This is a genomic window from Vagococcus humatus (assembly GCF_003950325.1).
GTDB classification, from domain to species: domain Bacteria; phylum Bacillota; class Bacilli; order Lactobacillales; family Vagococcaceae; genus Vagococcus_C; species Vagococcus_C humatus.
In genome coordinates this window covers 1-57,671 of record NZ_PXZH01000001.1, presented here as the reverse complement: position 1 = coordinate 57,671, position 57,671 = coordinate 1, and the positions used below count along the sequence as shown (strand labels likewise).

The 57,671-nt window shown below is 36.0% G+C and carries 49 protein-coding genes, 14 tRNA genes, 1 rRNA gene, 1 pseudogene, 1 riboswitch and 1 other annotated feature (1 of these 67 running past the window's edge); of the genes and pseudogenes, 6 read left to right on the top strand and 59 right to left on the bottom strand.

Translation table 11 applies throughout. From position 1 onward, the window contains the following. From era to C7P63_RS00290, 8 genes are all read right to left on the bottom strand, one after another. Positions 1-752, bottom strand: partial view of a GTPase Era gene (gene era, locus C7P63_RS00325; RefSeq protein WP_125942171.1) — the 5' portion only. The gene continues 151 nt to the left of window position 1, outside the view; the window shows 752 of its 903 coding nt (coding positions 1-752); the start codon lies at positions 750-752; the stop codon falls past the left edge of the window. Between the two features lie 18 nt (positions 753-770). Next, the gene (locus C7P63_RS00320; RefSeq protein ID WP_125942170.1) at positions 771-1,172 is read right to left on the bottom strand and encodes a diacylglycerol kinase family protein; all 402 of its coding nucleotides are present in this window, start codon (positions 1,170-1,172) and stop codon (positions 771-773) included. Further along, on the bottom strand, positions 1,156-1,638 hold the full coding sequence (ybeY, locus tag C7P63_RS00315) for an rRNA maturation RNase YbeY (RefSeq protein WP_125942169.1): 483 nt from the start codon (positions 1,636-1,638) through the stop codon (positions 1,156-1,158). The genes C7P63_RS00320 and ybeY overlap by 17 nt, the downstream gene beginning before the upstream one ends. Position 1,639: 1 nt before the next feature. After that, positions 1,640-3,832 carry an HD family phosphohydrolase gene (locus tag C7P63_RS00310; protein WP_125942168.1) on the bottom strand — a complete coding sequence of 731 codons (2,193 nt, stop codon included), beginning with the start codon at positions 3,830-3,832 and terminating at the stop codon, positions 1,640-1,642. A 27-nt stretch (positions 3,833-3,859) separates the two neighbouring features. Continuing rightward, a complete protein-coding gene (locus C7P63_RS00305) occupies positions 3,860-4,825 on the bottom strand; it encodes a PhoH family protein (RefSeq protein ID WP_125943039.1) in 966 nt (321 codons plus the stop codon). Positions 4,826-4,967: 142 nt separating this feature from the next. Beyond that, a complete protein-coding gene (locus C7P63_RS00300) occupies positions 4,968-5,417 on the bottom strand; it encodes a GatB/YqeY domain-containing protein (RefSeq protein WP_125942167.1) in 450 nt (149 codons plus the stop codon). 25 nt (positions 5,418-5,442) lie between these two features. Then, a complete protein-coding gene (gene rpsU / locus C7P63_RS00295; RefSeq protein ID WP_086343118.1) occupies positions 5,443-5,619 on the bottom strand; it encodes a 30S ribosomal protein S21 in 177 nt (58 codons plus the stop codon). 109 nt (positions 5,620-5,728) lie between these two features. Then, positions 5,729-6,193, bottom strand: a complete 465-nt coding sequence (locus tag C7P63_RS00290) for a Fur family transcriptional regulator (RefSeq protein WP_424580125.1) — start codon at positions 6,191-6,193, stop codon at positions 5,729-5,731. A gap of 68 nt (positions 6,194-6,261) precedes the next feature. Between C7P63_RS00290 and C7P63_RS00285 the strand changes: the two genes are divergently transcribed. Both C7P63_RS00285 and C7P63_RS00280 read left to right on the top strand, forming a co-directional pair. Then, entirely contained in the window at positions 6,262-7,089 is an 828-nt protein-coding gene (locus C7P63_RS00285) for a pyruvate, water dikinase regulatory protein (RefSeq protein WP_125942165.1), read from the top strand. A 78-nt stretch (positions 7,090-7,167) separates the two neighbouring features. Continuing rightward, entirely contained in the window at positions 7,168-7,509 is a 342-nt protein-coding gene (locus C7P63_RS00280) for a carboxymuconolactone decarboxylase family protein (protein WP_125942164.1), read from the top strand. A gap of 32 nt (positions 7,510-7,541) precedes the next feature. Here C7P63_RS00280 and C7P63_RS00275 read toward each other — a convergent pair whose 3' ends face one another. The 7 genes from C7P63_RS00275 to miaA all read right to left on the bottom strand — a co-directional run bounded on the left by C7P63_RS00275 (position 7,542) and on the right by miaA (position 15,062). Further along, a complete protein-coding gene (locus C7P63_RS00275; RefSeq protein ID WP_125943038.1) occupies positions 7,542-7,844 on the bottom strand; it encodes an ArsR/SmtB family transcription factor in 303 nt (100 codons plus the stop codon). Between the two features lie 26 nt (positions 7,845-7,870). After that, positions 7,871-9,592: a phospho-sugar mutase gene (locus tag C7P63_RS00270; RefSeq protein WP_125942163.1), complete on the bottom strand. Its 1,722-nt coding sequence runs from the start codon at positions 9,590-9,592 to the stop codon at positions 7,871-7,873. Between the two features lie 138 nt (positions 9,593-9,730). Next, positions 9,731-11,071, bottom strand: coding sequence for a type I glutamate--ammonia ligase (glnA, locus tag C7P63_RS00265; protein WP_125942162.1), 1,341 nt, complete (start codon positions 11,069-11,071; stop codon positions 9,731-9,733). A 30-nt stretch (positions 11,072-11,101) separates the two neighbouring features. Beyond that, a complete protein-coding gene (locus C7P63_RS00260; protein WP_125942161.1) occupies positions 11,102-11,470 on the bottom strand; it encodes a MerR family transcriptional regulator in 369 nt (122 codons plus the stop codon). Positions 11,471-11,625: 155 nt separating this feature from the next. Then, entirely contained in the window at positions 11,626-12,879 is a 1,254-nt protein-coding gene (locus C7P63_RS00255) for a methionine gamma-lyase family protein (RefSeq protein ID WP_125942160.1), read from the bottom strand. Next, positions 12,866-14,110 (bottom strand): GTPase HflX, encoded by a 1,245-nt coding sequence (gene hflX, locus C7P63_RS00250; RefSeq protein WP_125942159.1) that lies wholly within the window; start codon positions 14,108-14,110, stop codon positions 12,866-12,868. The genes C7P63_RS00255 and hflX overlap by 14 nt, the downstream gene beginning before the upstream one ends. 1 nt (position 14,111) lies before the next feature. After that, complete coding sequence (miaA, locus tag C7P63_RS00245) at positions 14,112-15,062, bottom strand: tRNA (adenosine(37)-N6)-dimethylallyltransferase MiaA (RefSeq protein ID WP_243640773.1); 951 nt, start codon at positions 15,060-15,062, stop codon at positions 14,112-14,114. A 157-nt stretch (positions 15,063-15,219) separates the two neighbouring features. Between miaA and C7P63_RS00240 the strand changes: the two genes are divergently transcribed. Continuing rightward, positions 15,220-15,387, top strand: a complete 168-nt coding sequence (locus tag C7P63_RS00240) for a DUF3042 family protein (protein ID WP_125942157.1) — start codon at positions 15,220-15,222, stop codon at positions 15,385-15,387. A gap of 97 nt (positions 15,388-15,484) precedes the next feature. On the opposite strand, the gene C7P63_RS00235 is transcribed toward C7P63_RS00240, so the two are convergent. The 12 genes and pseudogenes from C7P63_RS00235 to C7P63_RS00180 all read right to left on the bottom strand — a co-directional run bounded on the left by C7P63_RS00235 (position 15,485) and on the right by C7P63_RS00180 (position 29,175). Next, a complete protein-coding gene (locus C7P63_RS00235) occupies positions 15,485-15,685 on the bottom strand; it encodes a cold-shock protein (protein WP_125942156.1) in 201 nt (66 codons plus the stop codon). Between the two features lie 194 nt (positions 15,686-15,879). Next, complete coding sequence (gene radC, locus C7P63_RS00230) at positions 15,880-16,557, bottom strand: RadC family protein (protein WP_243640772.1); 678 nt, start codon at positions 16,555-16,557, stop codon at positions 15,880-15,882. Between the two features lie 66 nt (positions 16,558-16,623). Beyond that, positions 16,624-17,289, bottom strand: a complete 666-nt coding sequence (locus tag C7P63_RS00225) for an HAD family hydrolase (RefSeq protein WP_125942154.1) — start codon at positions 17,287-17,289, stop codon at positions 16,624-16,626. Positions 17,290-17,299: 10 nt separating this feature from the next. After that, entirely contained in the window at positions 17,300-18,589 is a 1,290-nt protein-coding gene (locus C7P63_RS00220) for a bifunctional folylpolyglutamate synthase/dihydrofolate synthase (protein ID WP_125942153.1), read from the bottom strand. A gap of 23 nt (positions 18,590-18,612) precedes the next feature. After that, positions 18,613-21,252 (bottom strand): valine--tRNA ligase, encoded by a 2,640-nt coding sequence (locus C7P63_RS00215; protein WP_125942152.1) that lies wholly within the window; start codon positions 21,250-21,252, stop codon positions 18,613-18,615. Between the two features lie 178 nt (positions 21,253-21,430). After that, positions 21,431-21,648 (bottom strand) — a binding site (T-box leader). 34 nt (positions 21,649-21,682) lie between these two features. Then, the gene (tpx, locus tag C7P63_RS00210; RefSeq protein ID WP_125942151.1) at positions 21,683-22,180 is read right to left on the bottom strand and encodes a thiol peroxidase; all 498 of its coding nucleotides are present in this window, start codon (positions 22,178-22,180) and stop codon (positions 21,683-21,685) included. 66 nt (positions 22,181-22,246) lie between these two features. Continuing rightward, entirely contained in the window at positions 22,247-22,918 is a 672-nt protein-coding gene (locus C7P63_RS00205; RefSeq protein ID WP_125942150.1) for a redox-sensing transcriptional repressor Rex, read from the bottom strand. 141 nt (positions 22,919-23,059) lie between these two features. Then, a complete protein-coding gene (gene thiI / locus C7P63_RS00200) occupies positions 23,060-24,277 on the bottom strand; it encodes a tRNA uracil 4-sulfurtransferase ThiI (protein ID WP_125942149.1) in 1,218 nt (405 codons plus the stop codon). A gap of 12 nt (positions 24,278-24,289) precedes the next feature. Beyond that, on the bottom strand, positions 24,290-25,441 hold the full coding sequence (locus C7P63_RS00195) for a cysteine desulfurase family protein (RefSeq protein ID WP_125942148.1): 1,152 nt from the start codon (positions 25,439-25,441) through the stop codon (positions 24,290-24,292). An 87-nt stretch (positions 25,442-25,528) separates the two neighbouring features. Then, positions 25,529-27,265, bottom strand: coding sequence for a septation ring formation regulator EzrA (locus tag C7P63_RS00190; protein WP_125942147.1), 1,737 nt, complete (start codon positions 27,263-27,265; stop codon positions 25,529-25,531). 205 nt (positions 27,266-27,470) lie between these two features. After that, positions 27,471-28,331: pseudogene (locus C7P63_RS00185) on the bottom strand (Cof-type HAD-IIB family hydrolase). Between the two features lie 13 nt (positions 28,332-28,344). Next, complete coding sequence (locus tag C7P63_RS00180; protein WP_165863730.1) at positions 28,345-29,175, bottom strand: DUF72 domain-containing protein; 831 nt, start codon at positions 29,173-29,175, stop codon at positions 28,345-28,347. 139 nt (positions 29,176-29,314) lie between these two features. Between C7P63_RS00180 and C7P63_RS00175 the strand changes: the two genes are divergently transcribed. Next, positions 29,315-30,292 (top strand): asparaginase, encoded by a 978-nt coding sequence (locus C7P63_RS00175; RefSeq protein ID WP_125942145.1) that lies wholly within the window; start codon positions 29,315-29,317, stop codon positions 30,290-30,292. Positions 30,293-30,359: 67 nt separating this feature from the next. On the opposite strand, the gene ahpC is transcribed toward C7P63_RS00175, so the two are convergent. The 15 genes from ahpC to C7P63_RS00100 form a co-directional block, all read right to left on the bottom strand. Beyond that, the gene (gene ahpC / locus C7P63_RS00170) at positions 30,360-30,926 is read right to left on the bottom strand and encodes an alkyl hydroperoxide reductase subunit C (RefSeq protein ID WP_125942144.1); all 567 of its coding nucleotides are present in this window, start codon (positions 30,924-30,926) and stop codon (positions 30,360-30,362) included. Positions 30,927-31,024: 98 nt separating this feature from the next. Then, the gene (locus tag C7P63_RS10300) at positions 31,025-31,618 is read right to left on the bottom strand and encodes an SEC-C metal-binding domain-containing protein (RefSeq protein WP_207852896.1); all 594 of its coding nucleotides are present in this window, start codon (positions 31,616-31,618) and stop codon (positions 31,025-31,027) included. A 138-nt stretch (positions 31,619-31,756) separates the two neighbouring features. Continuing rightward, positions 31,757-31,840 (bottom strand) — tRNA-Leu (locus tag C7P63_RS00160). Positions 31,841-31,942: 102 nt separating this feature from the next. Beyond that, entirely contained in the window at positions 31,943-33,319 is a 1,377-nt protein-coding gene (locus C7P63_RS00155) for an aspartate ammonia-lyase (protein ID WP_125942143.1), read from the bottom strand. Between the two features lie 239 nt (positions 33,320-33,558). Continuing rightward, positions 33,559-35,730, bottom strand: coding sequence for a Tex family protein (locus C7P63_RS00150; protein ID WP_125942142.1), 2,172 nt, complete (start codon positions 35,728-35,730; stop codon positions 33,559-33,561). A gap of 48 nt (positions 35,731-35,778) precedes the next feature. Continuing rightward, positions 35,779-36,156: a DUF1149 family protein gene (locus tag C7P63_RS00145; RefSeq protein ID WP_125942141.1), complete on the bottom strand. Its 378-nt coding sequence runs from the start codon at positions 36,154-36,156 to the stop codon at positions 35,779-35,781. A 159-nt stretch (positions 36,157-36,315) separates the two neighbouring features. Next, positions 36,316-37,638, bottom strand: a complete 1,323-nt coding sequence (gene grdB, locus C7P63_RS00140; RefSeq protein ID WP_125942140.1) for a glycine reductase complex selenoprotein B — start codon at positions 37,636-37,638, stop codon at positions 36,316-36,318. Between the two features lie 34 nt (positions 37,639-37,672). Further along, a complete protein-coding gene (locus tag C7P63_RS00135) occupies positions 37,673-38,959 on the bottom strand; it encodes a glycine/sarcosine/betaine reductase component B subunit (RefSeq protein WP_125942139.1) in 1,287 nt (428 codons plus the stop codon). 108 nt (positions 38,960-39,067) lie between these two features. Continuing rightward, positions 39,068-39,457, bottom strand: a complete 390-nt coding sequence (locus C7P63_RS00130; protein WP_125942138.1) for a GrdX family protein — start codon at positions 39,455-39,457, stop codon at positions 39,068-39,070. 442 nt (positions 39,458-39,899) lie between these two features. After that, positions 39,900-41,306 carry a dihydrolipoyl dehydrogenase gene (gene lpdA / locus C7P63_RS00125; RefSeq protein WP_125942137.1) on the bottom strand — a complete coding sequence of 469 codons (1,407 nt, stop codon included), beginning with the start codon at positions 41,304-41,306 and terminating at the stop codon, positions 39,900-39,902. 11 nt (positions 41,307-41,317) lie between these two features. Then, positions 41,318-42,922, bottom strand: a complete 1,605-nt coding sequence (locus tag C7P63_RS00120; RefSeq protein WP_125942136.1) for a dihydrolipoyllysine-residue acetyltransferase — start codon at positions 42,920-42,922, stop codon at positions 41,318-41,320. A 24-nt stretch (positions 42,923-42,946) separates the two neighbouring features. Continuing rightward, positions 42,947-43,924 (bottom strand): alpha-ketoacid dehydrogenase subunit beta, encoded by a 978-nt coding sequence (locus C7P63_RS00115; RefSeq protein ID WP_125942135.1) that lies wholly within the window; start codon positions 43,922-43,924, stop codon positions 42,947-42,949. Positions 43,925-43,926: 2 nt separating this feature from the next. Next, positions 43,927-45,039 (bottom strand): pyruvate dehydrogenase (acetyl-transferring) E1 component subunit alpha, encoded by a 1,113-nt coding sequence (pdhA, locus tag C7P63_RS00110; protein ID WP_125942134.1) that lies wholly within the window; start codon positions 45,037-45,039, stop codon positions 43,927-43,929. A gap of 479 nt (positions 45,040-45,518) precedes the next feature. Beyond that, complete coding sequence (gene mgtA, locus C7P63_RS00105) at positions 45,519-48,155, bottom strand: magnesium-translocating P-type ATPase (protein WP_125942133.1); 2,637 nt, start codon at positions 48,153-48,155, stop codon at positions 45,519-45,521. Positions 48,156-48,390: 235 nt separating this feature from the next. Continuing rightward, positions 48,391-48,555: riboswitch (M-box (ykoK) riboswitch) on the bottom strand. 189 nt (positions 48,556-48,744) lie between these two features. After that, on the bottom strand, positions 48,745-50,178 hold the full coding sequence (locus C7P63_RS00100; protein WP_125942132.1) for an aminotransferase-like domain-containing protein: 1,434 nt from the start codon (positions 50,176-50,178) through the stop codon (positions 48,745-48,747). Positions 50,179-50,290: 112 nt separating this feature from the next. Here C7P63_RS00100 and thiD point away from each other — a divergent pair, with 112 nt between their 5' ends. Next, on the top strand, positions 50,291-51,133 hold the full coding sequence (gene thiD / locus C7P63_RS00095) for a bifunctional hydroxymethylpyrimidine kinase/phosphomethylpyrimidine kinase (protein ID WP_125942131.1): 843 nt from the start codon (positions 50,291-50,293) through the stop codon (positions 51,131-51,133). Then, positions 51,120-51,662 carry an ECF transporter S component gene (locus C7P63_RS00090; RefSeq protein ID WP_125942130.1) on the top strand — a complete coding sequence of 181 codons (543 nt, stop codon included), beginning with the start codon at positions 51,120-51,122 and terminating at the stop codon, positions 51,660-51,662. Before thiD ends, C7P63_RS00090 begins: the two co-directional genes overlap by 14 nt. Positions 51,663-51,748: 86 nt before the next feature. Here the strand turns inward: C7P63_RS00090 and C7P63_RS00085 are convergent, their stop codons facing one another. From C7P63_RS00085 to rrf, 17 genes are all read right to left on the bottom strand, one after another. Continuing rightward, entirely contained in the window at positions 51,749-52,246 is a 498-nt protein-coding gene (locus tag C7P63_RS00085) for a mannose/fructose/sorbose PTS transporter subunit IIB (RefSeq protein ID WP_125942129.1), read from the bottom strand. An 11-nt stretch (positions 52,247-52,257) separates the two neighbouring features. Beyond that, positions 52,258-55,080 carry a sigma-54-dependent transcriptional regulator gene (locus tag C7P63_RS00080; RefSeq protein WP_125942128.1) on the bottom strand — a complete coding sequence of 941 codons (2,823 nt, stop codon included), beginning with the start codon at positions 55,078-55,080 and terminating at the stop codon, positions 52,258-52,260. A gap of 95 nt (positions 55,081-55,175) precedes the next feature. Further along, on the bottom strand, positions 55,176-56,153 hold the full coding sequence (locus tag C7P63_RS00075; RefSeq protein ID WP_125942127.1) for a GMP reductase: 978 nt from the start codon (positions 56,151-56,153) through the stop codon (positions 55,176-55,178). 196 nt (positions 56,154-56,349) lie between these two features. After that, positions 56,350-56,421, bottom strand: a tRNA-Gln gene (locus C7P63_RS00070). Positions 56,422-56,429: 8 nt separating this feature from the next. Next, positions 56,430-56,502: transfer RNA gene (locus C7P63_RS00065), tRNA-His, on the bottom strand. A gap of 45 nt (positions 56,503-56,547) precedes the next feature. After that, positions 56,548-56,632: transfer RNA gene (locus C7P63_RS00060), tRNA-Leu, on the bottom strand. 6 nt (positions 56,633-56,638) lie between these two features. Continuing rightward, a tRNA-Cys gene (locus C7P63_RS00055) sits at positions 56,639-56,709 on the bottom strand. A 19-nt stretch (positions 56,710-56,728) separates the two neighbouring features. Then, positions 56,729-56,800: transfer RNA gene (locus C7P63_RS00050), tRNA-Gln, on the bottom strand. A gap of 9 nt (positions 56,801-56,809) precedes the next feature. Further along, a tRNA-His gene (locus C7P63_RS00045) sits at positions 56,810-56,882 on the bottom strand. 7 nt (positions 56,883-56,889) lie between these two features. Further along, a tRNA-Trp gene (locus C7P63_RS00040) sits at positions 56,890-56,963 on the bottom strand. A 10-nt stretch (positions 56,964-56,973) separates the two neighbouring features. Continuing rightward, positions 56,974-57,054, bottom strand: a tRNA-Tyr gene (locus C7P63_RS00035). Positions 57,055-57,057: 3 nt separating this feature from the next. Continuing rightward, positions 57,058-57,133, bottom strand: a tRNA-Phe gene (locus C7P63_RS00030). Position 57,134: 1 nt separating this feature from the next. Then, positions 57,135-57,210: transfer RNA gene (locus C7P63_RS00025), tRNA-Asp, on the bottom strand. Between the two features lie 34 nt (positions 57,211-57,244). Beyond that, a tRNA-Glu gene (locus C7P63_RS00020) sits at positions 57,245-57,316 on the bottom strand. 24 nt (positions 57,317-57,340) lie between these two features. Next, positions 57,341-57,430, bottom strand: a tRNA-Ser gene (locus C7P63_RS00015). Positions 57,431-57,465: 35 nt separating this feature from the next. Further along, positions 57,466-57,539 (bottom strand) — tRNA-Asn (locus C7P63_RS00010). Positions 57,540-57,544: 5 nt separating this feature from the next. Continuing rightward, positions 57,545-57,660: ribosomal RNA gene (rrf, locus tag C7P63_RS00005) — 5S ribosomal RNA — on the bottom strand. Positions 57,661-57,671 lie beyond the last annotated feature (11 nt).

Genomic DNA, 57,671 nt, shown 5'->3' with positions numbered 1-57,671 from the left:
ATACTTCCGCCTTTACCAATAATAATTCCTTTTTGACTACTTCTTTCCACAATAATAGTCGCTTGAATATGAATTTTATCATACTCATCTCGCTTCATACTTTCTACTACGACTGCCACAGAATGAGGAACTTCCTCTCTGGTTAATAACAAAACTTTTTCTCGTACCAATTCAGATACAATAAAATACTCTGGGTGATCTGTTACTTGGTCTGCTGGATAGTATTGTGGGCCTTCTGGCATATAGCCTTCTAAAGTGGTTAATAAATTCTCCACATTATTTCCCTCTGTAGCTGAAATAGGCACAACCTCAGTAAACTTCATACAAGTTTGGTAATCTTCAATCATAGGTAAAAGTTGATCAGGGTGGACTTTGTCTATTTTGTTAATGACTAAAAATACAGGAACATCACAATTTTGCAAACGTTCCATAATTAAGTTATCACCTTTTCCTCGCTTTTGGTCTGCGCTAATCATGAAAATAACTGCATCTACTTCTCTAATAGCTGAATAGGCGCTTTCCACCATAAAATCTCCTAAACGAGATTGTGGTTTATGAATACCTGGTGTGTCGATAAAAACAAGTTGCGTGTCTTCTGTTGTATACACACCTTGAATTTTATTACGTGTCGTTTGAGCTTTATCACTCATAATAGCAATTTTTTGACGAACAATTCGATTTAATAAGGTTGACTTTCCTACATTTGGCCGACCAATAATGGCCACAAAGCCTGATTTAAAATTTTCTTTCACGTTAGTTTCCTCTTTCTTCTAATGAACTATAAAGAGCCAAATCTTTGGTAAAAAAATAAAACTCCCTACAACAACTGCTAGTAAAGCAGTAAATAATACAGCTCCTGCTGCCATGTCTTTGGCTTTTTTAGCAAGAGGATGAAAATGATAATTTGTTACTAAATCTACTATATTTTCCACAGTCGTGTTGATGATTTCCATCACAATGACTAAAAAAACCACTAGTAAAGTCCATAACCATTCACTTATGGATAAATGAAAAAAGAAACCAAGTAGGATAACTAGCACAGCTACCCTACAATGTTTCCTCATATTTCTTTCCTCTTTAAAGACAGTTCTCAAACCTTGAACTGCAAACTCAAAAGAGGATAGAAATGTTTTGTTTTTAAAATCTTGACTTCCTTTATCTTTGTAAGCCATAATCTTCTAAAATCTTTCTTTGAAGAGAAAACATTTCTTTCTCTTCTTCCGGATTCATATGATCATAGCCATTTAAATGTAAAAAGCCGTGGATAGCTAAAAAACCTAACTCTCTTTCAAAAGAATGACCATAATCATCAGCTTGCTCCTGAGTTCGCTCAGTTGAAATAAGAATATCCCCAATATTTCGAGGTAAATCTGCTAACCCTTCCATCCCCTCAAAATTAATAGGTATTTCCCCTTCACCAAGCTCTTCAATAGCAAAACTAATCACATCTGTCGGTGCGTCTTTTCCTCGGTAGTCTCGGTTAACTTCTTGAATGGCTTGATTATTAACAAAGGTTACCGACATTTCAGTATTCTCTGGTAATTCTAACACTGTACCTGCATACTGAAGGATGTCTTCAACTAACTTACTATGGCTATCTGTTACGCTATTTGTTTCATCTATTAATGTTATATCCATACTATCCTCTTTCTTCCTGTTCTTTTTTCATTTCTTCTGCTTCAGATTTCATTTTAGGGTATTTAATACGAGAATGGAATGTACTACATAGTCCATTAATAATAGATTTTTCTACAATTCTAATTTCTTTTAAGGTTAAACCAGAATCATCTAATTGACCATCTAAAATTCGTTTTTCAATTAAATCATGGACAAACTCTTCAATTTTTTCATTGGTAGGATGTCCCATTGCTCGAACTGCCGCTTCACAGGTATCTGCTAAACTAACAACTCCTGCTTCCCGGGTTTGTGGCTTAGGTCCTGGATAACGGAAATCACTTTCCTTTACTTCAGGATTTCTTTCTTTTGCTTTCACATAAAAATACCGCATTAAAGTAGTCCCGTGATGTTGCTCACAAATATCTAACACCATTTTAGGCATTTTATATTCTTTTAAAATACGTACACCCTCGGTAACATGACCAAAAATAATTTCTCGGCTGTCTTCTGGTAATAAGAAGTTATGAGGATTTTCTGCTCCTGCTGGTAAATTTTCCACAAAAAAGTTAGCATGTTTAATTTTACCTATGTCATGGTAATAACAACCAACACGCGTTGCCAAACTTCTTCCTCCAATATCAGCTACTGCATTCGCACTTAGACTAGCTACCATCATACTGTGATGATAAGTCCCAGGTGCTTCTTCTAGCAACTGTTTAAGTAAAGGATGATTTGGGTTACTTAATTCATTTAACACAATCATACTATCGTCATTTAGTAGTAACTCAATATAAGGATGTAACCCAACAGACATTAAGTAAGTAAAACTACTACCAGCTGAAACACATAATAAGGTCACTAAAGTTTTAGAGTCCGTAAAGGTCATCCCTTGATAGGTAATCACCACAAACACAAACAAAATAGGAAAAATAATTAACCATAAGGCTGCGGTGCCTAATTGTCGTCCAATTCTTTCTCGTTTAATTAAAGCTGCCATTAACCCTGTAAACATGTAGCTCATCGCAATTAACAAAATAGTACTAGTTCCTACTAAATCATAAAAAACAAATATAGAAAATGCTCCCTGGAATAAAGCCCCCATGATACTAGCTCGCCTATGAATAAATAAATTTAAAACAAGAGGGGTGAAGGCTGCTGGGAATAACATAGAAACATAAGAAGTGGCTTCAGTTTGAAACAATTGCAGTAACATCATAAAAGCAACACTAATCGTCATTGTTAACACATAAAAAACAGTTAAACGGATTTTATCCTCTAATGTGGTCATTAATTGTACAAAATAAAGTAACATCCCTATTTGTAAAGAAATCAATAGCAACAACGCGATCAAAGGAAAAATAGAGGTTTGTTTATTGGTCATGCCTAATTGATTTAACTTTTGAATAGCTTTAGCGTCAATTTGTACCCCTTCTCTAACAACTACTTCACCTTGGTAGATCATGACAGGACTTACATTATTTTTCGCTTGTTCCCGTAATTCTTGGGTTTTTTTGTCATTAGAAATTTCATTAATCACAATACCTCGGTCAATAATATATTTAATTAATTGTGAAATATTACTGGAAATGTCTAAATACTGAATTTTATCATTGGCATTTTGTCTGACTGTAGATAAGTTACTACTTCTAACATGATCACTCATGGCCTCTTTCACTAGCTTGACACTTTGAGTCCGGACTATATTAAAGTCATCTTCTGAAATGCTAAAAATTTCTTCATAAAAAATATTAGGAAAACTTTGATAAAAAGGTACATCATCTTGGCTGATAGACTCATATTTCTTTTTCAAAGAAGCAATTTTTTGCTCTTTCGTTGCAGGCTGAATAGTTCCTTCTTTTTCCTTACTTTTACGCTGCTGATAGTCCTTTTCAGCATCCACATTCACTTCAGAAATAAGAGCAAACATTTGATCAATTAACGTCACTTGTTTTTTGGCGACTTCTTCATCATAGATATACTCTGGACTAACCGCCTCAGCGGCTAGTCGTTTTTTCTCTTCTGTTTCTATCTTATCTTCAATGGTTTTATTCGCTCGGATCGTTTCTTCAGCTAGTTGCCCTTCTTTAATATGAACTTCTTTTTGTCTAACATTATTAAACAACATAACAAATAAAATAAACCCAAAGATTAAACAAATAACCCATAAATGTTTTTGTTTAATTTGTTTATGCATCGAACTCATTTCAATTTTCATATAGATCCTCCTGACTTAAAAAAACTGTTAGGACTTATTCTCTTGTTCGTATGCATCAATGATTTCAGCTACAACTGGATGTCTCACTACATCACTTGACTCAAAAGTAACAAAGCCAATTCGGCGAATATGAGTTAAATGTCTAGAAGCATGGACTAAACCACTAGTCACTCCTCTAGGTAAGTCAATCTGAGACACGTCTCCGTTGACAATCATCTTAGAGTTAAAGCCTAACCGAGTTAAAAACATTTTCATTTGAGCAATAGTTGTATTTTGAGCTTCATCTAAAATAACAAAAGAGTCTTCTAAAGTACGACCACGCATATAAGCAAGGGGCGCAATTTCAATAATACCTCGCTCCATTAAACGATTGGTATGATCTACACCAAAAACAGAATATAACGCATCATACACCGGACGTAAATAAGGATCCACCTTCTCCTTTAAGTCCCCTGGTAAAAAACCTAAACTTTCTCCTGCTTCAACTGCCGGTCTTGTCAAAATAATTTTTTGGACTTGCCCTTGTTTCAAAGCTTGAACAGCCATAACTACTGCTAAATAGGTTTTACCAGTTCCAGCTGGCCCAATGCCAAACGTAATATCTTTTTTCTTAATCGTATCAATGTAATGCTTTTGTCCTAAACTTTTTACACGAATAGGTTTTCCTGTATGATCTTTTAAAATTTCTTCTTCATACATATCTAAAAAATAATCCAAAGTGCCTTGATTGGCCATTTTTAGCCCTGTAACAACATCTGGTGTATTTACAGGAACTCCTCGGTTAATTAATAGCCTTAATTTTTTCAACACAGCAACCGTTCGCTGAACAGCTACTTCTTCACCTGAAACTTGAATAATTTCTCCACGATTATGAATCGTCACATGTTGATTGTCTTCTATTAATTTTAAAAATTTATCTTGAGCTCCAAATAACTGATGTAATTCTTCTTGACTATATACTTGTAACTCAATCGAATATTTTTCTTGTTCTATCAAAAACGGAACAACTCCTTTATTGATTTATCATCATATTATACTCAAATCATACCACAATTTAAAGATGGGTAAAAGAATCTGTCCGCTCCTTAGGCAAATAAAAAAATCCCAAGAATCATCTTGGGATTTTAATCTTAATCTATGTGGTTTTTAACAACTGTTTAACCAGCGACTGAACTTGATTACCATCAGCTTTACCTTTAACTTTAGGCATAGCAGCACCCATCACTTTACCAAAATCTTTCATAGAGGTTGCCCCCACTTGTTGAATGACTTCTGAAAGGATTGTGCTTAGTTCTGTTTCTGTTAATTGTTTTGGCATATAGGTTTCTACCACCACAATTTCCGCTTTTACTTGTTCGACCAAATCATCGCGTCCAGCTTGTGTAAAGGATTCTAATGAATCTTTACGCTGTTTCATTTCTCGAGCCAGTACTGTTAATTCCTCATCTGCAGTTAACGGTTGCCCTTTGTTGATTTGCTCATTTTGAATGGCGGATTTCAACATTCTTAAGACTGCTAAGGTTGGTTTATCCTTAGCTTTCATCGCTTTTTTTATATCTTCGTTTAACACGTTAATAAGCGACATTTCGTTCAGCTCCTATCACAGAAAACTAAAATTTCTTACGTTTTCTAGCTGCTTCAGATTTTTTCTTACGCTTAACACTAGGTTTTTCATAGTATTCGCGTTTACGATATTCTTGTAAAGTACCAGTTTTAGAAACGGAACGTTTGAAGCGACGAAGAGCATCATCAAGAGATTCGTTTTTACGAACGACTGTTTTTGACATGTAAATTCCCTCCCTCCGAGCTTGAAAAGTAACCGTTTTTCATCGTTTAATGATTATTAAACACTAAAAAACTGTTCTTATAGTATTATAGCGAATCAGTAAATTTACGTCAACTATTCTTTTGCGTATCTATCATTTTTTTATCACTTTTTAAGCAATTTGGACAAATGCCAAAAATTTCAAAGCGGTGCCCTTCAATCTCATATCCGTCTAACTCATCCCCTAAGTCATTCATTGGACAAATGGTAATCTCTTTAGTAGAGCCACAAGTTAAACAAATAAAATGATGGTGATGGCCTACATGATGCCCACAATGATACCTAAATTTTCGTTCCCCGTTTAATTCAGTTTCTTCTAAAAGACCTAATTCTACAAAATCATTTAAATTGCGGTAAATAGTATCATAACTAATGCCTTCAAAAGAAGTACTCATAAAATCATATACTTCTTTAGCACTTACATATTTATCCTGATGAATAAAAAAAGTTAACATTTTTTCCCGTTTTTTAGTATATTTAAATCCTTGTGCTTTTAAAAGCTCTAATGCTTGATTGAGTTGTCTTTCTCCCATCATATCCACCCTTTTCTTTGTCAAATATATGCTATAATAATGTTAAGAGAAAATCAAGAAGGGGAACTTTTATGACCAAAACAAATATCTATATTTATATTATTTCTGATTCAGTAGGAGAAACAGCAGCCAAAATTGCGCAAGCTTCCATTGCCCAATATCTAAATGTCAATATCACTTTAGTTAGACGAACATTTATTACTGAAAAGGACGAATTACTCCGTGCGTTAAAAGACGCTGATGACCATGATGCCATTGTCATCCACACTCTGACTTCTGATCAATTTGTTCATATAGCCAATGAATATTGCGGTGAGCACAACTTGTTTTGCATGGATCTAATGTCCCCTATTATGAACGAAATCTACAGACGTTCTGGTGAGCAACCAAGTCGTGTAGCTGGTGCACTTCACTCCCTTAATCAAAATTACTTTAACCGAATTAATGCCATGGAATTTGCGGTTAAGTATGATGACGGGAAAGATCCTAAAGGTTTTCTAGAAGCAGATATTGTATTACTAGGTGTTTCACGTACTTCTAAAACTCCTCTTAGTTTATTTTTAGCCAATAAAAATCTAAAAGTGGCCAATTTACCTTTAGTCCCTCAAGCTCATATTCCTAAACAATTGTGGGAAGTTGATCCTAAAAAAATTGTTGGCTTGACTAATGACCCGATTATCTTAAATAAAATTAGACAAGAACGAATGAAAGCTTACGGACTAGATCCTAACACTTCTTATTCTAACTTAGATAAAATTCAGGAAGAATTGGAATTCGCTAATGATTTATACCGTCAACTTGGCTGTATTGTTATCAATGTAGCAGATTTATCCATTGAAGAAACTGCTGCCATCATTCTAAAAGAACTTAAATTAGAAGACCGAAGCTATTACGCCTAATTCTTGTAAGCATAATATTTTGATTTGGGTTTCAAATTATTTATACTAGCAGTATAAATAAAGAAAGGATGTTATTTAATGGCAGATTACACAGATCAATTCAAACAACTAGGAGAAAATAACCGCTTACTCGGAAAAATGTCTCCAGACGTTATGAAAGCTTTCGGACAAGTTCACGGAGAAGTCATTAAAGATGCAGCGCTTGATAAAAAAACTAAAGAGTTAATTTCTCTTGGAATTGCTATTGCAGTTCGTTGTGAAGGCTGTATTCTATCTCATACACGCTCTTGTGTCATGATGGGTGCAACTCTAGAAGAAATCGCTGAAGTAGTTAACGTAGCCATTATGATGGGCGGAGGACCTTCTACGGTTTACGGTGCAAAAGCACTAGATATCGCTAACTCTCTTATCGAAAAATAATTCATGCTAAAAAAGCTCTGACTTTTACTATGTCAGAGCTTTTTTTGATGATAAATATGTTCAAACGTTTCCGATAAGATATCTACCACATGGGCATCATCTAATGAATAATAAACCACTTTTCCTACTTTTCTCGTCTTAACTAAATGGTTATCTCGTAAAATCTTTAGCTGATGCGACACAGCTGACTGTTCTAAACCAATTTTATCCACAATCTTTCCGACATTTAGCTCCTCATGAGCTTCTAGCAGTGTCAAAATGCGCAAACGAGTTGGATCACTTAGCGCTTTGTATAAATGGCTTACTTGAACAATCAAGTCTGGCGTTATCTCTATTCCCAATCACCATCACTCCTTTTTGTTTAGTCAGCGGTTAATTGGTTAATGGTAGCTTTTATGCAGTCAATTTTTTTAGTAGCTTCTGCTTGATTTTCTGCTTTAACTCCCATGTAAAACTTAATTTTAGGTTCTGTCCCTGATGGACGAATAGCTACCCAACTACCATCTTCTAAATGATATTTTAACACATTGGCACTAGGAAGTTCTAATCTATGCTCTTGATTTGTAATATAATCTTTTCCTTGTTGACTCAAAAAGTCTTCTGTTAAAATTACTTTTTCCCCGCCAAATTCGGTTAATTCTTTCTCCCTAGTTTCTTTCATAATTTGTTTAATTTTAGCTACTCCTTCAATCCCACTCATTGTGATTGGAATCGTCACTTCTTTGTGGAATCCATACTCTTTAAAGATACGTTGAAGACCGTCATACAAAGTAAGGCCTTGTTTTTTATAATAAGCTGCTACTTCTGCTAATAAAATTAACGCCTGAATAGCATCTTTATCTCTTACAAAGGGTTGAACTAAATAGCCGTAACTTTCTTCAAACCCAAATAAAAAGTGATGAGTTTGGCTAGTTTCAAATTCTTTAATTTTTTCTGCAATAAATTTAAAACCAGTTAACACATTAAACATACTAACTTGATGTTTATCACAAATAGCTGTGGCTAACTCACTAGACACAATCGATTTAACTACAGCAGAATTTTTAGGCATTTGGTTGGTTGTTTCTAAATAATTTAAAATATAATCTAACATTAATGCAGCAAGTTGGTTACCAGTTAAAACTTGATACTCTCCGTCTGGCAAACGAACAGCAGCACCTAATCTATCTGCATCTGGATCAGTGGCAATTAATAAATCCGCTTGTTCTTCTTTACCTAAAGCTATCGCATATTCAAAGGCACTATATTCTTCAGGGTTAGGAGATTTTACTGTGGTAAAGTTAGGATCTGGAATAGCTTGTTCTGGGACTAATACAAATTGCTCGAAGCCAGCTTGTTTTAATGCTCGTTCCCCTAACATTTTACCTGTTCCATGTAACGGTGTAAAAACTAATTTTAACTCTTTTCCGTATGTTTCAATTAATGAGTGATCTAAGGTAACAGCTTTCATTTCTTCTAAGTAAGCTTGATCCACTTTCTCACCTATTATTTGAATAAGAGGATGGTGTTCATTCTCTACAGTTTCAACCGTAAGTGGGTTAGCAACTTTTCTTACTAATTCAGTCAAAGCATCCGCATCTTTTGGCGGCATTTGTCCCCCGTCTTCTCCGTAGACTTTGTAGCCATTATAGGCAGCTGGATTATGACTAGCTGTAATCATAATACCTGCTACACAATCAAAGTGTCGAACCGCAAATGAAAGTTCTGGGGTAGGTCTTAAACTTTCAAATACATAAGCTTGAATATCTCGGCAAGCCAAAACTTTGGCTGCTTCCATTGCAAATTCTGGGGATTGATGTCTAGAATCGTAGGCAATAGCTACCCCTCGTTTTTTAGCTTTTTCTCCTTTTTGAATAATTAGTTGAGCTAGTCCTTCTGTTGCTTGGCGAACAGTGTAAATGTTCATTCGGTTAATACCTGCTCCAATAATCCCTCTCATGCCTGCGGTGCCAAATTCTAATGGTGCATAAAAAGCATCTTCTAACTCTGCTTCGTTATTTTTATAATGGTTTAAATTATCTTTAACAAATAAATCTAGTTCAGGAAATTCCTGCCACTGCTTATATACTTGTTGCCAAGTCATGTAAGCCACCTCTTTCTAATATTTTACATTGACTCAAGTATACCATTATTTTTTTCTACTGTAATCTACTGGTTTAGACATTATTAAAAATTTAACCAAACAAAAAAAGCGAGAAAAATTTCTCGCTTCTTAGTTATCTTAATACAATTCTAAATACTGCTCAATTTCCCATTCTGATACTTGTTGACGATAAGCATTCCATTCCAAACTTTTTGCTTCTACAAAATTTTCAAAAATATGATGACCTAGCGCTCTCTTCACCACTTCATCCTGTTTCAATGCTTTTACTGCATTATAAAGGGTTGAAGGCAAGTCAGTAATATTTGCCTCTTGACGTTCTTCGTCGGTCATCACATAAATGTTTCGGTTAATCTCAGCTGGAGCTTCTAATTGGTTTCTAATCCCATCTAGTCCACATTCCAACAAAACTGCCATAGCTAAATAAGGATTGGCAGCTGGATCTACTGATCGTAATTCTAACCGCGTAGACAATCCGCGAGATTCAGGAACTCTGATTAAAGGCGAACGGTTTTGACCACTCCAAGCTACATAAACAGGGGCTTCAAATCCAGCTACTAATCGGCGATAAGAATTAACGATTGGGTTACAAATCGCTGTGTAACCACGGGCATGTTCTAGTAAACCAGCTAAAAATTGATAAGCATAAGGACTTAGTTGTCTTGGGCCATTTTCATCAAAGAAGGCATTGCCTTGTTCGTTAAATAACGACATGTTACAGTGCATCCCTGAACCAGCAATCCCAAACAACGGTTTAGGCATAAACGTAGCGTGAAGGCCATGTTTTCTAGCGATTGTACGAACCACAAGTTTGAATGTTTGGATATTATCACATGCCTCGACTACATCGGCATATTTAAAATCAATTTCATGTTGACCTGGAGCACATTCATGATGAGAAGCTTCTACTTCAAACCCTAAACGTTCTAATTCCAGCACAATATCGCGGCGACAATTTTCTCCTAAATCTGTTGGAGATAAGTCGAAATAACCACCTTGATCATTTAGATGACGAGTTGGACGATGATTTTCATCTAACTTAAATAAAAAGAATTCTGGTTCTGGTCCTAAGTTAAAAGAAGTAAAGCCAAATTCTTGCATTTCTTTAACAACTCTTTTCAAATTGCCACGAGGATCTCCCTTAAAAGCTTCCCCACTTGGTGTATAGATATCACAAATCAACCGAGCTACTTTCCCGCAATCACTTTCCCATGGAAAAATTAACCAAGTATCTAAATCAGGATATAAATACATATCACTTTCTTCAATCCGAACGAATCCCTCAATGGAAGAACCATCGAACATCATTTTGTTGTCCAATACTTTGTCTAGCTGACTAATAGGTACCTCAACATTTTTAATAGTTCCTAATACATCAGTAAACATTAAACGTAAAAAACGAACATTTTCATCTTGGGCAATCGTTTTAATCTCAGCAATTCTTTTCTCATCTTTTTTCATGCAAGTCATCCCTTCAAATAGGTGGATTAATTAGCGTAAGTTGTGTGAGTTTACGGTAGGATTACTTAGGCCACTTTCACTTAACAGTTCATCTTGAAACAAACGGCGAACTTGTCTATCCGTCATCTCTTGCTCTTTTCTCTGTTGTTTTTCTTTTTCTAGTGCATAATACTGGCGAATATCTGCCATAGTGAACCTATCTTTTAAGAAATCATGAATATCTAATAGCCGATCAACATCATTTAAAGAAAATAAGCGGCGATTTCCTTCACTTCGTTTTGGAAATACCAATTCTTGTTCTTCATAATATCTAATCTGCCGAGCAGTTAGCCCAGTCAAACGAATGACTGTACCAATTGGAAAAACTGCCATTGATTTTCGTAACTCTTTTTCCCCCATTGCTATCACCTTTTCTTACAACTGAGTTCAGAATATCAGTTGAAAAAAAACTTGTCAACAAACCATGTTAGGTTTTCTAACATGGAAAACGTTTTTATTTTAAAAGAGCAAAAAAAGAGCTTAAAAATTTAAGCTCTTTCGTGTTTACCTATATTTTATTGACAAAAAACTTCATTAACAGCATATGATACAGCAATTTTCACATGTTCATAGGTTAATCCACCTTGAACGTAAAGAATATATGGAGGTCTAATTGGACCATCTGATGTTAATTCTAAACTGGCTCCTTGAATAAAGGTACCTGCTGCCATAATCACTTCATCTTCATAACCTGGCATAGGAGATGGAATAGGAGATACGTGAGCATCTACTGGTGAAAATCGTTGAATGGCTTGACAGAATTTAATCATCGCTTCTTTATCTCTTAACTCCACCATTTGAATTAGATCAGTACGAGGATCATTCCATTTAGGAGTCGATTCAATCTCAAAGCTTTCTAATAGAGCTGCTGTAAAAATAGCTCCTTGAATCGCTTGGCTAACAGCATGAGGGGCTAAAAAGAAGCCTTGAAGCATCTCATGCGTACTATAAAGCATCGCTCCCCCTTCTTTTCCTACACCAGGTGTTGTTAACCGGTAAGCACATCGTTTAACCAAATCTGCTCGGCCCACAATGTAGCCTCCTGTTTTAACAATACCGCCTCCTGGATTTTTTATCAGAGAACCTGCCATTAAATCCGCACCTACATTGGTTGGCTCTAGCTCTTCTGCAAATTCTCCGTAACAGTTATCAACAAATATAATAATTTCAGGCCAATTGCTTTTAACAAACTGAATCATTTTTTCAATTTCCGCAACTGTATAAGAAGGACGTTGATCATAACCTCTTGACCGCTGAATTGCAATCACTTTAGTTTTATCCGTTACTTTTGCTTTAATTCCTTCAAAGTCTACTTGTCCTTCTTTAGTTAGGGCTACTTCGTTATAAGCAATTTGTTGTTCCTTCATAGAACCAATGCCTTCTCCGGCGATCCCAATTACTTCTAACAGTGTGTCATAAGGAGTTCCTGTTATATAAATTAATTCATCTCCAGGAAGTAACACTCCCATTAATGCAGTCGTAATCGCATGGGTTCCAGAAATAATTTGCGGACGAACTAATGCGTCTTCTGTGCCAAATACTTCTGCATAAATTTCTTCTAAGACATCTCGTCCTAAATCATCATAGCCATAACCTGTAGACATAGCAAAATGACTGTCAGACAAATGATGAGCCCGAAAAGCATCTAATACTTTCTTTTGATTATAAAGAGCAACTTGCTGTGCTTTTTGACAAGCAGGGGCAATTTGTTGATCTACCTTTTCTATTTTTTCCACTAAATCAGGATGTAGTGAGTCAGTCCAATTCATTTAATTCTTCCTCTCTTAACCATTTTGAATGTTCAGGGGCATATCCGGTCACTTCATACCGACTAGTTTCTTCATTGAATGCTTGTTTTTCCACAATGGTATCAGCCATTAGCTGAGTCAGTTGATAGCCTTCTTCTGCAGGTAATGACAGTTGATAGGGAATAAAGCTTTGTTTTAACACCTTTAAAACTTCTGCTTCGACTACTTCTTTTGCTTGATCCGCTAAAGCAGACACGGCACAATGAGGAAATAATGTCGGAATAAAGGCATCGGAATCCACCTTATCCATTTTATTATACACCGTTAAAACAGGAATACTAGCCATTTCTAATTCAGATAATAACTCCACAACCGTTCTTTCTTCTACTCCTCGGTTAAAGGAACTAGCATCTACTACGTGAAGAAGTAAATCCATCTCTTGACTTTCTTCAAGAGTGGAGTGAAAGGCTTCGATTAGCTGTGTAGGCAAGTCTTGAATAAACCCAACAGTATCCGTTATAGTAGTTTCAAAACCAGACTGAAACAACCACTTTTTAGTTAAAGGATCTAAAGTGGCAAACAATTCATCTTTCGAATATGCACTTGCGCCAGTTAGCTGATTTAATAGTGTTGATTTACCAGCATTAGTGTACCCAATTAGACCAATTTGAAAAACATTAGAGTCCTTACGTTTTTTACGACTTCTTTCTCGGTGGGCACTGATTTCTTTTAATTCTCTTTTTATTTTAGTCATTTTATTTCGGATATGACGCCGGTCAGTTTCTAACTTAGTTTCCCCTGGTCCCCGAGTTCCAATCCCACCACCTAAACGAGATAGGCTAATACCTTTTCCGACTAAACGAGGCAATAAATAAGACAACTGAGCTAATTCCACTTGTAGTTTTCCCTCTTTAGAACGAGCCCTTAAAGCAAATATATCTAAAATTAGCTGAACTCTATCTACAACCCTTACCCCTACTGCATCGGTAATCAGCTGATTTTGTCTAGGAGTTAATTCTTGATTAAACACTACTAAGTCTGCTTCATAAGCCTCGACTAATTGAACCAAGTCTCCCATTTTACCTTTTCCGATAATGGTTTGTCGGTCTACTCGGTCTCTTTTTTGTGTCAACTGATAAACAACTTCCCCTTGAGCTGTTTCTGTTAAATTTTCTAACTCTTTCATCGATTCCCAAAAAGTGTGACTATTTTCTTGAGTCTCTACACCCACGATAATTACTTTTTCTGTCATATTATTTCCTACTTTCTGGTATGTCTAACCACGTTGCAACAGACTCAACTAACGCTTGACGTTGTTCGTCTGAACTAAGAATATCCCACCACTCCACTGTCATTCGATTACGAAACCAAGTTAACTGACGTTTAGCATATCGTCTCGAATTTTGTTTCACCTGTTGAATGGCTTCTTCTAAACTAATCTGTCCATCAAAATAAGGGAAAAATTCTTTATAGCCAATCCCCTGTGCACTTTGATAATCACGGGTGTTTTTCAATAACTTGGCTTCTTCTAATAAGCCTTCAGTCATCATTATATCTACTCGCTCATTAATTCTTTGATATAAAACCTCTCTGTCAGTTGTTAAACCAATTAATTTAACATCATACAAGGCCTCACTTAGCTGGCGAATATCTGGGCCTGTTTGATTTAGTAGACTATTACCTGTCAATGTTTTCACTTGAATAGCTCTTATCACCCGTTTCACATTATTAGGATGAATGTTAGCACTAGCTAACTCATCTACCTCTTTTAATCGTTGCCATAAAGCTTCTTTTCCCTGTTCTTTTTCGAACAATTCTAACTCTTCTCTTAATTCTTCTGCTTCTAAAGAAGGGGTCCCCCCTAAGTCAAAGGGATACAATAAAGATTGGATGTATAAACCTGTTCCTCCCACCACAATCGGTAAATGCCCTCTTTCTTTTATATCATGAATCAACTGACGACCTGTTTGCTGAAAATCATAGGCAGAATAATTTTCTTCTTTTTTTCTCACATCAATTAAAAAATGAGGCACACCTTGTTGTTCTTCTTCTGTTACTTTAGCTGTTCCGATATTCAAGTCTTCATAAACTTGTAAAGAATCTCCACTAATAATTTCTCCTTGGAACAATTGTGCTAACTCAATACTTAAACTCGTTTTACCAACAGCGGTTGGTCCTACAATGACTAATACTTTTTCTCTCAAATACGACACTCCTAAATGTAGTCTTTCCTATAATTTCAACTCTCTTTCTTTATAACATGTTTTCCTTATGAAAGAAAGGTAGATATAAAGAAAGGATAACACTAGATTTTTTTACTAATATAGTGGATAATAGAGAAAAAGGAAAAGGTGATGAATCATGAAAAAATTTATGTCAGGCTTCATTACAGGTACAGCTATGACTGTAGCAACAATTGCAGGTGCTATTTACGGAGTTAAAAAAACAATTGTTGAACCAATTGAAGAAAAAGAACAACAAATTGAAGATAACCGTAAAAAAGCTATGCGTAAAAGCCGAGCAAGATAACTGAAAAAATCTCCCAAATTGGGAGATTTTTTCAGTTTTATCATATAAAAAAGGCAACACCCTTGACCAGAGTATTGCCAGAATTGATTTGTATCAATTAGTTTTTAGTTACATTTGCAGCTTGAGGTCCACGATCTGTTTCTTCGATATCGAAAGATACTGATTGACCTTCTTCTAATGTTTTGAAACCTTCGCCTTGGATAGCTGAGAAATGCACAAATACGTCATCTCCGTTTTCGCGTTGGATAAATCCAAAACCTTTTTCTGCGTTAAACCATTTAACTGTTCCTTGTTCCATGAAACTGTTCCTCCTCGTGCTAAAAGCACTTATATATATTGTAATCCTTGCTAATGGTACGATAGAGGTGTTTCAAGAATAACAATATCTTACACAACTTCTATTTAGTTACCTAACAAAATTACAATATAATTGTACCTTATTCCCTAGATAAATGCAAGTATATCGTTTTCATTATTTAAGAATAAAAGTATTTAAAACAACAGACCTTCCTCTTTAAAACTAATATAAGACTCTTCCCCAATCACAAAATGATCAATCAATGGAATATTCAATAACTCCCCGCATTGACCTAAACGTTCGGTAAAGTCTATGTCTTGTTTTGAAGGGTAGGGATCTCCTGAAGGGTGATTGTGAGCCAAGATAATTTTAGCTGCTGAACAGCGAACAGCTACCCGAAAAATTTCTCTTGGATGAGCAATACTTTGATTTAAACCGCCAATAAAAATAGTTTCTTTTTTGATAATATGATTTTTAGTATTTAAATATAATACAAGCAAATGTTCTTGATATAACCCATTTAATTCAGCTACTAATAAATCTCCTATTTGTTGACTAGAATAAACTCGCCCTAATTTCATTGGTTTCCCTTGGTTCAATCTAGCTCCTAACTCTAGGACTGCTTTAATTTCAATGGCTTTTATTGGACCAATCCCTTTAATTTGTGCTAACTCTTCTAAACTTGCTTCCTTTAAATCTGACAATTGGTTAAAGCTTTCAAACACTTTTTTTGACACCTCTAAAACTGAGTGCTGCTTTGTTCCTGTTCTTAATAATATAGCTAATAGCTCTTGATTACTCAATTGTTTTTCACCATATATTTTTAACCGTTCTCTTGGAAGCAATAAATAGTCTGGAATATTTTGTCCCACCAAAAAACACCTCTCTTTCTCCAGTATCTAATGATAGATTTGAGAAAAAAAGGTGTTTTCATTTTTTTATCGATAACTAACTAGATAATTTTTCACATCAGTTAAACTTTCAAAAACTCCCAAAACTTGTTCTTTTAACTCTTTTGTTGGTGCTATTAAGTCTGGCACCATAATCACAGGAACCCCTGCCTGATTAGCTGCTAAAACACCATTTTTAGAATCTTCTAACATCAGAATATTGGCAGCAGGGACTGCTAATTTGGCCACTGCTTGATTAACAATTTCTGGATCTGGTTTAGCACGTTTCACATCTTCTCCAGACACAATATCTGCAAAAAAATGAGCAATCTGATTAGTTTCTAGTAATAAATCAATGTATCTTCTTAAATTGCTAGAGGCTACCACCATGGGGATTTTTTCAGCCTTTAAACAGGTCAACAACTCTAAGGCTCCTGGTTTTAACTTAGCTTCTCCCGCTTCAAATAATTTTTCCACTTCTTTATAGCCTAGTTGAACAAACTCTTCCAGTTCCTCTTTGCTTAAATGAGGAAAATCTTGTTGATAAATTAAAAAGGTATCCGCATCACTAATGCCAACTAATTTCATGTAGTAATCTTGTGTATAGTCTATTCCATAAGACTTAGCTGCGATATGATTGGCTTTATAGTACAGTTTTTCTGTATCTACTAGTAAGCCATCCATGTCAAAAATAACCCCTTGAATGGTTTTCATTCAATTCCTCCTAAAAATAATGACGTACTTGTGAGATAAAGTAAAGAGAACCAGTGATGATTAGTAAATCATCTTCTGTCATCTCAGCTTTTATTTGATCAATTCCTTTTTTCCAATCAGGTAAAAAGTTATCTTCGGTAATCCCAAATTGTTGATATTCTTTAAAGGAAAGAGCTTTAGGATACTCAAAGGTAGTCACATACAAATGTTGATTAGGCACTGTTTCAAGTAAATGTAACATATGAGAAATATCTTTTGTGTTAATAGCTGAAAAAATAGTGAACAAGCGTTTTGGATGATATTCCTTCGTTAAGTTATCTACTAAAACTTGAACAGCCGGTTCATTATGAGCTCCGTCTACGATAATTGGAGGATTTTTTTGCATCCATTCCATGCGGCCTGCCCATCTTGCTTGTTTAAAGCTAGCTTGAACACTATCTTTAGAGAAAGTATAGCCTAATTCATCTGCTAGAGCCAAATACAACTGAAGAGCCACACTAGCATTATCTACTTGGTGACGACCAGTTAAAGGAATGCGTAAATCACTCCACTCTACTGTGTCATTTTTAAAGGTAAAGACTTCTTCAATACTTGAGTCATCAAACCCTTTATAACTCACTTGATACTCTTGATTGTACCGGTAAATAGGACTATCTGTTTCTACCGCTTTTGACTCAATAACACCTAAAGCTTCTTTAGAAAGCTTCCCTACTACAACTGGGCGATTTGGTTTAATAATCCCAGCTTTTTGAGCCGCAATTTTTTCAATAGTATCCCCTAAAATGTCCATATGATCTAAACCAATTGTCACAATCCCTGTAACCAGTGGAGTAATCACATTAGTACAGTCATAAGTTCCCCCTAATCCCACTTCTACAATAGCTAAATCCACTTGTTTTTCATAGAAGTAGTGGAACATCATCGCAGTGATGATTTCAAATTCCGTCGCCCCTTTTAACTCTTCATCCTGATCCAGTTTTTCTACAATAGGTTGGAATAATTCTACTAACTGAACTAAATCTTCATTAGGAATGGGCTCACCGTTAATACTAATTCTTTCATTGAATACTTCAATAAATGGGGAAGTAAATGTTCCCACAGTATAACCTTTTTCCTCTAACAAACAACGTAAAAACGTAACGGTAGAACCTTTTCCATTAGTTCCTCCAATATGAACTGTTTTGATCTTTTTCTGTGGATTATCCACAGCATCAAGTAAAGCATTAATTCTAATTAGACCAGGTCTTGATCCTAAAGGTAAACGACTATGAATCCATTCTAAAGCTTCTTGCAGTTCCATCTTCACATCTCCAGTATTTCGTCTTATTTTTTTAAGGTAGCAATTCGTTCTTTAACAGCTTGTTGTTTTTCTAGATAATCTGTTTCTTTCGCTCTTTCTCCTTCAACCACTGCATCAGGAGCATTAGCTACAAATCGTTCGTTAGCTAGTTTCTTTTGAACCCGTTCTACTTCTTGGGTCCATTTTTCTAATTCTTTTTCTAAACGAGCAATTTCTTCTTCCAGATTAATCAAATCTTCTAGTGGTAAAAAGATTTCTGCCCCTGTTATAACTGCACTCATAGATAATTCTGGTGCTTCCACTTGTTGTCTAATGACCAGAGTTTCTGGATTACAGAAACGTTCAACATAAGCAGTGTTTTCTTTTAAGAAATCTTCAACTGTTTGATCTTTAGTTTTAATCAGTAACGTAATTGGTTTAGAAAGAGGGGTATTCACTTCAGCTCGAATATTTCGAACAGAACGAATTAATTCCATTAACACTTCCATACCACGAGCAGATTTTTCATCTGTATATTGACTATTAACCACTGGATAACTAGCCACAACAATTGAGTCCCCTGTATGTGGTATTTTTTCCCAAATAGCTTCTGTCACAAAAGGCATAATTGGATGAAGTAAGCGTAAACTACTATCTAACACATACACCAAAATACTTCTGGTCATCTGTTTTTGTTGTTCGTCTTCGCCGTAAAGAATTTCTTTACTCATCTCAATATACCAATCACAGAAATCATCCCAAATAAAATTATATAAGTAACGGCCCATTTCACCGAATTCAAATTTTTCAGATAAGTCAGTCACTCTTTCAATCGTTTCATTTAAACGTGTTAAAATCCAACGATCTGCCACAGTTTTATGTCCTTCTAGAGAGATATCTTCATATGTAAAGCCTTCAATATTCATTAAAACAAATCGACTAGCATTCCAAATTTTATTGATGAAATTCCAAGCAGCATCCATTTTGTCATAACTAAAACGTACATCTTGACCAGGAGATGAGCCTGTAGATAAGAACCAACGCAAAGCATCTGCTCCGTATTGTTCAATCACTTCCATTGGATCAATCCCGTTACCTAATGACTTACTCATTTTTCGGCCTTGTTCATCACGAATCAAACCGTGAATTAAGACATTTTCAAATGGACGTTCTTCTGTAAACTCTAAACTTTGGAAAATCATTCGACTTACCCAGAAGAAAATAATGTCATAGCCTGTTACTAAAGTGGAAGTTGGGAAATAACGTTTGTAATCCTCAGCTTCTGTATCTGGCCATCCCATAGTTGAAAACGGCCATAACGCTGAACTAAACCAAGTATCTAACACATCAGGATCTTGTTCCCAATTTTCACTATCACTAGGAGCTTCCATCCCTACATACATTTCTCCTGTTTCTTTATGGTACCAAGCAGGAATTTGATGCCCCCACCATAATTGACGAGAAATAACCCAGTCATGAACATTTTCCATCCAAGTTAAGAAGGTTTGGTTAAACCGCTCTGGATAAAAAGTAACTGACTGATCTGTCTTTTGATTATCAATAGCTTGTTTAGCTAAAGGAGCCATTTTCACAAACCACTGAGTAGAAAGTCTTGGTTCAACTACTACACCAGTTCGTTCAGAGTGTCCTACACTGTGGACCATTTTATCAATTTTTACTAAATAGCCTGCTTCTTCTAAATCTTTAACAATGGCTTTTCTAGCAACAAAACGATCCATTCCAGCATATTTACCTGCTAGTTCATTCATTTTTCCTGTAGCATCCATCACATTTACTCGTGGTAAATTGTGACGATTACCTACCTCAAAGTCATTAGGGTCATGAGCTGGAGTAATTTTTACAACACCTGTTCCAAATTCTTGGTCCACATAATGATCTGCCACAATAGGAATTTCTTTTTCTACTAAAGGTAGCACCACTTTTTTCCCAATCAGGTTTTGATAACGCTCATCATCTGGATGCACTGCTACTGCTGTATCACCTAACATAGTTTCTGGTCGAGTAGTCGCAATTTCTACATAGCCACTTCCATCTGCCAATGGATAACGCATATGATAAAAAGCACCTTCAACATCTTTGTGAATAACTTCAATATCAGACAAAGCTGTTTTAGCTTTTGGATCCCAGTTAATGATGTATTCCCCTCGGTAAATTAACCCTTTTTCATAAAGTGCGACAAACACTTTTCGAACCGCATCAGATAACCCATCATCTAAAGTAAAACGTTCCCGGCTATAGTCAACAGAAATACCTAATTTAGCCCATTGTTCACGGATATGGCCAGCATACTCCTCTTTCCATTCCCATGTTTTATCGATAAATTTTTCTCTGCCTAAATCGTAGCGAGAAACACCTTCTTCAGCTAATTTAGCTTCTACTTTTGCTTGAGTAGCAATCCCTGCATGGTCCATACCTGGTAGCCATAAAGTGTCATACCCTTGCATTCTTTTTTGTCTGATAATAATATCTTGTAACGTTGTATCCCAAGCATGTCCTAAATGCAGTTTACCTGTTACATTTGGAGGCGGGATAACAATTGAATAAGGTTTAGCTTCTGGGTCCCCACTTGGAGCAAAACGTTGATCATCCACCCATTTTTGATAGCGGCCTTGTTCAACTTCTAATGGTTGATATTTTGTCGCTAAATTTTTTTCGTTTTCCATTGTATCTTTCCTTTCTTATTAGGTTGAACTGTTTGTTTGGCCTAACTTGGCCTACCAAACATTCTTAAAAATAAACCAAGAGGATTTCGTTCTTACGCTTATTTTTAAGCCATCTCCGCTGTTCTAACGGTTAATTTAACTTGATTTAAAGCTAAAAAAAAGCCCTAAGGCAAACATGCCTTAGGACGAAATACTCGCGGTACCACCTAATTTGTAGAGAAACTCTACCACTCTAGCGTGCTATAACGGCCACCTGCCGGGATATATTACTTTAATTACCTTCACATATCCAACTACCAAGCTACCTTCATTTTAGGCCACATAAAAATCTTTCAGCACATGATTTTTTCTCTGTAAAGTGGGGCAAAAACTACTCCTCTTGGTCAACGTCTTGTACACATTTTACATGGATTCTTAACATCCGTCAATATTAATCCAATAAAAGCTCCTTAGCAACTGTCAGTGCTTGGTTATAATCAGGTTCTTGAGCAATTTCTGACACGATTTCTTCGTAAACGACTTCTCCTGTTTTATTTAAAACAAAAATAGCACGTGCTAAAATATTCGCTTCAGGGATATAAAGACCATAAGCTTTTCCAAATTGATTATCTGGATCATGCAGCATTTCCATATCTACACCTTCTGCTGCACACCAATTTGCTTGTTGTTCTTTAGTATTGTTAGAAATAGTTGCAAAAGAAATATCATGCATGGCCCCTGCTTCTTGATTAAATCGTTTCGTTTGCAGTTGACAAATACGTGTGTCAATATCTGGTACCACTGACAAAATAACTGGTTGACCTAATAAACTTTCTAAACTAACTGACTTATCTTGTAAATTTTTTAAAGTAAAAATAGGTGCCATCATACCAACTGTTGGTTGTTTTCCTTCAACGGTTAATGGGCTGCCTTTTAATGTCACTTCCATGTTGCCACGTCCTTTCTTTTATATCTCTAGTATAAAAGAGAAAGGAGTAGATGACAATTAACTGGCTCAGTCTTGATTACTAAAATTAAAATGTTTTCTAGAAGTAAAATTTTCATCCATGTAAATCAATGTTTGTAATTCCGTAGTTAAATCAATATACTGAATTTTCACTTGTTCTGGAACTTTCACTCTACCTGGGGCAAAATTCAAAATAGCGGTAATACCACTATCCACAATTTGATCAACGACTTCTTGAGAGTGACTACTTGGCACTGTTGAAATAGCTGTGGTAATCCCCTCTTTACGAACAAGCTCTTTCATGTCAGACATTGGCCGTACAGTAACCCCGTTAATTTTTTGACCGATCATCTCTGGATTTGCATCAAAGGCACACACGATGTTCAAATTTTCATTTCGTCTAAAATTATTGTTCAGTAATGCTTTGCCAAGATTTCCTGCTCCTACTAACGCAATTCTTTTCTCTACTTTAGTATTTAAAATATTGCTAAACACTTCAATTAAATAACTAACATCATAACCATAACCACTCCGACCTAATTCACCAAAATGGGAAAAATCACGACGAATGGTTGCTGATGGCACTTGAATTAATTGACTAAACTCTTTGGATTTAATCCGTTCAACTCCTGATTCTTGTAATGTCTTTAAATATCGATAATAGAGCGGAATTCTTTTTGCCGTTGCGTTCGGAATCTTGATTTCCTCTTCTGTTTTCATAATTACACCTCTTGTTAAAATATTCACATCTTGAGTGTACCATGCCCCTTTAGCTATTTCAATCAACTTCGTGAAAATTATTTATTTCAAATAAGGTTAATAACAAAAAAAGAAGTGGTTTCCCCACTTCTTTTCACACTTTTATAATAAATCACTAAATTCCTCAGCATCTCCGTCTAAATAGCGTTGACCGGAACGAATTTCTGTCACTTTTATACCACTGATTGCTCTACGAACCAACCCCTCGACATCTAATCGTTGTTCATATTCACGAGCTTTATCTAATTTAGGCTTAGTTTTAGGTTGAGGTGGAGCAAAAATAGTACAGCAATCTTCAAAAGGTTGAATAGCTAAATCAAAGGTATCAATTTTTTCAGCTAATTCAATGATTTCGTTTTTATCCATAGTGACTACTGGCCGAATAATAGGAGTGTGGGTCACATCATTTATTGCAATCATACTTTGCAGTGTCTGAGAGGCAACCTGGCCTAAAGATTCTCCGTTAATAATAGCTAACCCTTTACGTTGTTCTCTAATTTCATCGGTAATTCTCAACATCATTCGCCGAGTAATCGTCATCAAGTAACCAGAAGGAACATGCTTTTTAATTTCTTCTTGAATTTCAGTAAAGGGCACTTCCATAAATTGAATGCTTCCAACATAAGGAACTAACTTCACTGTTAGATCTTTAGCTTTCTGTAAGGCTTTTTCACTAGTATAAGGTGGACTAGCAAAATGAACGGCTTCTATTTCCACTCCACGTTTCATTGCTAAGTAACCAGCAACTGGTGAATCGATGCCACCTGATAACATCAACATACCACGACCTGAAGAACCAACTGGTAAACCACCTGCTCCTTTAATCGTTTCACAAGATAAATAAGCCCCGTTATTACGAATTTCTACACGTAAGATAATATCCGGTTGCTTCATTTGAACGACTAATTCAGGAAAAGCCTCTAGGACAACATGACCTATTTCTCGGTTTAAACTATTAGTATCTAGAGGAAAATCATGGTCTGAACGTCTAGCATTCACTTTAAATGTTTTTCCTGGTTCATAAACACTTGCGACTAGCTCACAAGCTGTTTGATAAATAATGGCCATATCTTTTTCTACTCGAATAGCTGGTGAAAAATTTTGAATTCCAAATACGTGACTTAATTTAGGAATGATCTCTTGACTATCTTCGCCGTTTAATAGTAAATGCATCCGGTCTCGGTCTGCATGAATTTTAAGATTTGGATATTCATGTAGCGCTTTGCGTACATTTGCTGCTAACATGTTAATAAATACTCGGCGATTTTTCCCTTTAGTTGATAGTTCGCCGTAACGAACCATAATTTCTGTATATTGCATAAAGTTTCCTTTCTAATCGATAAACAATTGTTGAAATTTTTGATAAACATGGTTAAAAGTAATCATGAACTGCTCAGCTTCTGCCATAGTTGTCTGACTGTTAAGACTTGCTCTGACTGCACTTGTACCTAATTCAGTTGGCACTCCCATTGCTTTTAAGGTGCCACCTTCTTGATGACTCCGACTAGAGCAAGCACTAGTGGTAGAGATGATGACTTCTTTTTCCTCAAGAGCATGAACTAAAACTTCCCCCTTAATCCCTTTAATACCAAAACATATAATGTGAGGTGCATAGTTAGCACTTGCTTTAGAAAATAAAACAACTCGCTCATACTGGCTTAATGCGTCAATTAAATAAGCCTGAATTTGACTTTGTCTAGCTATTTTCTCTGCCACTTCTTCTAACTGTAACCGAGTCGCTCTAGCTGTTGCAACCACTCCAGGAACATTTTCTGTGCCACTTCGTTGACCACTTTCTTGTCCCCCACCATTTAGTAAAGGCTGAATTTTACGACCTTTTCGCCAAAAAATAAAACCAGTGCCTTTAGGGCCATGAAATTTATGGGAAGAAAATGTTGCAAAATCTACTCGGTCCACTAACCAACTACTAATAGGTAATTTTCCAAGAGCTTGAACAGCATCTACATGATAATGAATGGTAGGATAAGCTTTTAGTAGCTCTCCAATCTCTTTAATAGGCTGAATACTTCCTACCTCATTATTAACCACCATAGTAGAAACTAAAATAGTATCTGGACGAATTAACTGAGACAATGCCTCTACATCAATAAACCCTTGACTATCAACTGGGGCAACACTAACTTCAAATCCTAGACTTTCTAACTGATAAGCGGCTTTATATACTGCGGCATGTTCAATGCTAGAAATAATTAAATGTTTGCCAAAACCTTTTTTCTCAAGAGCAGTTCCTTTAATTACCCAATTATTGCCTTCAGTTCCCCCACTAGTAAAATAAATTTCTTCAGAAGATACCCCTAACAAATCTGCAATCTGTTGTCGTGATTGATTTAACAGTCTAGTTGCTTGAGATCCTAAATGATGTAAACTAGACGGATTTCCTAAAATACGTCGACTAGTTTGGACATATGTATCTAAAACTAATGGATGAATAGCCGTTGTTGCACTATTATCAAAATATATCATATTAACTCTCCCTCTTTACGCAAATTCTTATTTATTATAGGCTGATTATCTAATAATTTCAATCAAACAAAAACAGTAAGCCGAGGCTTACTGTTTATAATTGGTTAAATTTTCTTTATGATTCATATAAAAAGCTTCAATTCGTTTAAATGCACCTGGTTCTACCTTTTCTAACGTTGCCCCAATTTCATCTAATGCATCTTTATAGCGGTATTCTTTAGAAAATAGATACAAGCTTTGATTGATTGCTTCTTCAATTTCTTGATGGCTATGACGGTAACGGTTAGCATATTGTAACATTTGCTCAGTTAACGCTGCACTATCTACTAATTCATTGGTTTTTTGCTCTAAAATATCAATATCTTCTTCACAATAACTAACCAATTGATTAATTTGATCCATATCAATTCTAATGCGGTTTAACTCTTTTGACAAATCTTCTACTCGGCGAGTTGCCACAAAGAAAAATTCTAAATAATCAGCTGGAATTCCAGGTAATCGTTGTTTATCCACATAACGCTTCATATTTCGTAGTTCAAAATCAAAGTTATCAATTTTTTCTTGAGCTAATTTTTCTCCAGTTCTTAGATGATTTAAAAAATCACTCATTTGAATTTGTTGATTTTCAATTTCTTTTAAAATATCAAAACAATTTTTTAAGAAGCTTTCTACTCGGCTATAAATGGTTTCATGCTTATTCACTTTCTCTTCAGTTTTCAACACTTCTTTTTCTAGTTCTTCTAACTGAGTTTGGAATCCTCTAGATAAACCTAATTCATTTCTATTTAGAGCATAGCTTTGGGAAATATGATCAATTTCAATCATTAATTGACGATTATTTCGTCTTACATGTTGAATATAATCTTGAATGACTTTCATATTTTCAGTCACATAAGCTTTTCCTTGAATTTCTTTTTCCATACGGCCATATAAAGAATCAATTAAGTTAGCTAACAAGTCATTTTCTTCTGTAACTGCTTCTACTTCACATTTTTCTAAATAAGCGAGTGCTTTTTTCAATTTATCTTGAACTTTTTCAATATCAGTTGGAATAGATTGATCTGGGAAATTATATGATTGTTTTAATAAGGTATCGTAACCTTGTCTAATTTCTTTTAATTGATCTGGGAACACTTGATTTAAGTCTTCAAATAAATGAGGAATCGCTTGAATGGTTTCTTCTAATTCTTTCGTGCTAGCCTCAGCTTTATCTAAAATAGTTCGAGCTTCCATTGGATCGCCTGCGGTATTTAAAGCCACAAATTGAGTAAATTCATCTTCCACTTTTTTCACTCGTTTGTTTAACTCACGGATAGATGGACCAAATTTATCTGGATGCTCTTTAACCATATGAGCAATCTCTTCGTAACGATCTAAAGACTCTTGTACAGCTAATGAGTTTCTTTCTTCGCTTTCCCGTAATTCTTTTAAGCCAGCTCTAATTTTTTCTACTTCGGTTTCCATCTCATCCATAGTGGCATAAGCTTCTTCCACTGCATTGTTCACTTTAAAAAAACGAAACGTTTCATTTAAGTTTTCCACTTCAAAAATACGACTTTCTAATTCTGCAAAAGAATCAGTGGATAATTCCGTCCATTTTTGATTCCATTCCCGAAAGGTATTTTGACTTTGGCCAACTAAATGCATTTTCTTTATTTCATCAACTTCTTCAATGACGGGTAAATCAAATAGAGCAATTTTGCGTTTCTCCAACTCACTTAACTTGTCGTTATTTTTTTTCTTCATAATAGTTGCAACTAAATATAGAATAGCGGCTACGACAATAATTGCTAAAAATATCCATAAAATTGTATTTGATTGCATGAATCTTCCCCCGTTGTCTTTTTTATATAAGTTTCATTTATTTTTATAGGCTAATCTTCATTATAACACAGCTTGTTATTTCCTACATTAACCTTTTTAAATAAAAAAAAGCCTGCAAACAGGCTTCAGTACTCACTGACTAAGAACCACTAATATAGTACCATTCTTTGATTAAATTCTCAATCCATTTATGAAACTTTCCTCTTTATTTCACCCTGTAAGGAAAGATTAACTGATAGTGACAAAGTGCCTCATAAATCCCGTCTTCATCGTGTCCTTTCGTCACATAATCGGCTACTTGTTTAGCTTCAGTCGTCCCGTTCCCCATTACTACTCCGTAACCCACTGATTGAATCATCTCTACATCATTCCCGCTATCACCAAAAGCCATCACCTGATTGAGTGGAATACTAACCTGATTAACTACTTGTTCTATCCCAATTAATTTAGAGCCACCTTTTGGAATCATATCCACTGTAAAAGGATTAGACCGAGTAAAGCTACATTGAGGGAAAATACGTTCTAACTCCTTAGTTTCCTTTTCAGGACTAATCATCGTACATTGATAAATTCGTTCTGGCGTATTAACTAATTCCTGGTAACGAGCCTTTTTTTGCTTTTTAGGTAATGCTTGGATCGCTTGTTTAAAGTAATTCACCCCTGAGCCTTTAGGTAGCACAGACTGAATTCGTTTAGCTAAGGGATGTTGTCCTACCATCATTAACCTGCTACCAATTAACGCCTCTTCAGTTCCAAACAGCAATTGACGCTTATTTTCATCAGCAAATTTAGCAATTTGTAAAACCGTATTCTTATCAAAAGGCTGTTAATACAAAACTTCCCCAGCACCTGTGTAAACATATTGACCATTATAAGTAACATAAACATCTAGTTTTAAAGAATCGATTTGCTGATCTAGCCGGTAAGGACTACGACCAGTGGCAATCCCACATAAAATTCCTTGAGCTTGTAAAGCCTTAATCGCATATCTGGTCGTATCTAAAGATTTTGCTTGATCAGTTACCAACGTGCCATCTATATCAAAAAACACAGCTTGAACAGACATCTGATACATCTCCTTAAAATAATTGTATTTGTTCTGGATTTAACCCTTGATACTTGATTTGTAACTTATTTTGTAAACTTAAAGCATTTTTGGCTGCATCTCCACCTGCATTGTTGTTAAAAATCACATAGGTATCTTGGCTGAAAGAACTTATCTCCTCCACCACCTGAGCTAACTCACTCAACTCTCGGTCAGAATAATCATAAAGAGTCCGGTAAGAGCGCCAATCTTCGCCTTTTTTTAGCCATCCATCATGATTTCTGCCATGTAGTCTAACTAACTGAAAGGCAGAGTTCGTAGTAACAGGATAAAAAGGAGCACTGTGAGGAACTTTTGGTTGATCTACAATCACTAACGTAAACTGATACTGTTTCATCAAAGCAATGGTTTCTGGTAAGTACTGTTTTAAAAACCAACTATCGTGGCGAAATTCAATGGCTACAGGTAAATCTCCCATCCACTGCCGAATCATTCTTAAATATCTGACAAACTGAGTCTCACAGACAAAATTTGGGGGAAACTGGAATAAAATAGCCGCTAAACGCTGAGCTTTAATCATAGGCTGTAAGCTATTAATAAGTGTGGTAAAAGCTTCTTGTTGACTAGAAAAATAATCTTGCCAAGGCTTATGTAACGTCATTGTTTGATGAGCTTTTACAATAAAACGAAAATTTGGGGGTGTCTCTAACACCCATTTCAAAACAGATTGCTGAGTAGGAATGGCATAAAATGATGTATCTAATTCTACTACAGGCAATTTAGAAGCGTACTCTGCCAAAGTTGGTTTTGGCTTTTTTAATAAATAGTCATGCTCAGACCAAGTTGTTAATCCAATTTTAATCAAACCAATTCCTCCTCTCATTTATATCTTACACAATCAACATTTTATTAGCAAAAACAAGCAACTAAAAGTTGGTTTTGTTATAATAATAGCAGAATTATTCAGTTAAACGCTTTGACAATAGTCAGAAAGTAGGGAAAATATGAAAAAAATATTGGTTTTACACACTGGCGGAACAATCGCTATGGTCGAAGATAGTGAAACAGGCGGTGTCTCTACAGATCAACATAATCCACTATTAGGTTTGCCTCTTCACTTAAGTAAAGAGGTTTCTTTACAAGTCGAGGATTTCTTTAATCTTCCTTCTCCCCATATTACTCCCACTCACATGCTTCAACTTAAAGAACGCATTGAGCGCGGTTTTCATGACGAAAAAATTGATGGTGTCGTTATCACCCACGGAACTGATACCTTAGAAGAAACAGCATATTTCTTAGATATGACCATTGGCAACTTACTTCCGATTGTGGTCACAGGAGCTATGCGTTCTAGTAACGAAGTCGGATCAGATGGACCTTATAACTATCAAACCGCTATTCGAGTAGCTGCTAGTCAAGAGTCGATTGGAAAAGGAACCTTAGTAGTGATGAATGATGAAATTCACACAGCTAGATATGTGACGAAAACTCACACTACCAATGTTGCTACTTTCAGAACACCAACCTTTGGCCCTATTGGCTTAGTTAATAAACATGGTGTCATGTTTTATCAGCAATTAGTTAGCAGTCATAATTTAGATATTCATTCAGTTGAAGGACGTATCCCTATTGTTAAGTCCTATGCTGGAATGGAGTCAGGTGTTTTATCTGTTCTAACTCCTAATGAAATCGATGGGATTGTAATTGAAGCTTTTGGAGCTGGCAACTTGCCTCCCCAAACTTTACCTTCTATTCAACAAATGTTAGACTCTAACATTCCAGTAATTCTGGTATCTCGTTGTTTTAACGGAGTAGCAGAAGGTGTTTACAGCTATGAAGGTGGCGGTAAACAACTAGAGGATATGGGAGTTATCTTTTGTAACGGACTAAACAGTCAAAAAGCTAGAATGAAGTTATTAATTGCGTTAAATGCTGATTTAACTCCAGAAGAATTTAAAACATTTATGACCGAACAAGGTTAAATCCATACAAAAAACAGTGATGTTGTTAACAACATCACTGTTTTTTTCGTTATTGGCACCAATGAACTTAAATTTTACCAACTAAGTCAATACCAGGTTTTAATGTTTTTTCACCTGGATGCCAGTTAGCTGGACATACTTGATCTCCGTATTTTTCAACAAATTGAGCTGCTTCTACTTTACGAACTAACTCAGCAGCATTTCGACCAATTCCCATATCATGAATTTCATAGGCTTTAATGACACCTTCAGGACTAACTACAAATGAGCCTCTAAAAGCTTGACCAGAATTTTCATCATATACGCCGAAAAATTTAGAAAGTTGACCTGTTGGATCGCCTAACATTGTGTATTTAATTTGACCAATGGTATCAGTTGCGTCGGCCCACGCTTTATGAACAAAGTGTGTGTCTGTTGATACTGAATAAACTTCACAGCCAATGTTTTGTAATTCTTCATAATGTTTTTGTAACTCACTTAATTCAGTTGGACAAACAAATGAAAAATCAGCTGGATAAAAGAAGAAGATACTCCATTTACCTAAAACATCTTGATTTGAAACAGTTAAAAATTCTCCTTGACGATAAGCCTCTGTTTCAAATTCAAACAGCTCCGTATTGATTAAATTATTCATGTATAACACTCCTTTTTATTAAATCTTATATGATAATAATAACAAACTATTCACAAGCTGTCAAAAAAAGTTCGTAAAAAAAAGATAGGAATTGCTTCCTATCTTCCGTGACATTTTTTATATTTTTTACCACTGCCACATGGACATGGTTCATTTCGACCAATTTTACGGTTAGGCATAACTGGATCTGATGTTACATTTGATGTAGCAACTTGTCCCATACTAAACCGATTAAACTGACGAATTTCTTCTTGAGAATAATCTGCTTTTGATGTTTCAGTAGCTTTTTTAGGACTAGTTTGAACCACGATTTCTTTTGATTCTAATGGTAATTTTTCTAATTTGCGAATTAAAGTTTGGCTATTACTAATTTTGCTATTTTCTTCTAAAAAGTTGAAAAAAGCAGTTAAAACTGGCACAATAGCCCCTTCTAGTTCTTTAAAATTAGACAATTCCCGTGGAAACACTTTAGTTAAAATGTTTTCAGTTGCGGTAGCAGTCCATTTACGTGCTCCTCGTTCTTCTTCTTTGTACATCCATGTTGCATAGTTCATCACAATAGTTGAAACTTGACTTTCAACAGTTGTAGGTAAAGCTTTATAATGAACACTTTCCATAAAACCTTCTAACCACTCTGTTGTTTGTTCTTGTATATTGTCTAATTTTTTTACAGAAACTTCTTTCTGAGTCATAAAACACCCTCCATATATCTAACGATCTCTAAATCTCTACGAACTTAGCCTATTTATTATAACGGATTTTTATACAGCATTCAAATTTTTTCAAATAATCGATAATTTAGACCGGTTTGACTGAATAAAAATAACTAATGCGGTTGATGAGATTTGAACTCACACGAAGAATTTCTTCGCTACCCCCTCAAGGTAGTGCGTCTGCCGTTCCGCCACAACCGCTAAGGATACTGCAATAAGAATAACGAATCTTAACTAAAATAGCAAGAAAAAAAGAGACCAAGCCACAACTCTTAGTCTCTTTTCTGATAGGTTAAATCGCTATTAAATAATACTGCCTGCTAACTCGTTAATTAAATCTTCAGAAATTCCTTGTTCAATCGCAATTTCTCTTACACTACGGCCATCAGCTAGACTTTGTTTAGCAATTTTTGCTGCTTTTTCATAACCAATTGTTTTAGCCAAACCAGTTGTTAAATAAGTACTACTTTCTAATAATTCTTCACAACGTTTTTCATTCACTTGAATGTCAATTAAGCAGTTATCAATGAATGTGCTAAAAGCTTTTTCTAGTGCATTAAAGGATTGAATCATGCAGTAGAATATCACGGGTTCAAATGCGTTTAATTCTAACTGGCCAGATTCTACAGCCATAGAAACTGTTACACTATTGCCTGCAACTAAAAAGGCACTTTGATTCACCACTTCTGGAATAACTGGGTTGATTTTACCAGGCATAATAGAAGAACCATTTTGTTTAGCTGGAATGATTAATTCTCCAAAACCTGTTCTTGGACCAGATGATAGTAAACGAATGTCATTGGCAATTTTTGATGTGCTAATGCCAATTGTTTTAAGACAATCTGCTAACATTGCAAAGGAATCAATATTTTGTGTCCCATCTACTAAATCATCAGCAATTCGTAAATCCAACTCTGTTTCTAAATTCAAATATTTTTCAACCGTCTTAGATAAATCAGGATGAGCAGAAATTCCTGTCCCAATCGCTGTACCACCTAAGTTGATCACTTCGATTTCTTTCATTACATGAGTTAATCGGTCAATGTTACGACGAGTAACAGAAGCATAAGCGCCAAACTCACGACCTACTGTAATTGGCACTGCATCACTTAATTGAGTACGGCCCATTTTTTTAATCGTAGCAAATTTTTCTGCTTTCTCTTGGAAAACTTTTTCTAATCGTTCTAATACTTCCAATAAAGATGTAGCTTTTTTCAAGAAAGTAATTTTTCCAGCAGTTGGGAATACATCATTTGTAGACTGACCCCGGTTAACATGATCCGTTGGACTTACTAATTCATATTGTCCTTTTTCCCCGCCTAATAATTCAATTGCTCGGTTAGCTAATATTTCATTAATATTCATGTTACTACTTGTTCCAGCTCCGCCTTGGATTGGATCAACAATGACCGCATCTAGATGTTGGCCGTCTAGCATTTCATCACAGGCAGTGACAATCGCTTCCCCAACTTTTTGTTCTAGCTCTCCTAATTGCATATTAGCTAAAGCAGTTGCTTTTTTCACTTCCACTAAACTATCAATAAATAACGGATCTAAACGTGTTCCTGTAATCTGAAAATTTTGATAAGCACGCTTTGCATTAACACCATAATACGCTTCTTTTGGTACTCTTAAACTTCCAACACTATCTGCTTCCTGTCTATATTCGCAATCTACCATTTTATTGGGCCTCCTAATTGAGTGTTATCTCTATTTATAATCAGTAAAACTAATGAACACACTCAGTATAACCAATAAATAAAGCGCTATCATAAATATGGGAGTTTTTTCATTTCATTTAATGAACTTTTTAGAAAACTCTTGTCATTATTTAAAGAATTCTTCAGAAAAGTAATAGGTTAGCTAAAAAAGAGAGTAAATAAGTCAGCTAACTTTATTTACTCTCTTTTTACGGACAGCTAATCTTTAGAAAGCATCGTTAAACTAATCCGGTTTTTAATTTCATCTACTGCTTCAATCCAAACAGTCACAATGTCTCCGACTGATACTACATCAGTCGGATGCTTCACAAAGCCTGCTTTTAATTTGGAAATATGAACTAAGCCATCTTGTTTCACACCAATATCTACAAAGGCTCCAAAGTCCACTACATTTCGAACTGTTCCTTCTAGTTTCATACCAACCTTTAAATCGCTCATTTTAAGCACATCTGTTCTAAGTAACGGAGCAGGCATTTCATCACGTAAATCTCGGCCAGGCTTCACCAAACCAGTCACAATATCTTGTAATGTTTCCATGCCGATCTCTAATGTTTGACTCATCTCTTTTAAAGAAGTGTTTTCTAGCTTAATTTTGGCTTCTTCTGTGCCTAATTGTTGCTTATCTAAATTTAACGCTTTAAGCAACTGATGAGCATAGGGATAGCTTTCAGGGTGAATCCCTGTTTGATCAAATAAATCTTTTCCTGAAAAAATACGTAAAAAACCAACTGCCTGTTCATAAGCCTTCGGACCTAATCGAGGAACTTTTTTCAATTGAGTCCGACTGGTAAAGGATCCCCATTCTTCTCGGTAAGTCACAATATTTTCAGCCGTTGTTTTAGTTAAACCAGACACATGTTGAAGAAGTTGCGGACTAGCGGTATTTACATTTACACCCACTTGGTTAACCGCTGTTTCCACCACAAAATCTAGCTCTTCTGTTAATTTCTTTTGAGAAACGTCATGCTGATACTGACCTACTCCTACTGATTTAGGATCAATTTTAACCAATTCTGCTAAAGGATCTTGTAACCGTCTAGCAATACTGATAGCACTTCTTTCTTCAACTTGTAAGTTAGGAAACTCTTTACGGGCCAACTCACTAGCAGAATAAACTGAGGCACCTGCTTCACTAACAATCACATAATAAATATGTCGATCCATTTGTTTAAGTTGCTCAGCTACAAAAGTTTCAGATTCTCGGCTTGCTGTTCCATTTCCAATCGCAATCATTTCCACTTGATACTTATCTAGTAGATCAATAAATTCTTGCTTAGCTTCTTGTTGTTTTGCTTGACTAGCCGGTGGATGAGGATAAATAACTTGAATAGCTTCTAATTTTCCAGTTTCATCTACGACTGCTAATTTACAACCAGTTCGGTAAGCTGGATCAAAGCCTAACACAACTTTTCCTTTTAACGGTGGTTGAAGAAGTAAGTGTCTTAAATTTTCTCCAAAAATACGAATGGCTTGCTGTTCAGCTTGTTCTGTTAGTTTATTTCGAATTTCCCGCTCAATGGCTGGGGCAATAAATCGCTTATAGCTATCTTCATACCCTGTTCTGATTAAGGATGCTAAAGGGTGATTGGTGTTAGCTTTAGGGATTAATTGGCCTGCTAAATAGTTAAAAATCTCTACCTGAGAAACCTCTAAAGTGACTTTTAATACCTTCTCTTTTTCTCCTCGGTTCATTGCTAAGATTCGGTGAGCTACAATTTTTTTCACAGCTTCTGTATAGTCATAATACATTTCATACACTTTCGTAGGATCTTCTGCTTTTTCTTTTTTCTGACTCATTATTTGACCTGTTTTAAATGTATAATCTCTAATCCATGACCGGTAACTAGCATGATCTCCTATTTCTTCTGCCACTATTTCATGAACACCTGCTAATACTTCCTCTAAGGTAAATAATTCTTTTTCTTTAGATAAGTATTGCTTAGCTTCTTGATAAAATAGCGATTCTTCTGGAAAGGTTTTAAGTAAGTCAACTAGAGGAGCTAGCCCTTTTTCCTTGGCAATCGTTGCTTTTGTACGACGTTTTTGTTTATAAGGCCGATAAATATCTTCTACTTGTTGTAGTTGGGTACTTGTTTTAATTTGAGAGGCGAGTGAGGGAGTTAACTTTCCTTGCTCATCTATTAGCCGAATAACTTCTTCTTTTCGTTTCTCTAGGTTTTCTAAATAGTGGTATCTTTCTTCTATTTCCCGAATTTGAACTTCATCTAAACTACCTGTTCGTTCTTTCCGGTACCTTGCAATAAATGGGACTGTATTTCCTTCCCCTAATAATTGTAATACTGTTTCAATTTGCTTCTTTTGGTAGGTTTTAAGCTCTTGACTTAATAACTCCACAATCTCTTGAATCATGCAAACAAACTCCTTTAACTAAGAAAAAAACAGCCTACAAGCTGTTTTTTACTCTTGATTAAAATTTAATTGTACTCCAGGTTGATCCAAAGCAATTTCTGTTACTTCATAAGTTAAGCGTTCAATCATCGCAAATAACGGACGAACTAGCTCATCAATTTCTTCTTTATTTAAGTCTTCTGCAGCTTGGATATTTTTATCCACAACAGTTACTAACTGTCTAATAGCTCCTGTTAAAACAAACTCTTCAAACACTATTTGATAAATCACTCGTAAACCAACTAATGAATTTTCTTTTGGAAACTCTTCTTCTTTAGACATATCAAACGGATTAATTTCAACTTGAATATCTGTTTCTGTATCAGATTGATTGTTGATATCATAATGGAAAGCTTCTACTACTTCTTGTTGACGCATAATATTCATAAATATTAGCACTCCTTTAATTTTTTACCAAATTTTGGTTATGTTATTCATTTTTATCTACTTATTAATTGTAGCTTATATTTTTTGTTTTGTCATGATTTTATAAAGTTTCCTACATAAAAAAAGTTCTCAATAAACTTATTGAGAACTTTTTATTAATTATTCAAATACTGTTTGAGAATCTACTTCTGTTGTTAAAGCTTCTAAAGCTTTTTCAACGATATGTTCCCGTAGTTTTTTCTCATCTTCAAAACTTAATGAAGGATTTCCAAGAGGGTGAGGAATCGCTACCGCCGGTACAATTCTGTTTGCCCCTACTGTTAGTGAAATTGGTACAACTGTACAAATATGCACTACTGGAATACCTGTTTTTTCAATTTCTTTTACCATTGTTGCTCCGCAACGTGTACAGGTTCCTCAGGTGGAGGTTAGAATAACTGCTTGTACTCCGTCTGCAATCAACTCTTTAGCAATAGCTGCTGCATATTTTTTAGCATTAGCTACAGAAGTTCCGTTACCAACTGTACTGTAGAAGTAACGATGTAATTCACCAATTTTACCAGATGCTTCCATATCTCTTAAAACATCAACTGGTAAAACACGGTTAGAATCTTGATTAGCATACATTGGGTCATAACCACCATGAGCAGTTTCATAATAAGCTTTAGCATCAGGATAGTTAGTTCCAGCTAATGTATCAATGCCATCAATGTCGTACTTACCATATTTAGAAGCACTACTTGATTCAATATGATCTGGGTTGCCTTTTGGCACAATTCCGCCAGATGTTACTAGGGCAATCTTCGTTTGACTCAAGTCTTTAATAGCTGGACTTGGATCAACATTATCAAATTCTGGCATTGGATATTCTGTTTGGAATGCTTCGTTGTTTAGTTTTTTAACTAACATATCCGCTGCACGTCTTGCTCCTCTAAATTCTGCTACAAAGTTTTTACGATGACGAACTACATAGCCATCCACTACTGGATCAACTGGTTCATTATGTAATAACTTAGTAATCAATTTAGTCATCGCTGGTACTGCTTTACGCATTGTAGCTGCAGAGTTACCAACTGGTACAATGTAAGCATCTTTTTTATAAATATCTAAACCAGGGTTTTCTTCATACATACCTGTTACGGCTGGAATATCTAATTCTCTAATAACCGCTGCAGTCACTGCTCCACAAGCCATACCATATCTACCTGCGTTAAAAGCTGGGCCTGCAATAACTAAATCTGGTTCAAATGAACGGATCATCTCTAATACTTCAGGAAGAACAGTTTCCATGTTTTCGTTGAAATAGCTATCACCACATACTACTGTTCCAACAATTTCAACATCTTCTCCTAATGCTTTATTAAAAGCCATTCCTGGTCCAATTACTTTGGCTTCTTTGAATGGTTTTGTATCAGCTTTTTCTTCTCCACCAATCCCAGCATAGAATTGGTTAATATAATGTACTACTTTAAAAGTTGCCATTATTGACCTCCTTATCTGTCGTCTCTACTTATATTTAGTTTCCTTTTGCAGACATATGGTTGAAGCCTAGTTCATTTGTTGCTCCTGTAATCGCTTGGATTTCAACTTCAATAGTGCCATCCTCACGTAAACTTCCATCAAATCCACCTGCAATAACATCTACATAATCTAATTGACCAATCAATTTATCCATTGCTGGTAATTCGATCACTTCGTTAGCATTTCCTCCTGTAACACAAGCATCCGCTAACTTATCTGCATCGGCTAAAGACTGACTAGCGCCATCTCGTCCAGCATATTCATCTGTTACAATAACTGTTTTAATATCTTTTTGTTCAATTTTTTTACAGTTCATAATTAAGTCAGTATCTGGGTTACCAAAACCTTCTTGGGTAATAATGACACCATCTAATCCTAAGTATTCAGCTAATTTAGAAGTCCAATCACTTGAACGTTCTTTATCTGCTAAATAAACAGTTTCATTCGTGATAATAACTCCCATGAAGTTTATTTCTTTTCCATGTTTAGCATATAGTTCTTCAATCACTGGGTTGTTTAAGTGATGATAAGTTGTGTTTTTGTCACAAGCTGACACACAGTTACCACTTAAAATAGCACCGTCCATGATTTCAGTTGGATATAAAATAGTTGGAATAATATGTTTAGCATCTGCGCCGTATACATAGGTATCATGTAGAAGTCCTTGTGTTTGTAACATGTACACATATCCCACTTTAGGTAGCTCAGGATACTCAGCAATTTGTTCTAAAAGTGGTTTAGTTTCATAAGTCATCACTTCATCTGGTTCTACATCATGACCTAATTTTCCTACATAATCCGCTACTCTTAATCCTGCAAACCGAACCGCTTGTTCATAACTATGTGGTTCAAGTCCTTCTTTTGGTTCTACTACTAAACAGATATTAATAATTTTAGAGAAAGGTGTTTTTTCTGCTCCTGGACCTGACATGTCCACGATACCTTCTTGGAAACCAACAATCTTTCCAACAGTCATAATGCCACAGCCTTTTAGAGCATGTGTCCGACCGCTACCCACCGTATCCATTTTATTAATAACACCTGGGAATATACCACCTTTAGAGTCCACTTTACAGCGAGGCTCGATCACATCTTTTACTGGAGTAATCCGTGTTTTATCTCCTGGATTTGCGATTTCCACATGACATGAAGCAATACGATCATCTTCTAATACTATTGAGATGATGTCTTGGTCGCAAATATGAAGCGTTCCATCAACAATTTTTGATTCAGTACCAATCACAACTTGATTGATATTAATCTTTCCTAATTCTAATTTCATTTCTTCACCTCAGTTCATATTTTCAAAAACTTACTAGCTAAAAGTACAAAATCGTGTGACGCATAACCACCTCCATTAATTGATTAAATAAAATTTGAGAGTATCCTTTTATAAAGGTAGTTGCATTTGCATACACTCAAATGTACTTCTCATAATGTAGTAATCTACATAGGCAAAATCTTTTAACACTTTTTCGGTCCAATTAGGACGCATTTTGTTCTTCATAAATTTATCATAAACAGCTTCAGCATCTTCGATTAACTCCAAACTAGCTAAATCTGTGTATGGTCGTTGATTATCATCTAAAATAATAGATTTATAATAAGTCTCATTAGGTTTAATGCTCCCACTTAGAGGATGAGTTAATAAGACATAATTATTTTCAATAATGTGTTGTTTTACTATTTGTAAAACTTCTCCGTACTCCACTTCTACATACTCTTTTGGAATACAGTTTATTTTTTCTTCAACCATTGGATTGTTTGTCACTAAAAGCATCTTTTCTCCTCCTAGGCAACACGAAATAAGCGTTCTAATTATCTATGCTACAAATACGTTCATATAACCGGCAACCTATTCCACCTGTTTATATAAAGATCCTTATGCATATTTAGAACACTTTCATCAATTATTCCACAATAAGACAAATTGAATACGAATGAGCAAACCTGTTCATTTTTATTAAAAATTCAGCGATTTAGTTGGTTGAATAATCCTTTAATCATCATAATGAACACCCTTTCATATCTATATGTTGATTGTATCACAATCATGTTATAATTCAAGGGAGTAAAAAAAGAAATGAGGAGTAATTCAGAGGCAAAGTCATTAATTTTTAATGAATATATTTTAATAAAGATAGAATAAAAAGAAGCAATCTGTTAAACAAAAAAATAGCTGACACTCCGAAGAGTCTCAGCTATTTATCTAATCAGATGAATTAAGCGTGGATAGGCATACCTAAAGCAAGTTCTGCTGTATCCATCACAGATTCAGATAGAGAAGGATGTGAGTGAATAGTAAGAGCAATATCTTCCGCATTCATACCAGCTTCGATTGCTAAACCAACTTCAGCAATAATGTCACTAGCATTCACACCGGCAACTTGACAACCAACAATCACATTATCTTCTTTTGTTGTCACTAGACGAACAAAACCATCTGTTTGATTTAGTGATAAAGCTCGGCCATTTCCACCTAATGGGAATTTAGATGCTTTTACATCTAGACCTTTTTCTTTAGCTTCTGCTTCAGTCATACCAACTGAGGCAAGCTCAGGATCTGTAAAGGCTACAGCAGGCATTGCTACATAATCCACTGCCACTGCTTTACCAGAAATAGCTTCTGCAGCAATTTTAGCTTCATAACTTGCTTTATGAGCAAGAGCAGCTCCAGGTACAATATCTCCAATAGCAAAGATAGTAGAAATATTAGTACGTCCTTGATTATCAACCTTCACTAAACCACGGTCAGTCATTTCAATACCAATAACATCTAATCCTAAGTTATCTGTATTAGGACGACGACCAACAGTTACCATCACATAATCTGCTTCAATTGTTTCTTCTTTACCTTTAGCTTCATATGTCACAGTTACGCTGTCACCATTGTCAACAGCTGATTTAGCCATTGCTTTAGTAACAACTTTCATGCCTTTTTTCTTAAATGAACGTTCCACTAATTTAACCATATCTTTTTCAAAGGTTGGTAAAATTTGAGGTGATCCTTCTAAAATAGTTACTTCGGTTCCTAAGTTAGCATAAGCACCACCTAGTTCAGCACCGATAACTCCACCACCAACAATAACTAATTTTTTAGGGATTTCTTTTAAGTTTAAGCCACCAGTTGAGTCAATAATACGTCCACCAAATTTAAAGCCTTTAATTTCGATTGGACGACTACCTGTTGCAACAATCGCATTGTTAAAAGTATATGTTTGAGCACTTTCGCCTTTAATCACACGTAAGTTATGTTCATCAACGAAGAATGCTTCTCCTTCGATAATTTCTACTTTGTTCTTTTTAAGAAGGAATTCAACACCACTTGTCAATTTCTTAACAACTTTATTGTCTTTCCAATCTTGAGTTTTAGAAAAATCAATCGTAACGTCTTTAGTAGAGATACCAAAAACTTCTCCATCTAAAGCATGTTGGTATTGATGTCCTGCATTAATTAACGCTTTAGAAGGAATACATCCAACGTTTAAACAAACGCCACCAATGTATTCACGTTCGATAATGGCAACTTTTTGTCCCATTTGAGCGGCGCGAATAGCAGCAACATATCCACCAGGGCCTGCTCCGATTACAACTGTATCTAATTCAATCGCAAAATCTCCTACTACCATCTTGCCTCACTCTACCCTTCCATTAATAATAATTCTGGATCTGCTAATAAACGTTTAATATTGTTCATTGCTTTTTGTGCTGTTGCTCCGTCTACGATACGGTGGTCAAAGCTGAATGATAATTTCATCATACGACCTACTACAATTTCGCCGTCTTCGTTAACGATTGGTTCTTGTTTAATAGTTCCTACTCCTAAAATAGCTACTTCAGGGTAGTTAATAACTGGTGTAAACCATGAACCACCAACTGAACCAATATTACTAATAGTAATGCTACCATTACGCATGTCAGCAGCTGCTAATTTACCTTCATGAGCTTCTGCGGCTTTTGCGTTAATTTCATCTGCAATATCAAACATACTCTTCATATCTGCATGTTTAACATTTGGCACATATAAACCATGATCTGTATCTGTAGCAATTCCAATATTATAATAATGTTTGTAGACAATTTCGTCTGTTGCATCATCAATTGAAGCATTTAGAACTGGATATTTTTTAACTGTAGCAGTTAAAGCTTTCACCACGTATGGTAAGAATGTTAATTTAGTGCCACGATCAGCTGCAACAGCTTTAAATTTCTTACGGTGATCCCATAATTTAGACACTTCTACTTCATCATGTAACGTAACATGAGGAGCTGTATGTTTACTGTTAACCATTGCTTTAGCAATCGCACGACGTGTTGCTGACATTTTTTCACGAGTTTCTTCTTCAGCAACCCCTACAAATGGTTGAGCTGGTGCTTGTGGTGCTGCTGGTGTAGCAGTAGCTTGTGCTGGTGCTACTTCTGGTGTTGTTTCAGCTGGTGTTGCCACTGATGAACCACCTGCAGCAAACGCATCAATGTCTTCACGAGTAATTCGTCCACCTTTACCAGTTGCTGGTACTAAAGAAATATCAATTCCTTTATCACGAGCATACTGACGAACAGATGGCATAGCTAAAATTCGTTTGTTTGGATCACTAACAGCTACTACACCGCTAGCTACTTCTTGAGTTGAAGTTGCTGGTGCTGATGTTTCAGGTGAAGCTGCTGGTGTTGCCACTGCATCGTTGTGTCCAGGTGCGTCAATTTCTACTAACACATCCCCAACATTAGCCACTGTGCCTTCTGGTACTACCACACTAACTACTTTACCTGTAACAGGTGAAGGAATTTCTTCCACTGATTTATCATTTTGTACTTCTAGTAATGTATCATCTTCGTTGATTGTATCGCCTTCTTTAACGAACCATTTTACGATTTCGCCTTCTGCAATACCTTCTCCGATATCTGGTAATTTAAATTGGAAAACTGCTTTTGCTCCGCTAGCTGCTGGTGCTGGTGCAGCTGGTGTTGCCGCTACTTGTTCAGGTGCGTCAGCTGACTCATGTCCAGGTGCGTCAATTTCTACTAACACATCCCCAACATTAGCTACTGTGCCTTCTGGTACGACTACTTTTAATACTTTACCTGTAACAGGTGAAGGAATTTCTTCCACTGATTTATCATTTTGTACTTCTAGTAATGTATCATCTTCATTGATTGTATCGCCTTCTTTAACGAACCATTTTACGATTTCGCCTTCTGCAATACCTTCTCCGATATCTGGTAATTTAAATTGAAATGCCATGTTTTTGTCTCCCTTTCTGTTCAATTAGAATTCGTGAATTTCTCTCACTTTTGCTTCAATATCTGCCGCATTAGGTAACCAAGCACTTTCAGCTTGACCAAATGGGAATACTGTATCAGGAGCTGATACACGTCCAATAGGAGCTTCCAATGAAAGGATAGCACGTTCTGAAATTTCTGAGACAACTTGTGCGCCTACGCCTGCTTGTTTTTGAGCTTCTTGTACAACTACCACACGTCCTGTTTTTTCAACAGAAGCAATAATTGTTTCTACATCAAGAGGAGCTACTGTACGTAAGTCAACGATTTCTACTGAAATACCGTCTTTTTCTAATTTATCTGCAGCTTTAATTGCTTCACGAACCATTGCACCATAAGTGATAACTGTAACGTCAGTTCCTTCACGTGTAATAGCTGCTTTATCTAAAGGTACTGTATATTCACCTTCAGGCACTTCTTCACGGAATGAACGGTATAACTTCATATGTTCTAAGAAAATAACTGGGTCATTATCTCTAATAGCTGAGATTAATAAACCTTTAGCATCATATGGGTTACTTGGAATAACTACACGCAAACCTGGTGTTTGAGCCATTAAACCTTCTAAGTTGTCAGCGTGAAGTTCAGGTGTATGTACACCACCACCAAAAGGTGCGCGAACTGTAATTGGCATATGACGTGTGCCACCCATACGGTAACGAGTCCGAGACATTTGACCAGCAATAGAATCCATTACTTCAAAAACAAAACCGAAGAATTGGATTTCTGGAACAGGACGATAACCTTCTAATGATAAACCAATAGATAAACCACCAATACCAGATTCTGCTAAAGGTGTATCAAATACACGGTCTTCTCCAAATTTTTCTTGTAACCCTTCTGTTGCACGGAATACTCCGCCATTATGACCAACGTCTTCACCGAATACTAAGACATTTTCATCTTTTTCTAATTCAAGAGCAAGTGCATCTGTAATTGCTTGGATCATTGTTTTTTGTGCCATAATTATTTCGACTCCTTCGCTTCAAATGTTGCAATTTGTTCTTGGATATTTTGTGGAGATACTTCATACATATTTTTCAAGAACTCTGAAATTTTTTGTTTTGGTGCTGCGTCTGCTTCTTTAATTGCTTGTTTAATTTCTTCTTTTGTTTGTTCTACAACAGCTGCTTCTTTTTCTTCTGACCATAAACCTTTTTCAGTTAAGAAAATACGGAAACGAGTTAATGGATCTCTTTCATGCCAGTAATCTTCTTCTTCAGAAGTACGGTATCTCTTAGGATCATCACCTGATAAAGTATGAGGACCGTAACGGAATGTTAAAGTTTCAATTAAAACAGGTCCATTTCCTTCAGCAGACCAATCTCTAGCTTTTTTAGTTACAGCGTAAACAGCTAGTGGATCCATTCCATCAACTTGGATGCCTGGAATTCCAACAGCCACTGCTTTTTGAGCTAATGTTTTAGCTGCTGTTTGTTTAGCACGAGGAGTTGAAATAGCAAAGCCATTGTTTTGGATAAAGAAAACGGCATTAGCTTGGTAAGCACTCGCAAAGTTGATACCTTCGTAGAAATCTCCTTGAGATGAACCACCATCACCTGTGTAAGTAAACACGACATTTTTCTTGCCACGTTTTTTAAGTCCTAAAGCCACACCAGCTGCTTGCACATATTGTGCTCCAATAATAATTTGTGGAGGCATTGCTTTTAAGCTTTCTGGGTAGTTGTTTCCGTCAACGTGTCCACGAGACCATAAGAATGCTTCAGTCAAAGGTAGACCATGTTTAACTAATTGAGGAACATCACGATAACCTGGTAATACGTAGTCTTCTTTTTCCATAGCAAATTGACTTGCTAATTGACTAGCTTCTTGTCCAGCTGTAGGTGCATAGAATCCTAGACGTCCTTGACGGTTTAAAGCAGTTGAACGTTGATCTAAGGTACGCGCCCATACCATATTAGTCATTAATTCAACTAACTCCTCATCAGATAAATCGGGCATTAAATCAGGATTAGTTACCTTTCCGTCTTTGTCTAATACTTGTACTGTTGGGAAATCTGCATTGATGTCTTCTAACAAAGCTTCAAAATCAACAGGACTAATTTTTTTCTTCGCCATTGTTACACAATCCTCTCTCTATTCAATATTTTCCGTTGTTTGTTGCCAAACAGATAGAAAATCTGTATTAATATTTTTTGTTTTTTCATTGATTACACTAATAACTTAACATGGTCTTTTAACTTATGCAACTAATTTGTTTGGAAATAGGCTTCACAAATAAAAACGCTACAAACACCTATGAAACAAAGGGAAGTGAATAATTTCACTTAATATAATTATTACAATTAAAAGTATCCATTTCACAGCATCACTGTATTATAGTACCTTATATTCTGTACTACAACATAGGCTAATAACCTAAATATTACGTGTTATACAAGGGCTTACACTTTTTATTATATCGTTAAGTGAACGTTTAATGCAAAAAAGAACCCTTCTTATAAAAATAAGAAGGGTATTATTTGTTTATTTTCGTTATAAGATTGCGTGAATTTTTTCTTTTAGTTCACCTATATGTTTTTAAGGCTAGCTATCGGCTATAACCATTCTTTATTAACTTTAATATAAATTCTTTTAGCCAATTCTGTGGCAAACATATAAGCAATCACAATCCCAATTAGCCATGGCCAGTAACTACTAGGTAGGCGGGTAAATTTAAAGCCATCTCGAATAGGAGTTGTGACAATTAAAAAACCTGCTAAAATAGCTAATCCACTAGAAATAAGTAAAGGAGTACTTGCTCGGCTTTCAAGGAACGGCACTTTTTCCGTTCTAACAATATGAACTACCATAGTTTGAGTAATTAAACCAACTAAAAACCAACCTGTTTGGAATAAAGACTGATCCGCTATCGTATTAGCTCCAAAGATAAACCACATCACTAAGTAAGTTAAAATATCAAAAATACTGCTAACTGGTCCTATACAAATAGTAAATTTGAACAAGCCTTCTGTTCCCCATTTAACCGGCTTAATAATATCACTTTCATCCACATTATCCCAAGGAGTTGTGAGCTGTGCAAAGTCATAAATTAAGTTTTGAATTAATAGTTGGATAGATAGCATAGGTAAGAAAGGTAAAAAAGCACTAGCAACTAAAACAGAGAATACATTCCCAAAGTTAGAACTAATGGTAATTTTGATATATTTCATCATATTAGTAAAAACACGACGGCCTTCTAAAATACCATCTTCTAACACATTCAAGCTTTTTTGCAGTAAGATGATGGAACTAGCATCTTTGGTTATATCTGCTGCAGTATCCACAGAGATCCCTACATCCGCCTTTCTTAAAGCAGGTGCATCGTTAATACCATCTCCCATAAAGCCTACCGTGTGTCCTTTTTCTTGTAATAAGGTAATAATCCGTGACTTTTGCATAGGAGATAGCTTCGCAAATAAATTAATATGATCTACCTGCTCTTTTAATTCTAAATCAGTCATCTCTGCAATCTGACTACCAATTAATACTTGGTCCACTTCAATTCCTACATCTTGACACACTTTTCTAGAAACAATCTCATTATCGCCAGTTAATACTTTAACTGCTACCCCGTGCTCATGTAATGAAGAAATGGCAGTAACTGCTGATTGTTTAGCTGGATCTAAAAAGCCAACAAATCCAATTAACACCATATTTTCTTCATCTTTCACTGTGTAGATTGGTTCAGTATGAATGTCTTTACGGTAAGCAACTGCAATCACTCGCATACCTTGTTCATTCATCTTCACATTTACTGCACGCATTTCTTTTCTAATCTCATCGGTTAATTCAATAATTTCTCCGTTAATCTCCGCATGGGTACAAACTTCTCCCATTTCTTCTACAGCACCTTTAGTTACCATAATATGGTGATCTTCTAACGTTACTGCTACAGTCAAACGTCTTCTAGAAAAATCAAACGGAATTTCATCAATTTTTTCGACTTGATCAAATAAACGATTATCTCGTTTGCCTTCGTAATAGTTCATCACAGCATGATCAATCAAGTTGCGCCAACCAGTTTGAAACTTAGAATTAATGTAAGCATAGTCTAATACCCGTTCATCATCATCCCCTAACGGATTCACATGCTCCACTAAAACTACTCGGTCTTCTGTGATAGTTCCTGTTTTATCTGTACACAAAACATCCATACTGCCTAAGTTTTGAATAGAAGCTAATTCTTTAACAATCACTTGTTTCTTAGAAAGACTAAGAGCACCTTTAGCTAAATTACTAGTAACAATCATTGGCAACATTTCAGGAGTTAACCCTACTGCTACAGCTATGGCAAAGAAAAATGCTTGATCCCAATCTCCTTTAGTAAAGCCATTTAACAAAAGAACAACTGGAAACAAGACAGCTACCATTCTAAGTAACAACTTACTTACTTTAGAAATACCCACATCAAAAGCCGTATCTCCTCTTTCTCCTGTGGCAGTTTTAGCAATATCCCCAAAGAAAGTTTGATCTCCTGTTCTTAAAATAATGGCTTTACCTTGTCCACTTAACACATCCGTTCCCATAAATACTAAATCTTGCATATCTAATGCGGTTAAGTCTTCATCTCGTTTAACTTTTTCATCAATACCTGCTTCAACAAATTTTTCCACAGGCATAGACTCTCCTGTTAAAGAAGACTGGTTGATAAACAAGTCATTTGTCCAAATTAAAACAGCATCTGCTGGAATCATATCCCCAGTTGAAAGAGAGACAATATCTCCTGGAACTACTTCATCCATGGGAATTTCTTCTGTTTTTCCTTCACGGGTAATAGCACATGTATTTTCAATCAATTCTTTTAAATCAAAACTCGCTTTTTGAGACCGGTAATCTTGAATAAATTGAATAATAACACTACATAAAATCATAATGCCCATAATAATCGCTGCTTCATAATCTTTTGTTAGAGCTGAAACAACTAGAAGTAAGGCCAAAACATAAACAAAAGGATCTTTAAAACAATAAAGCAATAATTTCCAAGCTGGAATAGGACTTTGAGCCGCTACTTCATTAGGACCATATTCTTCTAATCGTTTCGCTGCATCTTCTTCAGATAAACCTTCTGGAGAGGTGCGAAATTCCATCATTAATTCTCTCTCAGATAAAGCTGCTAGCTTTTTTAATTCTAAATCTTTACTTTCTTGACGATTCAACCGTTTTGTTTCTTCTTTTTTAGTTACTTTTTTCATTCGTCATTCCTCACTTTCTTCAATAGATTAGCGAGAAAACGTTATAAGTCACTGACACGAGTGGGGGAAATGACTTATTTCCTTCTCTCGCCTTCGACTACTTCCAGGCTCTTTTGGTTCATTGGTACTGCGGGACATTTTCCTCACCCTTTCGTGTAAGTATTCTCATAATTAAACAAAAAATGCACCCTCGACAATCGAGAGTGCATACGAAAAATCTAATCAAATAGCTCGTAAGTTAATCTCTACGTCGAGTTTTAGCACTATATAGCTTAGACAAATTGGTCAGCTACATTAGAAAAAGCCTTGTTCGACAATTTCAGTTGACCCATTGGCGTCTCTCGACATTTTTGGGCAGTAGCGTATTTCTATATAGGAGCCTCACCTAACAGATTTATTTAATTACATTACAATATAAGTGTAGGAGGTATGTGGATAAATGTCAATAACAACTTACAACCAATCTTGGTCTTTACTTGTTGATAAACAGCTAGCCATAAAATAAACCACTCTAGTTAGTAAAACAGATGTGTTCATCTATTACTCCTTTTATCTATTGTAACTCTTTTTATTTCTTTTTGACAAGAATTTACTTGTCTTCCCAAATCTTTAGAATTTTTTTTAACTTTGCCATTATCCTAGGAAGATGTTGATCTTCTAAGTTAGCATAGTTCACACGGAAACTTTGACTATCTGCCCCAAATAAAAAACTAGGCATAACTAAAAGTTCTTGATGAATAAATAAGTCATAATCTTTTTTAGTTAAACGTTTATGAGGATAGGTTAGCCATAAATAATACCCACCTTTTGGAATGAAATAAGTAAATGCAGTGGGGCATTCTTTTTCTAATTGCTGAATAAACTGCTGTTGCTTCTTAACTAACTGGGCTCTTAAATCTTCTAATTGTCCGTGCTTCATTAAGCCTTTAAGAGCATCATAAGCCAGTACTTGAGGGAAAATACTCATAGAAAAGTCCATCGCCTGACGCGCTTTTGTTAATTGTTCTAACACTTGGACTGGAGCGCTGATCCAACCAATTTTAGTGGTTGAGCCAAGTATTTTAGATAACGACCCTATGTAGATAACATTATCAAAATCTAGCTGTTTTAATTGGGTGGGTCTATCTTTCTTTTCTATATATAATTGACCAAATACGTCATCTTCTACTACTGGAATTTGATAAGAACGACATACATTTAATAATTTTTTCCGGTAAGAAAGTCCTAACAGATACCCTGTTGGATTTTGAAAGTTAGGATTCGTAAACATCATCTTGATTTTTTTTCTAACAATTAAATCTTCTAATTGGTCTAAATCCATTCCTGTCTCTGAAACAGGTACACCATATACACGTATACCTGCTGCTTGGAAAATAGGTAGGGCATAAAAAAAAGAAGGCTGCTCAATCGCCACTGCATCCCCTGGAGCTAAAAGAACTTGAATCAGTAAAAACAAAGCTTGCTGGGCGCCTGAAGTTAAAAGTAGCTGAGAAGCTGGCAACGTTAACTGATTTTCTTCAGTCAAAAAAGCCGCTACTTTTTCTCTTAAAGGTAGATAACCTAGAATGTCTTCTTGTTCTTCTTCTTGAATAAATTCTTTCCAAGTGATATTAGGTAAATCGATGCTTGGAATAAGGGATAAAGGCAAATCACCTGTTGCCAAATTATCCACTGTTTCACTTTTTGGTACTTGTTTTATCTTAGTTAAATACGGTTCTTCTTGATTGAAGGCCCCTTGCGTTAAATATTCTTTCCAATTAGCAGTAAATCCTGTATAACGTCCCCATTTTTCAGGATTTACCCGGGTGCCACTTCCTTGTTTTCTAATAAGAACCCCTTTTGAGGTCAGCTCATCTAAAGCTCTGACAACCGTTGACCGGTTAACTTCTAAAAGTTCTGCTAATTTACGTTCAGGAGGCAGTAGGTCTCCTGGTAATAATTTTCCTGTTTGAATATTGGTTAATACTAACTGAATAATTTGTTGATATAACGGTTCAGTTGTTGTTCTATCTAATTGCCACATACTAATCTCCCTTTTAATTGGATGGTTTAAATATACCCCAATTGGCTCTTTTTATCAAAATAATAAAGGGGTATGATTAATTTTAAACACGTTTACTTTAGGAGGCTTTATCTTGATTAAAAAAGTATTATCAATTGCTGGATCTGACTCTGGGGGAGGAGCAGGTATCCAAGCTGATTTAAAAACCTTTCAGGAATTTGGCACTTTTGGCCTAACTTGTATCACTAGCATTATGGCATTTAACCCTGACAATCATCAATACACCCTTACCCCTATGTCAGAACAACTTATCCACCAACAATTATTAAATAATTTTGCAGGAGGCTCTTTAGATGCTATAAAAACCGGTTTATTAGGTCACCCTGCAGTTGCAGAGAGAATTCACTATTTTATTCAAACTTATGGTCAAAAAAAGCTAATCGTTGATCCGGTTTTAGTAGGAAAAGGTCCTAGTGATTTATTACAACAAGAGAATATCCACGCCCTTAGTCACTATTTACTTCCTAAAGCAACCATAGTTACTCCTAATTTAATTGAGGCAGGTATTCTTTCAGAACAAGGAGAAATTACTTCGATTGACCAATTAAAAAAGTCCGCTAGAAGTCTCTATCAATTAGGACCTGCATCCGTTTTAATAAAAGGTGGTAACCGACTACCAGGTGAAATGGCTATTGATCTGTTATATGATGGAACAGATTATACCTTTTTCAAGTCTCCTAAAGTTAACACGAGCAGTAATCACGGAGCAGGCTGTAGTTTTAGTGCAGCATTAACCGCCTGTTTAGCCCGGAATATTCCTTTAAAGGAAGCCATCGCCTTAGCCAAAGACTACGTAACTTCCGGCATTCAGCAAGGGGTCTTTCTCACCCCGGACATTGGCTACTTATGGCATGGTCATTATTATCAAACTGATCAACGACTCACTTCTAAGGAGGAACATCATGAAACAAACTAGTACTCGTTCAATTATTTTAATGGCGCTTTTTGCTACTTTAACTGTTATAGGAACAACTATCCGAATTCCTATGCCTGCAGCGATTGGTGCCCCCTTTATCCATTTAGGTAATGCAGTCTTACTTTTAGCAGTTCTTCTTTTAGGTTATAAAAAAGGAGCTCTAGCAGGTGGTTTAGGTTTCGCTATCTTTGATTGTTTAAATGGATATGCTGCTGAAGCCCCGTATTTTATTTTAGAAAGTTTTATTGTAGGTGGCGTGGCAGCTCTTATCTTTAAAGCCTTGCACAAAAAAGAGGATCATCTTTCTACTATTTTATTAGTTGCCTTTGGAGCAGGTTTAGCCAAGATTGGCATGACTTTTTCCAAAAATCTTGTACTAGCCTTATTAATGGGCACAAAAATGCAGGCTGCTGTTGTTTTAGCTACCACTTCTTTACCTGCTACTATCGTTAATAGTCTATCTACATTAATCATAGTAACCATTTTGTATTTGCCACTAAAAAAAATTATGAACCAAACTTTCCACTAATAAACAACTTAAATAAATAAAAACTGTCTGTTACTTATTTAGCTTATAAAAACTAAGTAACAGACACTTTTTTTATTATTAATCAGTTAAACCATCTGATTTTTACGCAATAAAGGCATAAGTAATACTCGACTATCAGCTGCTACTTTTCTAACTTCCAATTGAATTCCTTGTTCATCTAAATAACTAAAGGCAGCCACATCTGCTTGATTAACTGCTACAGCGTTAGTAATCATGCGTTTTCCTTCTGAAAAAGACATACCGCCAATATTAACAGATTCAATCTTAACGCCACCTTTAACAACCCTTTCTACATCAGTTGGGTTGGTGAAAAGCAACATCGCTTTAAATCCATCAAAGCGGGAATCTGGGTAAATTTCAATCATTTTACTTACAGGAATAACATTAGCCTGGACCCCTAAAGGAGCAGCTTGTTTTAAAAGTGTTTTTCTTAAATGATCTTTGGCTACCTCATCACTAACTACTAAAATATGATTTACTTTGGCTAATTTTGCCCAAACGGTAGCAACTTGACCATGAATTAAGCGGTCATCAATTCGAACTAAGCGAATAGACATACTCATCTTACTTCCTCCTATTCATTCTCTGCCTGTAACAATTGAACAATATAGTATATTTCTGCTACTGGTAATTTAATTAAAAATGTTTCTTCTAAATAAGTTATGCCTGGAATAATCTGCTGATAAATATCTTGCCACATTTTCTCTTTTAATAACTCTTCTCCTGCTGTTAACGTATCTCCTGTCATAATCCGTTCTAACATACCAGCCAAGTGCATCACCATTGTAATAGTAAAAGAGTAGTCAAAACTTTGTGCCAAGCATTGTCCAAAAAGTTCTGTCCCTTGCCAAAAAATAGGCAACACTTTAGTAGGATTAATAAAGGTAAAGCTTTCTGTCATATAATGAAGACAAACTTGTTTAGCACTGGTTTCATCTAAAGTCATCTCAGCTTCTTTTGATTGCAATTGGTGATGAACAATGTCTACAATTCGTTGTTCCCCTTGACTACTAAATAATTGCTCCATAGTTATAAACGGTACCTCAATATCTGGTTGAATAACACCTGCTGTGGCTATAATTCGGTATTCCTGCTCAATGTGTGCTATTTGCTCTTTCATATTAACAAGAGAAATCGTCAACACTTTTATATCTTCTTCTAAAATTTGACTTAAAGAGGTCTCTATTTTGTGTTTTATCTGAACTGCCGTACCTTCTCCTGATGCACAAACTGCTACAATAGCTTTAGGTTTTCCTAAAAGCGAACCAGATAAATTAGAATTAACTAGTAAAGAAGAAGGAGCTGCCATATAACCACGGAATTTTTTCAGTGAGTCAGCTAGTTCTCTTAGATTAGTCTCTAGTAAAGAGGTTTTGCGAGCTGCCTCTAGTACAATCGGAGTCGTCACCATATCAACTGTGGCCACCTTAATACCAGTACGCTCCTCAATTTCTTCAGAAAAGGTCACTAAAGATCCCATATCTACTAGAAGAACTACGCCACTTCCTTCATCCACTTCTATAACAGACTGAATAATTCTCTCTAGGGCATGACGTGGGTCCATTTCAAGTGGCATGTCTACTCCTCTAATATTATCAACACTTAAAAGACCTTTCACTACTTGTACCATACTAGTAGCTGTACTTTTTCCGTGGGCTGCCACTACAATACCAATCCGTCCTGACATCTTTTCTTCTTGAAGTGAAGCTAATAAAACTGTTAAATAATAAACTTCAGCTTCAGGCACTTTCACTTGATAATAAGTTTGAATTTTATCTTTAATGCCTTTAGCAACTTGCAGTTCATTAGGGTAGGCTTCCACCATGTTTTTAATATTCACATTAATTCGGCGTTTACTTTGACCATACTCAATTTGTTTTAAAAAGGAGCTAATGTGCATCCCCATCGCATAAATAAAACTAGCTGGATATAGATAATCCAAAGCTTGACAAGCATAATCATAAATTTCCTTCGTCAACTTAATAATTTGTTCATCTAAAATATCTTCTAATTTATTTTCTGCATCAAAGGTTAGCTGACTATCTTTATAAAAAGATTTTAAATGAACATTAATATCCGTCATAATAAAATTATTAATGTTTTCTTGGTCCATTCCTTCCATTTCTAACAGAGCGGCCTTATCTCCTATAATGTCATATAAATTATAAGGCAATTCATAGGGATCTTCTGCTATTGGCAACAAACTCTCACCTGGTGTTACTAGCATTTGTGGCTCTAAATATTGAGTCATGTCCTTTAATAGTTGCCGGTTACTAACCAAGTGAATAATGCCATCTTTAATACTAGGCGTTAATTCATTGACTGTAATACTCACTTCTTCTTTTCCAATACTATTTAAAAATCCCCTAGCACACACTAACTGGACATTGGATTTTAATTGTCCAATATTGCCTAAAGTCACACTTCCAATTAAGCCTTTCACCGCATCTTCATCAATCAAAATACGCCGGTAAATACGGTTAGCCTCTAAAGTTAGTAAGGTTCTAAGTAAGGTAATTTGTTCTTTAGCGGGACGTTCATTGAAATTAGGAAGTTGAATAACTATCGGTATTCTCCTCACAAATGTTCCTAATAAAGCAGATTCTGGATTTTCCGTTGTGGCACAAATAATTCGGACACTCGCTTTTCTATTTTTATTCGTTTCTCCTAAACGATTGTATAGACCATGATCCAATAAATAAAAAATCATTTCTTGTCCTTCTGGAGGTAAACGATGGACTTCATCCAAGAAAAGCATTCCTCCATCTGCCTCACTAACCAATCCGTCTTTATCCTCCTCAGCCCCAGTAAAAGACCCTTTACAGTAACCAAATAAATGGCTCATCAACAACTCTGGATTATGCGCATAATCCGCACAGTTAAACACAACTAATTTTTCAGACTTATTATGAATTAACTGATGAGCTTTAGCATATTCAAACATTGTGTGGGCAAAAAAAGTCTTCCCTGTACCAGTCCCTCCAGTAATCAAGCAGTTTAACCCTTTTGGCGGATACAAGACTGCAGCTTTTGCTTGTTCCACTTGAACTTTCATACTACCATTGGAGCCAATTAATTCATTAAAAATACTTTTTCCTTTTTGAATAGAGGATGCTTGTTGCATATTTATCTGTTCTGCTTTTAACGGCTCTTTGTAAGATGGTACTGCACTAGTTAACGGCTCTCTTTGTTTTTCCTTTATATCTAAATAATGAACAGGGCGAGTGGTAGTTTTAAACAATTTCCCTTGGGCTACCAATTGATTCAAATCTTTGCTAGCATTAGAGCGGTGAATAGTTAAAGCTTGAGCTACTTCAGCAGTTGTCACCCCTGTTGGAGGTTGTTGAGTCTGAGTGACCTCCAATACATATTGATAAACTTTTTCAATCCTTTTCATCTTCTCACCATTTTTCTTATTCTATCTATCATTATAATGAATCCACATAAAAAGTCGATACACTTACTAAGAGTGTATCGACTTTTTTTAACCCATTAAAAAATATCACCATTAAAAATAGAATTTTTAACCACAACATAATCTACTTTTCTAATTGCTTCTAAATCATTTCCCCCTGCGTAAGAAATAGATGATTGTAAATCTTGTTCCATTTCAACTAGGGTATCTTCTAGTGACCCTTTAAACGGAATCCAGATTTTCTTACCTTCCACATTTTTCTTCTCACCTTTTTGGAATTCAGAGGCACTTCCAAAATACTCTTTATAGACAACCCCATCTTCTACTTTCGTTTCCCCTGGAGACTCTTCATGGCCTGCAAACAACGAGCCAATCATTACCATAGTTGCTCCAAACCGAATAGATTTCGCAATATCACCATGTGTCCGAATACCACCATCAGCAATAATCGGTTTTCTAGCTGCCTTACTACAACGGCGCACTGCAGCTAATTGCCAACCACCTGTACCAAAACCTGTTTTAAGCTTCGTAATGCAGACTTTCCCTGGACCAATCCCAACTTTAGTAGCATCAGCTCCTACGGCTTCTAACTCACGAACAGCTTCAGGAGTTCCAACGTTCCCTGCAATCACAAACGTATCAGGTAACTGTTTTTTTATGTACTGAATCATATTAATAACAGAGTTAGAATGACCGTGAGCAATATCAATTGTTATATAATCTGGAACCAATTGAAGACTCGCTAATTCATCCACAAACTTATATTCATTCTCTTTTACCCCAATGCTAATAGAGGAGATTAACTTTTGTTCCTTCATTCTTTTGATGAAAGGCAGCCTCGCTGCTTCATCAAACCGATGCATAATGTAAAAATAACCATTTTTAGCTAACCATTCTGCAATATTTTCATCCACTATCGTCTGCATATTAGCTGGTACTACTGGCATCTTAAATGTATGTTTACCTAATGTTACCCGTGTATCGCACTCAGATCGACTGTTAACAATACATTTATTAGGTACTAATTGCACATCTTCATAATCAAAAATTTTCATCTTGAAATCCTCCTAAATGAATCTCAATATTTTAAAAATACGAACGTTCTATAACTAAGGATATAGAACGTTTGTTTCCTATGATAATTTACACTATTACAGACAATAAAGCAAGTCTTTTCTATTATTTTTATAAATTATTTGTCTTTATAAAAAACAAAAAAAGACTTAGAATATTCCAAGTCTTTCAGATTAACTGGGCTAGCTGGATTCGAACCAACGAATGACGGAGTCAAAGTCCGTTGCCTTACCGCTTGGCTATAGCCCAATATAAAGGGCGACTGATGGGAATCGAACCCACGAATGCCGGAGCCACAATCCGGTGCGTTAACCACTTCGCCACAATCGCCATATAAATTACTCATAAAAAAGCACCAGCCCAAGACTGGTGAAATACCGGCGGCCGGGGTCGAACCGGCACGCCCTTAACGGGCATTGGATTTTGAGTCCAACGCGTCTGCCAATTCCGCCACGCCGGCAAAATAAGGCGGTAACCGGATTTGAACCGATGATAAAGGTTTTGCAGACCTCTGCCTTACCACTTGGCTATACCGCCTTCATACAATTAAAAAAAACTGGGCTAGCTGGATTCGAACCAACGAATGACGGAGTCAAAGTCCGTTGCCTTACCGCTTGGCTATAGCCCAATAAAAATAGGCGACTGATGGGAATCGAACCCACGAATGCCGGAGCCACAATCCGGTGCGTTAACCACTTCGCCACAATCGCCATATAATGGCAGGGGTAGCAGGAATTGAACCCACACTAACGGTTTTGGAGACCGCTGTTCTACCTTTAAACTATACCCCTAACTAAAAAATGGAGGAAAGTGGATTCGAACCACTGAACCCTAAGGAACGGATTTACAGTCCGTCGCGTTTAGCCACTTCGCTATTCCTCCAAATGGTGGCTCGGGACAGAATCGAACTGCCGACACACGGAGCTTCAATCCGTTGCTCTACCAACTGAGCTACCGAGCCATGGCGGTTCCGACGGGAATCGAACCCGCGATCTCCTGCGTGACAGGCAGGCATGTTAACCCCTACACCACAGAACCACACTGCTATTTAATTATCAAGTAATAACTTGAATGACCCGTACGGGACTCGAACCCGTGTTACCGCCGTGAAAGGGCGGTGTCTTAACCGCTTGACCAACGGGCCATAAGACATAATATTTATAACTAACGGAGAGTAAGGGATTCGAACCCTTGAGACAGTTATTACCGCCTACATGATTTCCAATCATGCTCCTTCGGCCAGCTCGGACAACTCTCCAAGATTCATACCTACTCTAATAAATTAGTTAGTAACTCCGGCAGTAGGACTCGAACCTACGACATCATGATTAACAGTCATGCGCTACTACCAACTGAGCTATGCCGGAATAAAGCGTGGCAACGTCCTACTCTCACAGGGGGAAACCCCCAACTACCATCGGCGCTAAGAAGCTTAACTTCTGTGTTCGGCATGGGAACAGGTGTATCCTTCTTGCTATCGCCACCACACTATGTTGTTG

Coding starts and splice junctions, on each gene's coding strand:
- C7P63_RS00145 (WP_125942141.1), bottom strand. CDS start 36,156: ATGAATATTATGCGTCAACAAGAAGTAGTAGAAGCTTTCCATTATGAT.
- C7P63_RS00130 (WP_125942138.1), bottom strand. CDS start 39,457: ATGCTTTTAGTGACAAACAATCCAATGGTTGAAGAAAAAATAAACTGT.
- C7P63_RS00310 (WP_125942168.1), bottom strand. CDS start 3,832: ATGAAAATTGAAATGAGTTCGATGCATAAACAAATTAAACAAAAACAT.
- C7P63_RS00280 (WP_125942164.1), top strand. CDS start 7,168: ATGGCAGATTACACAGATCAATTCAAACAACTAGGAGAAAATAACCGC.
- mgtA (WP_125942133.1), bottom strand. CDS start 48,155: ATGAAAAAAGTAACTAAAAAAGAAGAAACAAAACGGTTGAATCGTCAA.
- hflX (WP_125942159.1), bottom strand. CDS start 14,110: ATGACAGAAAAAGTAATTATCGTGGGTGTAGAGACTCAAGAAAATAGT.
- C7P63_RS00320 (WP_125942170.1), bottom strand. CDS start 1,172: ATGGCTTACAAAGATAAAGGAAGTCAAGATTTTAAAAACAAAACATTT.
- C7P63_RS00220 (WP_125942153.1), bottom strand. CDS start 18,589: ATGGAACTGCAAGAAGCTTTAGAATGGATTCATAGTCGTTTACCTTTA.
- C7P63_RS00175 (WP_125942145.1), top strand. CDS start 29,315: ATGAAAAAAATATTGGTTTTACACACTGGCGGAACAATCGCTATGGTC.
- C7P63_RS00215 (WP_125942152.1), bottom strand. CDS start 21,252: ATGGAAAACGAAAAAAATTTAGCGACAAAATATCAACCATTAGAAGTT.
- C7P63_RS00240 (WP_125942157.1), top strand. CDS start 15,220: ATGAAAAAATTTATGTCAGGCTTCATTACAGGTACAGCTATGACTGTA.
- C7P63_RS00290 (WP_424580125.1), bottom strand. CDS start 6,193: ATGATGGGAGAAAGACAACTCAATCAAGCATTAGAGCTTTTAAAAGCA.
- thiI (WP_125942149.1), bottom strand. CDS start 24,277: ATGCAATATACAGAAATTATGGTTCGTTACGGCGAACTATCAACTAAA.
- lpdA (WP_125942137.1), bottom strand. CDS start 41,306: ATGGTAGTAGGAGATTTTGCGATTGAATTAGATACAGTTGTAATCGGA.
- C7P63_RS00195 (WP_125942148.1), bottom strand. CDS start 25,441: ATGATATATTTTGATAATAGTGCAACAACGGCTATTCATCCATTAGTT.
- C7P63_RS00260 (WP_125942161.1), bottom strand. CDS start 11,470: ATGGGGGAAAAAGAGTTACGAAAATCAATGGCAGTTTTTCCAATTGGT.
- C7P63_RS00075 (WP_125942127.1), bottom strand. CDS start 56,153: ATGAAAATTTTTGATTATGAAGATGTGCAATTAGTACCTAATAAATGT.
- C7P63_RS00080 (WP_125942128.1), bottom strand. CDS start 55,080: ATGAAAAGGATTGAAAAAGTTTATCAATATGTATTGGAGGTCACTCAG.
- C7P63_RS00135 (WP_125942139.1), bottom strand. CDS start 38,959: ATGAAATTAGAATTAGGAAAGATTAATATCAATCAAGTTGTGATTGGT.
- C7P63_RS00115 (WP_125942135.1), bottom strand. CDS start 43,924: ATGGCACAAAAAACAATGATCCAAGCAATTACAGATGCACTTGCTCTT.
- ahpC (WP_125942144.1), bottom strand. CDS start 30,926: ATGAATAATTTAATCAATACGGAGCTGTTTGAATTTGAAACAGAGGCT.
- C7P63_RS00120 (WP_125942136.1), bottom strand. CDS start 42,922: ATGGCATTTCAATTTAAATTACCAGATATCGGAGAAGGTATTGCAGAA.
- tpx (WP_125942151.1), bottom strand. CDS start 22,180: ATGGAAGTGACATTAAAAGGCAGCCCATTAACCGTTGAAGGAAAACAA.
- rpsU (WP_086343118.1), bottom strand. CDS start 5,619: ATGTCAAAAACAGTCGTTCGTAAAAACGAATCTCTTGATGATGCTCTT.
- C7P63_RS00090 (WP_125942130.1), top strand. CDS start 51,120: ATGAAACAAACTAGTACTCGTTCAATTATTTTAATGGCGCTTTTTGCT.
- C7P63_RS00300 (WP_125942167.1), bottom strand. CDS start 5,417: ATGTCGCTTATTAACGTGTTAAACGAAGATATAAAAAAAGCGATGAAA.
- C7P63_RS00100 (WP_125942132.1), bottom strand. CDS start 50,178: ATGTGGCAATTAGATAGAACAACAACTGAACCGTTATATCAACAAATT.
- C7P63_RS00205 (WP_125942150.1), bottom strand. CDS start 22,918: ATGAAAACAGAAGAGGAAATCAAGATTCCGAACGCAACGGCAAAAAGA.
- C7P63_RS00225 (WP_125942154.1), bottom strand. CDS start 17,289: ATGAAAACCATTCAAGGGGTTATTTTTGACATGGATGGCTTACTAGTA.
- C7P63_RS00150 (WP_125942142.1), bottom strand. CDS start 35,730: ATGATTCAAGAGATTGTGGAGTTATTAAGTCAAGAGCTTAAAACCTAC.
- C7P63_RS00270 (WP_125942163.1), bottom strand. CDS start 9,592: ATGACTTGGCAACAAGTATATAAGCAGTGGCAGGAATTTCCTGAACTA.
- C7P63_RS00190 (WP_125942147.1), bottom strand. CDS start 27,265: ATGCAATCAAATACAATTTTATGGATATTTTTAGCAATTATTGTCGTA.
- C7P63_RS00285 (WP_125942165.1), top strand. CDS start 6,262: ATGACCAAAACAAATATCTATATTTATATTATTTCTGATTCAGTAGGA.
- C7P63_RS00255 (WP_125942160.1), bottom strand. CDS start 12,879: ATGAATTGGACTGACTCACTACATCCTGATTTAGTGGAAAAAATAGAA.
- ybeY (WP_125942169.1), bottom strand. CDS start 1,638: ATGGATATAACATTAATAGATGAAACAAATAGCGTAACAGATAGCCAT.
- C7P63_RS00155 (WP_125942143.1), bottom strand. CDS start 33,319: ATGGTAGATTGCGAATATAGACAGGAAGCAGATAGTGTTGGAAGTTTA.
- C7P63_RS10300 (WP_207852896.1), bottom strand. CDS start 31,618: ATGACTCAGAAAGAAGTTTCTGTAAAAAAATTAGACAATATACAAGAA.
- pdhA (WP_125942134.1), bottom strand. CDS start 45,039: ATGGCGAAGAAAAAAATTAGTCCTGTTGATTTTGAAGCTTTGTTAGAA.
- C7P63_RS00085 (WP_125942129.1), bottom strand. CDS start 52,246: ATGAGTATGTCTATTCGCTTAGTTCGAATTGATGACCGCTTAATTCAT.
- glnA (WP_125942162.1), bottom strand. CDS start 11,071: ATGAAAAAAGATGAGAAAAGAATTGCTGAGATTAAAACGATTGCCCAA.
- C7P63_RS00235 (WP_125942156.1), bottom strand. CDS start 15,685: ATGGAACAAGGAACAGTTAAATGGTTTAACGCAGAAAAAGGTTTTGGA.